Source organism: Empedobacter sp. UBA7252 (genome assembly GCF_002472765.1).
Lineage (GTDB): Bacteria > Bacteroidota > Bacteroidia > Flavobacteriales > Weeksellaceae > Empedobacter > Empedobacter falsenii_B.
In genome coordinates, this window is sequence record NZ_DKSQ01000001.1 from 1 (window position 1) to 51,986 (window position 51,986).

Here is a 51,986-nt window from a genome sequence, read left to right on the forward strand (position 1 = left end):
AAAATTCAGGGGGATATCCAGTATATTATTTAATATATTTGTTCCTAGTTAAATAATTATAATTAAATCATTTGAAAAAAATATTTTACACACTTATATGTTTTCCGTTTATTTTTTCATGTAACAAATCTGAAAAAAAAGATCAAGAAAAAACACAAACAAACTTATACAATAATTCTGTCGACAGTTCTGAAATTATTTTGGATGAAGAATTAGCTGATACAATTAAAAAAGCTGAAACAAAATTAACTACAAATCAAGAAGAGTTAATAGGTAAAGGAAATCCTACTTTAGTAAGGAAAGATAATTATGCTTTATTGCCGGAAGCTGCAAAAGCTTTTGACAAAATGAAAGCTGAGGCTAAAAAAGCAGGTTTTAATATACATGTTATTTCTAGTTATAGGAATTTTGATTATCAGAATGGAATTTGGAACAGAAAATACAATTCAAATAGCAAGGATTTAACTCCTGAAAAAAATATTCAGAAAATTATAGAATATTCTACAATTCCCGGAACTTCTAGACATCACTGGGGAACAGATTTAGATATAATACACTCTACAACTGGTATTCCTACGGATCCACTAAATGAAAAACACTTTAACAAAGGTGGAAGTATGGAAAAATTCAAAGAATGGTTGGATAAAAATTCTGAGAAATATGGTTTTTATTTAGTTTACACGAATAATCCAAGTCGAAAAGGATTTAAGTACGAACCTTGGCATTTTACATACAAACCACTTTCTCAAAAAATGCTTCAAGATTACATTAAATTAGATTTAAATACCATTTTAAAAACAGAAAAACTAGCAGGAAGTCAATCTTTTACTCCAGAATTTATTAATCAATATAAAAAAGAGCAAATTCTTGATATTAATCCCGCTATAAAATAATCATGAAAAAAATATTTACACTACTTCCTATTCTAGGAGTAAGCCTTTTATTTGGACAAGTTCATATTAATGAATTTGATATGAAAACAAAAAATAATAATGCTGAAATTTTTATAGAATTAAAAAGCGCTCAACCCAATTATTCTTTAGACGGTTATCAACTTGTTTTTGTGAAACAAGACGACAAAGATGATACTAAGAACTATTTGTATTACAAGATTAATCTAGTTGATGTAACAACAGACAAAGATGGTTTTTTAGTGATCGGTAGCAAAACTGTTAATCCACAGCCAACGGTCACATTTAATACTAAAATCGCTGAAAACACTCCGATGATTGTAGGGTTATATTATGGTGCTGATACTATAAAAATGTATGAACATAATGATAATTTGAAGCTTATAGAAGGTTTTGCGTATAATTATGATTCCAAACCTTTTCCTGCATTTTATACTAATATTGCTGATAATACTTTTTCTGACATTGATGATAACTTATCTTTTCAACGAGATGAATATTTTGATTTTGTTACAAAAAAACCAACACCTGGATATGATTTTTATAACCCAAAAGTAACTTTTTCTGATGATGAATATATAACGGATAGTGTTCCTGAAAAAGTGAAACCTGAAATTGCTCAAAAATCATCAACTAATTTCAAAACAAGTAAGTTTTATTTTCCTGACGGAAGAGTGTTAGAGGGATATTTTCCGAATGAAATACATACAGGAAAAGGTGTTTATACCTTTACAAATGGAGATTCTTACGAAGGTGATATTGTAGATGACGAAATGACTGGTTTTGGCGTTTTTAAATGGAAAAACGGCGATCGTTATGAAGGAATGTTCTTAAAAGGCGTGTTGAACGGAAGAGGAACTATGTATTTTACTGACGGTGATCGATACGAAGGTTTCTTTAAAAACAATCTTTTTCATGGAAAAGGAAAATTACTAAAAACAAATGGTAAAACTGAAGAAGGAGAATTCTTCGAAGGAAATATAAAAGAATAAGAGGCTAATAAGCCTCTTATTTTTTATTTGATAATTAAATTTAGTGTGTTAGAATCTAATTCTCCGTTAAAATATTTATCTAAAACCAACGTAAATAAATTGTCTTCATTCTTTTCAATAAATGCAAAAAGTGTCATACAAGATTTTAATTTGAGATTATCAGGAAAGTAAAAAATATTTTCAATTTTTGTTTCATTACTTTCTATCAACACTTTTGTAATTTGCTTTAATCTAACTCCAAGAGTCGAATCATTTAAATATTCATTTGCTTCGTCCAAACTTTGTATAGAATAATAATTAGCCGTTTCACTAGAGCCAAGTCCTTTGTATTGTGGAAAAATAAACCACATCCAATGAGAAATTTTTCGTCCATTCTTCACCTCTTGTAAAGCTCTTTCAAAATCTATTTCTTGGGCTTCTAAAAATCTATTCAAATTAAATTGCATTTATTGTAAATAAGCCGTTTCTACCCAACCTTTGGATGTTTTGTTCTCCGAATTTGTAAACTCTACATAAGCAAAATCTTTTACAACTTCTTGTACATAAACAATTTCATTTGTTGTAAATCTTGCTTTTCGTTTATCATTAAAATTTGGCGAATTATAAAAATGTGCAGGATAACGATCACTTGCAATTACTCTATACTGATTATAAGGCTGAATATGAGAAGCTGAACTTTCTTGCTCTTGCATCGCTTGTTGTTGAATCTGCTTTTCTTCGTCTAATTTCTTTTTCTCATTAGCAACATATTGCGCATTAGAGTTAACCTTTCTATTTTTTTCTGCTAATTCGCTTTGTTGTTTTAGCAGCTCAAGTTCTTTTACTTTTAACTCCAACTCCTTTACCTTTTGGTCTTCTTTATTAGAACAAGAAACCGTTGCTCCAAAAAGAACTGTAAGTAGAATTATATTTTTCATAGAATTATATTTTATTTAATTATTGGTTACAGTAACTTTTCCGACTCCATTAATTTGAACTCTTTTAGGTTCTTGCGAGACCAAAAGTCCATAGGCATTTTTATCTTTTTTCCTGTATTCTTCTGTTGCTATTTCACACTCTTGTTGTGTAGAAAATGGTCCAATATAAACACTGTAAAATTTAGCACCACTTAACGAAGCATAATCTGGTATCCATAAATAATTTGCTTGATAACCTTTATTTTCTAGCTTTATTACTTCGTTTTTTGCATCCGATTCAGTTTTTACTGCAGCAACACTTACCATATAAAAAGACGATTCAATATTCGGACTTACAGCTTCTACTAATTTTATCCAACCGTAGTCATATTTGTATTTATCAATAATAACGTGTTCATCATTTATCAATAATTTATTTTTTCGATCAAATCTTTTGCCGAAATAATGAAATTTGTCTGACAGAAAATTATCCCGTTCAAAATCACCTTGATCTGTTTGTAAATAGTATTCGTAAAAAAATATTTCTCGATCAGTTTCTTTGCTGTGATATATTGCGATATCATCTTTTCCATCAAAATTATAATCGCCAACTACAATGTTTCCGTCATATAATTTATCACTCCATTGTTTTGAAATATTATAATTTTTGGACAACGATTTTACTTGGTCACATTGTTTGTAAAAATTAATTTCTGAAGCTATTATCTTAGGTTGTGTTGTAATTTTTTTTAGGATATTGTTCTTCTTGTCCGTAATTTGAACAACAAATTCTATCGCTCCATTTGCAATGTTGTTATCTTGATTAATTTTGAAATTTACATTAAACTGATCGGATAAATTGTTATAATCACAGTTTAATTGGGTGTTTTCTGAAACTACTTCACTTACATTTTTCTCATTATTACAGCTTGTAATCAAAAGAAAAATAGTTACATATATTAGAAATTTCGTATTCATTAAATAATAATTAATTACTGAAATTAAAATTAGGATAACCATTATCCCCTATAATTTTTATCCAACCTGTAGTATAGTTTAGAATATAATAATCAGATTCTGGAAAAATAATTTCAGACACTTCAGCCCATTGCCCTTTTTTATTTCCAGTAAAAACAACGTAATAATTACCTATATCTGGGTGAATTTGTCCGATTAATTCTGATTTTGAACTTGGTGATTTTCTCACATTCATAACTATTCCATTTGGAGAAATATACATTTCATGATTTACAAAGTAATCTATAAAACTCTCTGGTTTGAAATTATATTTTTTTAATTCTAATGCATTAACATAATATGTTCCAGAAACATCTAATTGTAGAAACAAGCCATTTTTAGATTTATAAACCAATGAAGAAATTTTAGTATCACTATTATAAAGTTCTTTAACCTCTAAAACATTATTACTGTTTTTTGAAGCAAAATTTTCCCATTGATTAAATTCTACATTCCCAACTTTTTTAAAATTAGAATCATAAAGTGAAATAATTTTCGAGTTTTCTCCTCTATTAAAATTAGTAATTAAACCTCTTTCTGGAGCATTCGGAAAAGGGTCATTTACTTCTTCTGTCATTGTCCAGGAATTGTTGTTGTATGCATATTTTTTTATAGCAGATTTATCTTGTATAACAATTGTTTTACCATTCACATCATATTTTTTACTAAAATAATCGGTATCATCAGACAAAAAATTATCTATCTTAAACTCGCCACTCGCATCTTGTAAATAATAATTGTAATATGCTTTGTTGTCTTGTTTACGGTTATAAACCGCAAAATCATCTTTTCCATCAAAATTAAAATCTCCTACAACTACATTACCATCAAAAGATTCTATGTCAAAACTCTTCGCTAAATTATATTTTGTTGCTAAGGATTTCACTTGATCACAGATCTTGTATTTATCCAATTCATCCGTTGAAATACTAGGTTGAGAAACAATTGTTTTCAAAACTTTGTTGTTTTTATCTAAAATCTGAACCGCATAATCTACACCAGCTGTTGCTTTTTTGGGATCTTTATTGATCACAAATTTCACGTTAAATTGATTGGATAAATTGTTGTAATCACAATTTAATTGGGTATTTTCTGAGATTATATTTTCAGAAGATCCTCCTCCAATTTTTTCTTTAATTTCATTACAACCCGAAACCAATGTCCCAATTGCTAGGTATAAAAATAGTTGTTTTGTCTTCATAAGTTTATTGTGTTATTTTGTTAATCAATGTATAATTCTGTGATTTTACCATTTTTATCAAATTTATAAATACCGTAATAAATCACATTTTTTTCGCTTCCACCATCAACCTGATAGTTGTGATTAATCTTTACTTTATAGGTATTATCAGCAATTTTATTAATCGAAGAAATTTCTTTTTCTTCATACGTTATACTCGACCACCAATCGTTGTAAATCGATTTTAATTGACTTTTTGAAAGGTTATTTTTCGTTTTATATCTTGAAATTTTTGAAGAAAATAAATCACTCAAACCATTTCCATTTTTATTATTCTCAAAAGAAATAGATTTTTGAAGAATTGCTTTTGCTTGATCTTCGGAAAACGAAACTTCTTTTTTGACAGGAGCTTCATTAACCACAATTGGTTTTTCTATTTCAACTTTCTTTGCAAATTCTGGAGTTTTTACCTCTTTTTTTTTTGCTTCCGTTTTCGTTTCATTCTGATCAGGAAATTCTACCGAATTTTCCATTGGTTGAGTTGATATAGAATCTTGTATTTGTTCTTGAGAAACAGAAATTGGTTGTTCTTTTTTATCAGATTTTAAAAACCAATAACCTGCACCTAATAAAAATAATAAGGCTACAACTCCACCGATCATATACAATTTGTTGTTAGATGATGGGGTATTTGGATTTAACGAATCAATTGTTGAACTATCATTGGTATAAACTTCTTCTTCATTTTGAATACTTGTTTTTCTAAAAGATTCTTCAATAAAGTTGGTGTTTTCATTAATGACAAATTCTTTGATTATTCCGTCATAATTAATGAAAATCTTTTGTCCTAAGTAATCCTCTTTATCAATTTCAAAAGGCGTTTTTCCTATTTTATCAAAATTTTGATTCCTTACAATTGCTCCTTCTGGAACAGAATTTATACTAATTTTCATGTTTAGTTTATAATTTATTGTCTATGTAATTAATTAGCCCATTTTCATTGAATCGAATATAAATAAATGGAAATCGTTCTACACGGACATTGTCTTTATTTGTATAGGTATATTTTAAATCTACTTTATAAAATTCACCTTCTTTACTAATTGAAAGAATTTCATTTTTTGGATCTTGGATCTTGGCAGAACCATTATAAAATGCTGTATTTAACATCGTTTCTGTAATTCCGTCAACTTCCCAATAATGTAAATTAGTTAAATCAAAAAGTGATTTTAAGTATTGATAATTTTTCTGATCTTCAAAATATAAATAATGTTCAATTTTTTGTTCATTTGATATCTTACTAAATTGTTCACTTGTTAATTGTTGATGGATATCCATTGTAGGAATTTCGCTTTTAGAATTCGACAAGAAATAAACACCTCCACCAATCGCTAAGAGAAACAAAACAAGTGCTACCCAAATTAAACTATTTTTTGAAAATTTACTCTTTTCTTCTGTTTGAATTGTAACAGATTCTTCTGTAACTGAATGATTAACAATTTGAGTTTCTACTTCTGGTTGAACTGTAATTATTGGTTCTTCTATTTTCTCAAATTCTACAAAAACAGACTGTGTTTCTTCTGTAATGATCATTTTCTTTGAATCATCACCGTAATTTATACTTATAGATTGATTTAGAAAATCTTCTTTATCAATAAAATTTGGGGTTTTACCAATAATATCAAAATTCTCATTTCGTATAATTGCTCCTTCTGGAAAAGAATTAACTTGAATTTTCATCTTGTTCTATAATTTAGTAACCATCATAATAATAAACCGAAGAATCTACTAGAATAACTGAAGGATCAACTTCAGCTACTGCAGAATCAACAACAGAATCATCATAATAATATTGATTAGGTGTAGAATCATCTACGACTACAGAATCAACAACCGCTGCAGCAGAGTCAACATATGCCGCCAGAGAATCAATAACCATAGATTCTTCTTCAGAATTATCTCGAACATAAAAATCTGAAAACACTGCATTATTGTACAAAATAACTATAATCATTGCTACAAATAACAATCCAACATACCACCAAAAAACAGAACGTTGAGTTGTATCTACATATTCAGATGAGTCTTCGACTTCTTTAGGTTTTGGTACTTCATTAGTCACTGCTGAGTTATTAAAATCAACAAAAACATCATTCATTCCATAATAAATATCAATTTTTTTGATATTACTTTTCTCTGTAACAATAATTTGAAAAGGATGATCTCTTTCTTTAATTTCTAACGTATAAGGTGTTCTGCCAAAAACTTCGTACTCACTATCTCGTACTGTTGATCCTGTTGGCGAAGATGTAATGACAATTTTCTGTACTTTTTCATCTGAGCGGGTATCTTCTGGTAAATTTTGTACTGAGTTTTGTACCGGATAATCTTCAGCATTATGATCATTTGAAACTTGATTTTCTGTTTTTTCTGGCTCTACTAAAGCTTCAAAATCAAGGTAATTATTTGCTGCTTGATTCTCATAACTCTTGATTAATGAATAAGCAATAGAATTTTCAATTTGATTTAAATCTTGCGAATTAAATGTAAAAATTAAATTATTAGACTGAATTGAATTATCAGTTTTAGCAATTTCTAATGCACTTAGAATCATTGCAAAAAACGCCAAGTCTTTGTTATGTAAATTGACAAAAGAATCTTTATTAATATTAGTTGTCTCAAACTCTGGAATGTATAAATCGTCTAAAAACGTCAATACTAATTCATTATTAGCGTTTACTCTAATTGTTTTGAATGTTAAATTTCCATGTGCAAATTGCTTTACTTTTAATTGAGAAGATAAATCTTTTAGATCATTTTGAAGTTTTGATACCAATTCTGGCAAAAAAGAAATATTATCAAAATAAGTATCTAATGAAATAGATTGTTGATCATCTAATAAAACAACAGAAGAGGTTTTACCATTGATATTAATTTCATTTTCTTTAAACTCTAATTTTGGGATAAAACTAAGGTTATAATTTCCGATTATTTTTGCTAAACTTTTGTATCTATTTTCAGCATTTTTATTCAGATCTGTGAAGCAAACTAAGATACATTCTTTTCCATCTATTTTACATTTTACATGTAAGGTTTCTTCTCCTGAAAACAATAAATAATTGTTCTCTGAATGTAAAATTTCAACATTGGTTAATGATGAAAAAAAATCAAGTTTATTACTCTGAAATACTTGATTATACGTCAATATATCTGGTTGCATATTTTTGTCTATTTAGTGTTGTATTTTCTCTAAAATTAAATAATTTATTTTATATTTATCAGTATAAAATTTAACTATGTTTTTAAACCCATTTTCTTTAAAAGGACGTATCAGGAGAACTGAATATTGGTTAACCAATTTAATCTACTCAATACTTTATATTACCTATTCAGTTATGATTACTGAATCCCCATATGATTCTCCAATAATTATATTTTTTGGATTATTATTTCTTCCTTTTTTTTGGATTTTGATTGCACAATCTGTAAAACGTAGTCACGATATTGGTAACAGTGGTTGGTTTAACTTAATCCCTTTTTATGGGTTATTTTTACTTTTTGGAAATAGTGATGATGGCGATAATAAATATGGAAGTAACCCCAAAAGATAATTAAAAGTCTCTCTAAAATAAGAGAGACTTTTTTGTATTATTTATTTCGGTAATTCTTCTTTCTTAGCTTCTTCAACCAAAGGTTTCGTTTTATCTTGACAATATTTCTCCTCAATAAAAGTGGATTGATTAAACGATGTAGGATTTTTCTTGACATCATTAATCTTATCTACTAAAAATGGATTGAACATCTTATCTTCATTCATTAATTCATTAAATTTAATAATTGGTTCTTCCGTTTTCTTTTTAGCGATAATATTATCAAAATCCTTCGATTTGAACGTAGCAATAGAAATACCTGATTTTATAACCCCTTGTTGTACTTTCGTTATAACTTCTGTCGCATTACACGCATTATCTTTATAATTAACCAAAGCTTCAGTTATAGAGTTTTTATCTACTTCTACTTTTGATGTTTTATCAAATGTTGGTAAATTATGTAGTCTTGCAATCGCAGACGAAACTTTTACCGAATCGTATTTCTGTTTTAGAATATCTGTATAAACTTCATCCATTGCCTTTAGATAATCTGTAAAAACAATTGATTTTTCAGCTCTTTTATAAATTTCTGAATTCTTATCTTCTGCTGCTAAAATACTTTCTACCATTAATTGTGCTTGGCTAATCGTATTTTTATCTTCTTCCTTTAAAATTTTAAATCCTTGCGTTTTGAAATAATCATCAGAATAAAAATTGTTAAACGTTGAAATAAAATATTTTGAATTTACTTTTGTCAAAATATCTTTTAACTGTTTATTTTCGACTTTCAGTTTTTCTAATTCTTCTTTATCTTTAGAATTTACAACTACAGTTTTTTGTTCATTTTTTGTTTCGACAATCTCAGTATTTTTCACTTTATTCTTATCTCTTTTATCCCCTTTATTTTGAGCAAAAATGATACAAGGTAATAAGATTAAGATGTATTTTATTTTCATAATTATTCAAATTCTACTTCAACACTATTTAACTTTCTTTCTCTGTCGTATTCTTCAAATCTACTTTTGTACGAATTCAATTTAGAAACTGCATTTGATTTGATACTCGTAAATTTTCCTTTTGACTTATATTGATTATCTAATCCAGGCATATTTTCAGCTTCGTTTTTCAATGAAGTGTATTTTCCTGTAGAAAAACTTGCCAGATTTCCATTGGTAAAAGATGTTACTTTCCCAGGAAACGAATTGGCATAATAATCGTATTTCGGGATTTGAGTTTTATAAAAATCTATTCTAGCATCCTTTCCTATCGCTTTTTCTAAACTTGACAAATAAGACAAAACCGTATTTTTATCTCCATTTCCTTGGTTAAGGAAATAATCAGCCTTGTTAAATACATGTTTTTTGTAAACACTATTTAATTCTTCTGTTAAATAAATTACTGATGAAGATTCTATCAAACCTTGTTCTTTTGATGAATTAATTTCCATTAACAAGGTTGAATATTGCTCTGGTTGAAAATTATCTTTTCTGAAATTTTCAATCTTTTTTTCTAAATCATTTTTATTAGAACCTGCTTTATTATTCACCATTTCTGGTCCCGAAATACTAGAACCTTCAAAAACTGTAATTCCACCTATCAATAACAAACCGATGACAATTACACTTCCTAATATGATTAATTTTCTTTTTTCCATTACTGTAAAATTGTATTAACCTCTAAACCTCTTTTATTTTCTGTCTCTATTTTTTTAGGAATAGAATTTTCGATTTTCACCTTTTCTATTACTTTTGGTTTAGGGACTTCTATTTTAGACTCTATAATTTTGTTTTTTTTCTCAGAAACAGTAGGACTTGAATTCTTAAATTGAATCTTTTTTTCTTCTTGATAAATTGAATCTTTTTTCAAGGCAGACTTTATAGAATCGTTTATTTTAATTTTTTTTAACTCGACTTCTTCTTTTTTTTCGAATTCTTTTACCCGATTTTCTAATAATTCAATTTTCTTTTCAAACTTTTCTGCTGTCCCTTTTTCTCTTTTTGAAATTGAATCATCATCAATCATCATTATCCCACACATAAAAATAAAGCTTGAGAACAATGCACTTCCTAATATGATTAAATTTCGTTTATTCATTATTGTAAACCTATATTTGGTTCAAGGCTTTTTACGGTTTTCACTTCTTTTACTGTTTTAGTCTTTTCTTCAGCCTTTGGTTTAGAAACTTCTGTTTTAGGTTCAGTCGCATTATTATTTTTAGGTTTAGGAGAAGTTACTTTATCTGTATTATTTGTAGAATTAACATTGTTATCAACGGATGTATTTTCTTTTGGGGAAGTTGTAGTTGTTTCGCTATCATTAGGTAATTTTAAACCTTGATATTTTGCTTCTTCTACAATTTTATTCCATTGAATTTCTGTAATATTATTGCTTTTTAAAAAGATTGAAAGATTGTCCTTATTTAACCTTTCTAATTCTCCTTTGTTATATAATTCATCAAATGACTTATAATATTCTACAGATTTTTCATCTTTATTTTTGAAATAATAATTTCTCAAACTTGGGCTAACAGTATCTATTTGATAATAATCATTATTAATTGGCACTTTTTTCCCTCCAAAAGAAATCGTATCTTTTGAGTTATGTTTTACTATAATAAATGTTGGCTCGTATAAAACATTACTATCTTTCACTACTTCTTCATTATTTATTTTTTCAACTTCAGTATCTTCTTTTTCTTTAAAGAATTTATCATATGAGAAATATCCTCCTATTCCCAATGCAAAAACGCCTAAAATTGCTACAATAATAATTGGTGTGTTATCTTTTTTGGGTTGAGTTGATCTTGGTTGGATAGGTTTAGAAATTACAATAGGTTTTCTTAATTCATTAAAATCTGCAACTGGAATATTTTTCTTTTCTGTTGTAGAATATTTTAACGTTCCTGCTAAACTTGATGGATAAATTATTTTAAAATTTTCTTGACTAACTGTTCTAAAATCAATTGGTAGATTATTTTGTGTAATTTCTCTTAAGATATGGTCAGAATTATCAAAGTTTGCCTTCTTTGTTTTGTAATCATTAAAGGAATCTAATCCATACGCTTTCACTTGATCTTCTGCTAATGATTTTGTAACATCAAAAACATAGAGTTTTTCTATTGTAAAAACCTTTTCATCGTTCAACTTTTCTGTTAAAGCTGTAAAATTATTTGGATCAAAATAAGCGACAAATTGTTTTTTCTCTGTCAAATAAAGAAATGATTTAACTTCTGTTCCGTCCAATAAATTTTGAATTATTGTATAATCTTGTCCAGCTAAAGTATTATTGTTTTTATGTTCTAAATATTTAGCTTCAATTTTATCAAAAAGACTAATCAGATTAATTGGTTTGATAAACTTATTGTTGAAATATAATTTGATTGCATAATAACCAGAACGTCCAAACTCATCGGTAACATTAGGGTTAACGTAAGTATATACTTTGTATGATTTTGTAACCTCAACACTATAAAATTTTGATTGATTGACTAATTGCGTCGCCAAAATTCTTTCGTCTTGCGTTGTTTGGATTACTTCACTATTATTACTATCTAAATCAGAAGAAATGTATTGTGTGTTTAACCCTGACGTTGTTTCTTGTATAATTATTCCGAATTGATTCATAGTTTTTTAGATTAATTAAATAAACTCCATTTTCCTCCTTTTACAACAAAAGAATCTTCTATCAAATTGTTTAGCACAATTGAAGAATAGTTACGATTAAAATCTTCTACAATAAATTCATAACTTACTTTACCAATAGAATATGGTAAAACTTTAATTTTAAATTTATTCTTTGACTCATCTCTGATACTCGTACAGTTATTTAATAAGTTTTTGAATTCTTCATTCAAAAATTCATATGCTAAATCAACATCCGGACGATTATCTCCATCATATCGACTTTCTTTTATAGCATCAAATTTATTAGCAACTAAATAAACTGCATCAGTTTGATTTAAGATTCCGCTACTTTTGAACATATTAAGAATATTCACATAAACTAAACTTTGATCTAAAGCACTTTTAGCGTCAGCATAATTTGTATCATGTGCCAAAGAATCAATCACAAAAATTAAAATCTTTTTGTTAGAATTTTTGATGTATTTCAATAAATCGTCCACATTCGCATTGTTGAACATATTAACATACAACTCTCCTGGAACCTCAACGACATTAAATGGATGTTTCTTTTTATTATCATCATTTAAAGACATTGCTACATAGTTATATGAACCCGAAGCGGTAGCATTAGGTAAAACACCCCTTGATAAATCTGAAACGATTTGCGTTTGATAAACTGCTCCATCATTACTGTAAGTATCTGGCAAAAGAATACCTTCTTTATTCGCAACATTCAATAAACCTGAGAGCATAGTCGATTTTCCTGAACCTGGTAATCCTACAAAATAAACATCTGTACGACCTTCTTCCATCGGCGGTAAATCATCAATTTTCTTAAAAATAGTTACGCGATTAGAGTTTGAATAATATTTGATTGAATTAATTATCCTTTGAGAAATTCCTTCATCTTCTAAATCATCAAATGAGATATATCCATTGTTTATTTTATTTCTTATCTCATCAACCGTAACTCTTTTACGAACAACTTTTTTAAGAAATTCATTTTTTTCTTCTTGAATTTTAAATTTAGCTAATCGTTCTTCTTCTTCTTTTCTAGCAATCTCTGCTGCTGCGCGTTCTTTAGCCGCTTCAAGATTTATTTGACCTTCAATTTGGCGAATTTTTTCTACTGTTAACCCAGCTTGTTTAAATTCTTCTATAGAAATTTCTCCTTTTTCTATTAATGAAATAAGATTAGAAACTTCTAAAGTATTTGCATTTTGTAATATGATTCTTTTCTGTACGTCGTTCATGGTGTTTTCTTTTATAATTCTATAGATCCTCCGTTATTACTTGATCCCTCTTGCATTTTATTTGTCGTATTATTATACGATCTTACTTTTTCTGTAAAAAATGGAATTAAAATAAAACCATTGATCAATAACACAACGATAATTGGAAGTATGTAATTTGGGGTAAATTTTTTATTAAATTCATTTGGAGTGCCTAATGGAAGGCTTTCTTTGTTGTAATTAATTACAATAGGAGAATTATCAATCGGAAATTGTGCTATTTTTTCATTAATTAAATTGATGGATTGATCTATATAATCATTCAAAGTAGAATATGTACCTACTAAACTTAATCTTTTCCAGTTAGTAAAAGTACTTTTATATTTCTCCGTATTTTTCTTCGTTATTGAATCAAAGTTAGCGGCGTTTGTTTCTATATTTTTGATGATTGGTGTCAATTTAGCGTTCGCAACTTGATCAACATTAAGATACGTTCTGTCACTTAAAACCTTTGCATCAATACTATAAGGTTTTGAAGTTAATTCATTAAGAGTACTATTAGAACCTGTGTTTTTATAACTTTTAAGTTTAGTTTTAAGATCATTTTCAAAATCTTCTATTACTTTTTTAGAACGGTCTTTGTAAATAGTTGTCGCACTATCTACAATTGTTAATTTTGATAATGCATCGTCTTGAATTTGTTTTTTAGCATTGAATTCAACATTCACAAAATGTGACATCAAAACAAAACTAACGAAGAATAATCCAATGTAAAAAAACCACAAAACAGATGAAGAATGAATAAATTTATTTTTAAACATTAACTCCTTGTTCTTAGCTAATAATTGAACTAAGAAATAGTAACATATTATAATTAATGTACTTACTAATGCACTGAATATAATATTCCCTTGTAAGATATATAATAACCCTAAAAAATTCGCGATAAATAATATTAATAAAAATATCGACGATACGATATCTACAAATAAAAAATTCTGTTGTTTCATTTTTTCTAAATTGATTTTATTCTAAGTTGTTTTATACTGTTGACTTCTTCTGTATTCTTCATCAATAATGACATCACATCATTAAATTTGTAATTAGGATATTTAGATTTTATTAAACCTATAAACCCACTAATAATTGGTGCTGACATACTTGTACCGTCTAAATATTCGTATTGATTATTTGGTTTAGCTCCATAAATTTCTTCGCCAGGAGCATAAATTGTATTATAATTTCCGAAATTACTAAAACTCGCAATGGTATTTTTACGGGAAACCGTACCGACCTTAATTGTTTGATTAGATCGTTGAAAAGCATCAAGACCTGTTAAGACACTACTATTCCCTGCAGCAATTACACAAATAGAATTTCGTTCGTTTGCATAAAGAAATAAATCATTCCAAAACTCTTGTAAATCACCTGCATCAGAATTGATTACTTCCTTTTGTTGTTGTAAAGAAAGATTTCCCAATTCTAACGGAATTTCTGATCCTAATGATAAATTAATAACAGCTGCTTTATTTTTTACCGCATATAGAATAGCATCAATCACATAAGACATCGACATTATTCCATTTTCGTCCTCAACTTTTATCGGCATATAATCACAATTTGGACATATACCTTGATACCTATTGCTGTTACCTACTGCAATTGATGCAACGTGTGTACCATGATTCTGACTAGATGGATTAACCTGATTTGTTTTTGAAATAACATTATAAGACTTTACATCTTTTCCTCGCAACGATTCGTGCTGGGTATCAAAACCATTGTCAATAACCGCAATAATTGTTTTTTTTGTTCCTAAAGTTGTTCTCCAAGCATTCCGAATGTCTATTTGATTCATAAACGGAGCTTCTTCTTCGTTTATAGCAACATTGTTATTTGTGCTTTCAAAAATCATCTCATCCCAAACAAGCAAACTGTCATTCTTCATATTTTTCTTAACCTCATCTTTAAAAATTTCTCGATCTAAATCGGGTAATTTTACTTGAAGACGATTGATGACAGAATCTATATAAACAATTTGATAAGTAGAATCTTTGTAGACTTTTTTCAATTCATCTGCAAATTGATAAATGTCTTTCGACTTATTTTTTAATGCAATATTAACCAGGTTGGAAACGATTCGTCTATTTGCAATAGAATCTATAATTAAATCGTCTTGATTAATAGGTTGTAATACATGTACAGCTTTATCTTGTCTATAATCAATCTCTTGTTGTGAAAAATATTTTCCATTTGAAAAATTATTGAAGACAACCCACCAAAAAAAAACACTTACAATCACAAAAAAAATGATTGAGAAATAATAATAAAAAGGGTATTTAATTTTTTCTTTCATTATTGTGGACAGTTAACAACATATTCCCACATTGTACCAGCTTCTGGTGCAGACATTTTTACTATACATGTATTTGGTTGACCAGGTAACGCTTGATAATTGAAACTTAAATTCCCTTGTCCAGAAACCAAATTTGTTGAAGTCGCTACTATTTTTCCGTTGTAGATAACCTCAATCTTATCTGGAACATCCATCATATCAAAATTTATAACTACTCTACCAGGTGAATTTCCTAGATTATGAGTTGTCTCTGTCATACCTTGTCCTCCAGATTCTACTTTTGCGTTACATTGTACTGTATTTTGCTTTTCACGTAAGTTACATTGCGCTAATTGTTCCTCCAGATTCTTGATATAACGATCTTTTCCTTTCAAACTTTCGCGTGCATCAACTAATTCAGTGTTTTTCTGATTAATTATATCTTGATAAGGTTTAAAATTAACCTTCCATAACAAAGCATATATCAATAAGCCTAATAATGAAAATAATAGGATGTAATATAACCACCAATATTTATAAAAAAACTTGCTCATAATTAAGAATATAACAATGATTTGTAAACAAAAACTAAAACAATAAGTACGAGTAAAACGATCAGAAACCACCAATAAGTTCCAGCAAACCATTTCAGAAACTCTAGAAAACCTGGTTTTCTTTCTAAAGACTCATCTTTTGGAAATTCATCCTCCTTTTCTATTATTTCTTCTGGTAATTCTTCTTCAACTTTTGGTTCATCGATTGGTAAATCTTCTACAATTTCATCCTCAAGAACCGGTTCATTATTTTCACCAATTGGCTCTGTTATGTTTTCTACTATTGGCGTATTTTCTTCAATAATTTCTTCTTCTATCGGAGGATTAGCTAATTGTAAGGCAGGTTTATAAATTTGGCTATTTTCAAATTTCCATCCCCAAACTATAGAAATATCTTTTCCGTTCGTATAAATAAAATTATCTTGCTCATTGAACACTTTTTCTAAAATCTCTGCCCAATTAATCGCATCTTGATCGCGTTGAGATTTAAAATTTTCAATACGTTGTTTTATAACTTCTAAAAACTCATAATATTTACGATAAGCAAACTCTTCGTGTTCAGAACCTTGTGCATTTACAAGATTTGGATAAATTGAAAACCATTCTATATTATATCCACTTTTAATTGGTTTTGCTAATAAATTGCGGTATTGTTGATCTATATTAAATGTCAAAAAATTCGTAATTCTATCATAATGGTTAAACAGATAATTATTATCATGCGACAAAGGCAAATAATGATCTGTTGCTATTTCGTAAAATTTATTCATACTCTAGTTGAAGATTAAAATTAGTAAGGTTTTGGATGTATGATTTCAGTTGTAAATTTGCTTGCTCATCGTAGTTGACAAAACCACAGTTCACTAGCAAAGAAATTCTCAAAAACTCAATCCATTTATTATATTTTTCTAACATAATTGCTTCCGAATTCAAAATTGCAGACTCCTCAAATAAATCAGATAAATCATTATTTGGTTCTAAATTAAATTTTTGATAATTAATAAATTGACGATAATTCGGCATTTTATTAATTTCTGAAATTTCATCTTTTGAAAAGAAATCTAAGTCAAAATTGATGGTAATATCATTGATTATAGTAGAAAATGTTTCGGCTAAAAACTCTTCAATACCTCTATTACTTTCCGTTTCTGAAACAATATCATTTAGCACTTTTGTCAATTTACTTTCGATATTTCTATTCTTAACAATTGAAAATAAATGATCGGCTAAAAAGACAATACTACTTTGAGATAATCCATTATTTGTAAAATATTGATAATTAGAAAAATTCATAATCTTCGATTTCCAATTTTCAAAAATCAACTCAGTATAAATTTCTGGTTTAGATTTTGAAACTTTTTGTTCAAACAACTTCGTTTTATCAATATTTTGATGGTGTAAAAAATCTTCAACTTCTTCACTCGTTCCTAGCCATAGACTAGATTTTAAGATTTCTATTGCTTCTTGATAAGATTTTGCATTTTTTAATTCTGGATATTGAAGGAACAAGATATTGCTTTGATCAAATGAATTATTACTTACTTGAGAAGAATCAACAACAATATTTTCGTTCAATAAATTGAAATTTTCTACCGTATCTGTTCCAATAATTTTAAGAAAAGAATTGAATGCATTTGTGTCTTTCGTCAAAATATTATTGAAGGAAAACTGAAATGTATTGGTATCCTTCATTCGATTTGCTCTTATCACTGAAACATCATCTGAATGTACAAGTGACTCTAAAAACGATTTTATATCAGTAATTAATTCGTTTAATTTATTCAAATAATAATTTGTCTTCGTATGATTATTTGAAACTAGATTAAGATTGTTGATAATACGTAAAGATCCGTCAGAATTGAGAGATGTAGAATCTTCCCAAACATCAGTTGGATTTTTAAAATGTTTATTTACGAATTCAAAATTCTCAAAAGATGATTTTAATGCATTCAAGTAATCAACTCTTTCAGGTTTTAAATTGGTTTCTCTACCTTCAATCTCAAAACCGTCAAATGTATCTGAGGAATATTTATAATCGCGTAATAAGTAAAAGTTTTGGAAATGATGATTCATCAACGTCCATTCTGTATCCCAATCTTTGGTTTGAGTAACAATCTCGTTTTTAAAAAAACGATTAAATCGAGTATCCCATTTGTAGTTTAAAGAATCTGAATCCTCTTTGTAATGTAAATCGTTTGTTATATCAAATTTTAACTGATTATTGAAAAATGTAAAAATTACAAATAACGGTGGAACTTCTGTATTTTGAAGCGCATTAGATCGTTCAATTTTATTTTCACCGATGTTATTTTTTATCCAATTAAAAAGTAATGCAGGAATCTCATTAACATCTAATTGTTTGTCATTTGTACAAAATAGTAAATTATTAATACTATAATTATCGGAATATTTATTGAATAGATAAGAAACCTTACCTCTCAACAACATATCAGGAATTATTTGGTTATCAATATCTTCTAATTCTATTGCCAAACGACTTCTTGCACCAGGAAAATCTAATAAATCTGATTGTTTTAAGAATGGTTTTTCATCCACCAATTCTTTTGGTACAGTAAAAATCAATTCTGACGTTAAAGCTGTAATCAACGATTGTAAAATCTGTACAACTTGTCCATCTTCCGTTTTAACTTGTGTAATGACAGATGATGTATAAATTTCTTTTAGACGTTGTACATCTAAGATTTCTCCTCCGCCACGTAAAACCTCATTAAATTTGATAAAGGCATTCTTAGAAAAATTAAATTTGACCAAAGAATCAATCAACAAACTATACAATTGATTTAGATTATCATTCTTTAACCATAAAATACTAAAGATAGATAACCATTGATTCTGCGAATAGTTTTTAATAATCATACCAACACGTTCAAAGAATTTAGATTCTCGTAAGCTCTCAAATAAAATGGTATGTTTTGATAAATGATTTTCGAAATATTCTTTGATTTCTAAAACATCAAAATCTGTTAAATAATCTTGTTGATTATCAGAGATATTTTGTTCTAACTTCTCTAGATGTTCATTCAAATCGGATAAAGCAACATATTTCTTGATTTTTTTGAGATCAAGAAAAAAGCTATCTAAAACGATTATTAAAATATCTTTTGCGGATAATAATTTTATCTGAATAGGAAAATCTGGAAATTTCAAGTTTTGATCTATTGTAAATCGTGTTACAACTCCCGTACTTTCTGCACCTACACCTGGAGGATTAATATCTTTTAAGAAATCATAATCTATTTCATTATTTTTTATAAGAAATGGTTCTCCTTCAGAACTTAATAAATTTTTTATTAGATATGATTTCCCAACTTGACTTCCTCCGAAAACTGCCATAACAGGCTTAGATTCTATATTCTCGTAAATTCTGTGAAATACATTTTTAGAATTTTTTATTTTTAAAAGAAACTGATCTTTTTCTTCATAACGTAGGTTTTCATTTCCCCAATTAATAAGCTGATCTAAAATAGAAACATTATTTTCTATTCCAAGTTTTATTGTATTTATAAATTGATCTGAATAGTTTTTCATTTTAATTGCTTCTAATTCCTAATGTAAATTCGCATGTATCTAACCAATATCCATCTTCAGTTCCTAATGTTTGAGGAGTTAGTTTAAATAATTTTATTGGTAAATCATCTCCTTCATTATTCTCTATACTTTCTAAAAATATGTTTTCTTTCGATTCGTCATACTCTCTAGAAATCGTAATTTTTAAAGGTAATTTTTCGAATATTTTGGCTTTTATTTTATTTATTTCTTCTTCTTTTCCTTCGGCACGTTGACTTATATAAGCCTCATTAATGCTTATACTATACAAATTTGAGATAGGATAATTTTTACTTTCATACTTAGAATAACCAAATTGAAAAGGCAAATTTTCAATCAAAATAGTATTTTCATTTTTCTTCGGAGTCAAAATGATTTCTGTTGAATCGAAGTCTTTTCTCAAAATATAATCAGCTGTAGAAATCACTTCTTTTCTTAAGGTTTCTATATTCAATTTCAAATCTTCTAAATTTTTCAGACGATTAGATGTTAAAGAGATCATAGCACCAACAGTTACCATTGTTTTAGCATCTTCTACATAACCTTTGTGATCAGAAAACGGGAACCATTTACCTATCCAATAAGTGTTGAGATTGATTAAATTATTCGGTGAAATTGATAAATATTTTAAGAATAAATTCTCTAAACTGTTTAACGACGCGGGTTTTCCTGATAAAACAATATAATCACAATTATAATGATTAAGAACTAAAGCTAATTGTTTTACCAATCCATCAAAAACTGATGCAATTATTTGATCTAATTTTTTAGGTTGGATTGTAAATTTGATATCAAGAAAACTGAAGCCAAAATGTCTTTCGAAATAACTAATTAAATCTTTATTTGTGAAAGATTTTCCTATTATTTCTTCAAAAGTTTTTACTTCAACTTCATTCTTATTCGAGTTATTTAGATAATACATCGCAATCGGAATAGCAACTTGATGAATAAATCCTTTTCTCATCATTTTCCCTAAATACCCTACTTTATTACTATCTACACCAAAAAAACCGTTTAGTTTATCTGATACATTATTAATGCCATTATTAATCGCGTAATTTTCTATAACTCCCGTACAACCTTCATCAATAGGACTATTAATTTTTCCTTCAATAATTACTTGTTGAATAATTTCTTTTAATAAATCATCTCCAGCAATTTTGAAACTGTCCCAATATTTTGGTTTAGGTTCTAATTCTATTGTTTTATTCTCTTGATTAAGCAAATAATCTGCAATCATAATATCTGTTGTTCCTGCACCAATATCAATAGAACCAATCGTTAAATTAGGTTTATTTTTATAAATGAAATTAGAAATTACATATTGATTACTATTTAATTTTTTAGAAATCAAACTATATAGAAATACTAGTTGACAACTCGTTGCCTCATCGTACATCCAATCTTTACGATCTTCTAATTCTGTGTTTTTCTTTTTTATATCTTCTATTGACGGAATAATCTCTGGCATTTCAAACCAAAATTTATTTTCATCTGAATCGAAATAAAATTTTACATAATTATTCAATAATTTACAAGCATCAACAGCCGCTTGTCTCAAAGCAACTTGTTCATATTGTATCATTGCTGTTGGGCAGGAAATTGTGATTCGTCGTAAAGTTCTTGGAATTGTTAAATTACCATGTTCTTGACGAAAATGAAAAGAATTAATTTGAATATAAGCGTGTATTAACATTTCTAAGAACACAAATTTCATCAAACTATTTCTTGAAAAAAGAGATTTAGATCCAAAAATTTCACCTTGTTTAGTTAATGATCCATCTGCATTTAGTTGCTCTGAAATTCCATTTAAGTAAACTTTTTTGATTCGATTCGTATAATCTGGTGAAAATTCCCATTCTATATTAGATGGATTATTATCCCATAAATATCTTTTTGGACTAGAGTTATATGTTTTTAATTCATATCCTAAATCCAAATTAATTCCTTTTTTGTTGATTAAATCATCTGCCTCGAAACCAATTCGAACAAAACTTGGTATAACAAATTTATTATTGTGGTATTTTTCTTTATTGATCTCTCCAAAATTAGATTCCTTGAAAATCAAATTCATCGGAAAAGGTTTATCATACTCAATGTGAGGTTGAGTATAATCTTGTATAATTAATTTTTTAACCTTATCAAACTGAATATTTTCATTATTATTATTCTCAAACAACAATGCACAAGTAGATGAATTTCCTACATCAATAACCAAGTCTACAGGTATTTTTTTTGTATCATCGGTAAAAAGCTGTATTTCTGGCAAATCCATTAATCTTGATAACCATTTCAGTAACAATAAATAATGAGAAATATATTGTTTAACAGGTTGTTCAAATCTTAAGTCTTCATTATTTCCGTAAAAAACATCTGCTATATACCCTTCTAACCATTTTGTTTGGCTATCATCATTATAAAGAAAATTACTAATCAAACTTTCTTCAAATTTTAATTTATATATATTTTCTTCTGGATTAAAACTTAGTTGCGGACTAGTTTTATCATACTCATTTTTTGCTAAACTTGTATCTATCGCAAGTACAAATTCTGCTTTCGAATAATCTTCATTGCATGTAATAAAAAGGCGAACCCAATCTGTCGGATAAGTTAAATCTTTGTTGATTGAATTATCTTTAAAAAATGGTAACGGAATCCATTTATTGTTAAAGTGTTTTAGAACTTTTTTTAGATTTGATAGTTCATAATATTCAGTAAAAGTTTTACAATCCTCTAAATTTGAATCACTTTTTAATTTATTATTGATAATATAATCCTTTTCAATTAGTTCGTTTTTACGATAAAACAAATCTTCATTATCTGTTTTAACTTTAAAAAGAGGATCATAGATAAAATCAAGTAAGTTATTGTCAAATGGTTGGTGAAAAAATAATTTATTATCTTTTCCAAAATCTAAATCAATATTTCCCGAAAATTTATGGTACTGTATACTCGAATTTGCTATTAAGGAAATTCTTAACATGTAAAAGTTGTTTTTATAATTTGGTTGTTTTAATTATTGTAAATATATAAAATGCATTTAAACAACTATATATTAATCATTACAATATTTAAAAATTATTGGAGATCAAAAAAACAAAATATTATTCAATATTAATTATGGTTTTCCGTAATTGTGGTAAAGTTTTTAGACAATTCTATTTTTTTTGATTAAGTTATAAATGATATTTTAAATTCTTGCACCTATTTATAATGTACATTTTATGAAAATAAACTAGCAAAATAGAGATTTAAGATTATTAACAAGCTCCGTAATAAATGTAAATGCACTAAAATTCCAATAAAAAAAATGCAACCAACTTGTTTCTGATTGATTATTCTTGTTTAATTATAAAATATAAAAAAATATAAAAATTTTTTGAAGCTACTTACTATATAGAAATTATGAATGGAAAGAGGGAGGAGATTTAAGAGGATACGGAGGAAGGGGGTGTATGAAATTAAATAAATATGGTTTATATTAGTAGGAGAATTTAAGTATTAGAGTAGAAATCGGACTAATGTCGGACTATTGAAAAACAAAAAAAGTTAACTATCTAAATACAAGACAATTAACTTTTTAATTGAGGTTCCTAGCGGATTCGAACCGCTGTGGACGGTTTTGCAGACCGCTACCTAGCCTCTCGGTCAAGGAACCATTCCCGTTGTTTTGGATTGCAAATATAGCAATAATTTCAGAAAAAAAAAGTTTAATACGATTTTTCTAAAATAACACTCACTTTTTCTACATGCCCACCAATAGGAGGATTCAGCTTAGATAATTTTACTTTTGCATACGTGACATTCGTAAGTTCTTGACCTATACGATCTAAGACTCTTTTACAAACATGTTCCAAAAGTTTTGAACGAATACCTACTTCTTCCTTCACAATTTTATTTAACGAAACATAATCCAAAGCATCTATCAATTCATCCGATTCTGTTGCTTTCGTAAAGTCTGCATGCGCTTCCAAATCAACCAAATAATCAGAACCAATACGTGCTTCTTCATCTAAACATCCGTGATTCGAATATATTTTTATATTTTCTAAAATAATTATTCCCATAGTTCAAAGATAAAAAAAGACTTGCGTATTTCTACACAAGTCTTGTATTGTTTAATTTTTTTAAACCTTATTATTTTGCAGATGCATATCTTTCCGCAACTTTATCCCAGTTAATTACAGAGAAGAAAGCCTCAATATAATCAGGACGACGGTTTTGGTAGTTTAAGTAATAAGCATGTTCCCAAACATCTAATCCTAAAACTGGAAATCCTTGTACATCAGCAACCGGCATCAAAGTAGAATCTTGATTTGGAGTTGATGTAACAACTAATTTTCCATCTTTTACGATTAACCAAGCCCATCCAGAACCAAAGCGTGTTGCAGCAGCTTTAGAAAACTCATCTTTGAAAGCTTCAAAAGATCCAAAAGCAGCGTTAATTGCATCAGCAACTTCTGCAGTTGGTTGATTAGCACCACCTGGAGTTAAAATTTCCCAGAATAAATTGTGATTATAGAAACCTCCACCATTGTTACGAACAGCAGGTTTGTCAGTTCCTTTTGCTAAAATTTCTTCGATTGTAGCGTTTGCTAAATCAGTTCCTTCAATAGCAGCATTCAAATTATTTGTGTACGCAGCATGGTGTTTATCATGGTGAATTTCCATTGTTTTTGCGTCAATATGAGGTTCTAATGCATCAAATGCATAAGGTAATTTTGCTAATTCAAAAGCCATAATATTTATTTTTTAGATTTAATTTTCTTGTATAAAGATACACAATAACTCAACAAATATGATTCCGAAATGATAGAATTTTAACATTATTTAATAGTAAAAGCTTATTTTAGTAAAAGATTCTAAATTTTTGAAATGAAAATACTTTGGAAAATAATAAAATGGTTCATCGTAATCATTTGTGTATTAATCCTAATTCTTTATGCAACAGGGAATGACTACATTTTTCGTGGCGTAAAATTAACCTATATGAAAGGTGAAAGCACTGCAAATATCAACGATTACAAAGATTTTGATAACAATGTAATTTTGGCAGATGCACCGCGAGTTTGGCATCAACATTTAGATTATAATCAATTTCCGTTGTCAGCTAATTTCGAAAAGGAGATGAACGATTTCGGAACTGCTGGGTTAGTTATTATAAAAGATAATCAAATTTTGAGCGAATATTATTTCAATGGATATGCGCAAAATGATATTACCAATTCTTTTTCGATGGCGAAAACATTCACGACAATGATGTTAGGAAAAGCGATTGAACAAGGTTATATCAAAGGTTTAGATCAAAAAATAACAGATTTTATTCCCGAATTTAAAAACGATAAATTTGGAGCTGAATGCACCGTTGGTGATTTATCTGCGATGACTTCTGGTTATGATTGGGACGAAGATTATTATTTTCCTCTAAATCCTACTGCAAAAGCATATTATGGCGATGATATAGTTAAACAAATGTTAGCTCGAAAATTTGTTTCTCAACCTGGTGGACATTTCAAATATCAATCGAGTGACACGCAATTATTAGGAATTGTGATTGAACGCGCGTTAAAAAATAAATCGTTATCACAATATTTTCAAGAAGAATTTTGGCAACCAATGGGTATGGAATTAGATGCACAATGGTCGAAAGATAATCCGAAAGGAATGGAGAAAACCTATTGTTGCTTCAATGCAACAGCGCGAGATTTTGCCAAACTTGGACAATTATTATTGAATGATGGAAATTGGTACGGAAAACAAATTTTAGATTCAGTATTTGTTCAGAAAATGGTTTTACCAAACAAAAAAGCATTCGGACCAAATGAGTCACAAATTTATGGTTATTCAGTTTGGATGGATTACAATTACAAAACGCCTTTTTATGCAATGTTAGGACATTTGGGACAACGTATCATTGTAATTCCTTCAGAAAAATTAGTTATTGTTCGAACTGGAAAAACGCATAATGATCAACCAAACAATCATCCAATTGCAGATGGCGATGTTTACCGATTGGTAGACGAAGCAATGAGAATTAATCAAAAAGTGAAAGAAAATGATCCAACGAATTCCTTACAGTAAAATATTATTTTTAGATATCGAAACGGTTCCACAAACCGATGATTGGAATCTTTTGTCTGAAAGAACACAAGCTCTTTGGGAAAAGAAAACAGCTTATCAACGCAATAATAATGAAATTTCTCCTGAAGAATTTTACCACGAACGTGCTGGAATTATGGCTGAATTTGGAAAAATTGTATGCATTTCAGTCGGAATTGTAGTTAAAGATTCTTTTATTCATATCAAAAGTTTTTATGGTCACGACGAAAAGAAATTGTTAGAAGATTTTAATTCAATGTTGATTGAAAATTTTTTCAAGCCTGATCATATTTTATGTGCACACAACGGAAAAGAGTTTGATTTTCCGTATATAGCTCGCCGAATGATGATTAATCAAATTGAAATTCCAGCTATTTTGCAATTATTTGGTAAAAAGCCATGGGAAGTTCAGCATTTGGATACAATGGAATTATGGAAATTTGGCGATTACAAGAACTTTACATCGTTAGATTTATTGGCAAATGTTTTCGAAATTCCAACACCAAAAGATGATATCGATGGTTCACAAGTTGCACGAGTTTATTACGATGAAAACAATGTAGAACGCATCAAAGATTATTGTGAAAAAGATGTTGTAACCTTGATTAATGTTTTCCGAAAAATGCGCTACGATCAACCTTTACAACGAAAAGAAGATTTATAAAAACGAAAAAATCCGCTAATGAGCGGATTTTTTATTCTATATTTTTTAATGATTAATTTTCATCATCTTCTGCTGAATCTGGTTCATCGCGAAAGTTTTCAATCAATTCATCTTTCACTTTCAATTGAACTTGCTCAACAGAATTTCGGTACATTTTGATAATTGTTCCTGTATATTCTTCCAAATCAATCAAATCTCCTTCTGTTAATTCTTTATCAGGATAACATTCAGAAATCAATCCAGCCAACGTATCATAATGTTCACTTTCTTCGAATCTAAACGGTACTAAACGATTAATATCGCTTATCGCGTTGTGTGCATTTATATTATAAACACCTTCAGAAACACGAGAAACTATCGGATCTTCGTTATCATATTCGTCTTGAATTTCTCCAACCAACTCCTCCAAAATATCTTCCATCGAAACAATTCCTGCAACTTCACCAACTTCATTTGTTACAATTGCAATTTGCATATGTTTTTTCTGAAATTGTTTCATTACATTCTTAATCAATGCATTTTCTGAGATAAAAATTGGCTCTCGCAACAATCCTTCAATTTCAGTTTGATTTGGATTTTCCAATAATTGCTTGATTAAATCCTTAGCGTAAATGATACCTTTTATATTATCAAATTCTTCTTCGTAAACAGGATAACGCGAATAACCTTCATTAATCGCATAATCTAACGCATCTTTTACAGAAGTATTAATATTAATTGCAGAAACATTTTTACGTAATGTTTGAATATTCATCACTCGACGATCATCAAACTCAAACACATTTTGAATTAAATTACGCTCAGATTCTTCAATTGCTCCACCTTCAGAACTTTCTGTAATAATCATTTTCAACTCTTCTTCTGTGTGAATTTCACCTCCATGAATAGGATGAATTCCAATCGCACGAAGAATTACATTTGCCAAACCATTCATTAAAACAATAAGAGGTTTGAAAACAAAATAAAATGCACGAAGAGGCCAAGCTACTGTAAAAGTAGTTTTTGTTGGATACTGAATCGCAATAGATTTCGGCGCTAACTCACCAAAAACAATGTGCAAAATAGTAATGATAACGAAAGCTGCTGGGAATGCAACATTATGCGCAATCGCTGTCCAAGAAGGAGAAGTTAAACCAACTACTTCAAAAAGTTTTACGATTACAGGTGTTAAAGAGCTTTCTCCAACCCAACCAAGACCAAGCGAAGCTAATGTAATACCTAATTGTGTTGCGGCAAGATAAGAATCTAAATGATTAACGATTCGTTTTGCAGCATTTGAAGTTCTTTCGTTAATATCTTGATTAACTTCAATTTGTGACGAACGTACTTTTACAATTGCAAACTCGGCTGCAACGAAAAAACCATTTAATAAAACAAGGAAAATTGTAAGCAAAAGTTTTGCTACAGAAATTTCATCGGCGACATTGTGATTAGCGACTAAAAACAATGTCGAAATCTGGGAGTATGTATCCATTCTTCGAATTTAAAAAACTGACTTGTTATAAGTTTTTATAAGCCAGTAAATCAATACATCTAAATTAATAAAAAAAAATAAAAATCACAACGTTTTGATTCGTAGCAAAATTACAAAATTTATAAATACAAAATCTTAGAAATTATTGATTCGAGAAAATGATTAAAAAATCACTAAATTTCCACTTCATTTATCAAGCAACAATTTGCCATGCAAAAGCAAGATTTACATTATATTATCGAGATCAAAAAATTATCGATTTCTTTTGGAGATAAACAAGTTTTGAATAACATCAATTTCAAAGTAGAACAAGGTGATACATTAGGAATTGTTGGAGAATCCGGCTCTGGAAAGTCATTAACTTCATTGGCAATTATGGGTTTATTGTCTCCTAATGTGACAATTCATCCCGAAAGTGAAATTCTTTTTCGTCAAGATGATAAAATGATCGATTTGCTTAAACTTTCGCCTAAAGAACTGGAGGAAATAAGAGGAAATGAAATCGGAATGATTTTTCAAGAACCAATGACTTCTCTAAATCCAAGTTTACGTTGCGGGGAACAAGTGGAAGAAGAGATTCGTTTGCATCAAAATTTATCGAAAGAAGAAGCTAAAAAGAAAGTTCTTCATCTTTTTGAACAAGTAAAATTACCAAATCCCGAACGTATTTATAAAGCCTATCCGCACGAATTATCTGGTGGACAAAAGCAACGTGTAATGATTGCAATGGCGATTTCTTGCGAGCCGAAATTATTGATTGCTGACGAACCAACAACAGCTTTGGACGTTACGGTACAAAAAGCAACGTTAGATTTATTGAAAGAATTACAAGAAAAAAATAACATGAGCATGTTGTTTATTTCTCACGATTTGGGCGTAATTGCAAATGTTTGCGAAGAAGTTTTGGTGATGTTTCGTGGTGATGTTGTAGAACAAGGAAATGTGGAAACTATTTTTAATCATCCGAAAGAAAATTATACAAAAGGTTTAATTGCTTGTCGACCTCGATTGGATGAACGCGCAAAACGTTTACCTACGGTGAAAGATTTCTTAGAAAATCCAAATTTCAAAACTGAAATCTATACAGAAGAAGAACGAGAAGCTTTTCACGAAAAAATTTATGTAAATCCTCCAATTTTAGAGGTTAAGAACTTGAAGAAATATTTCTATCCTTCGACTCTATTTGGAAACGCTACAATCCCGAATGTAAAAGCTGTCGATGATATTTCATTCAAAGTATATCCAGGTGAAACAATGGGCTTGGTTGGCGAATCGGGTTCTGGAAAAACAACCTTGAGTAGAACGGTTTTGTTATTAGAAAAACCAACTGCCGGCGAAATTTATTATAATGGTATAGATATTACGAAACTAAAAAAAGAGCAAATTCGTAAATTAAGAAGAGAAATTCAGATTATTTTCCAAGATCCATATTCAAGTTTAAATCCTCGCCAAACCATTGCGCAAATTATTACAGAACCAATGCAAGTGCATAAAATTGGTCTGAATAAAGCTGAGCGATTAAAAACGGCTTCATCTCTTTTACAAAAAGTGGGTTTATCAGATCAAGATTTGAACAAATATCCGCACGAATTCTCTGGTGGGCAACGTCAACGTATCGGGATTGCTCGTGCTTTGGCTTTAAATCCTAAATTTATCATTTGTGATGAATCTGTTTCTGCGTTGGATGTTTCTGTTCAGGCACAAGTTTTGAATTTATTAAATGATTTGAAAACAGAATTTGGATTTACCTATATATTTATCTCGCACGATTTGGCGGTTGTAAAATATATGAGCGATCAATTATTGGTGATGCAACACGGAGAAATGAAAGAATTGAACGATGCAGACAAGGTTTATGCGCATCCGACAACAAACTATACCAAAGAATTGATAGAAGCTATTCCAAAGCTATAAAAGGATCTTTTATAAAAGCAAAAAGCGTTTGAAGTTTATTTCCTCAAACGCTTTTTTATTGATCGCAATAAATCAATATAAACTAAACTATTTCAAAATAAAAAAAGCATCCAAATCTGAATGCTTTTTAGTAGTCCCTAGGGGAATCGAACCCCTCTTTCTAGAATGAAAATCTAGTGTCCTAACCGATAGACGAAGGGACCTCCTTTCGTATTATTGTGGTGCAAAAATAAACGTTTATTTTTTATTACCAAACAATTTTCGAAAAATTTATACTATTTTTTTTAATCAAGTCAAATTGTAGTCCCTAGGGGAATCGAACCCCTCTTTCTAGAATGAAAATCTAGTGTCCTAACCGATAGACGAAGGGACCACTTAATATGAATTAATTAATTCGAATATTATTTATTTTGAATGAACGTCATTTTGTGTTGGGAGTTGTAGAAAAGTCGATGTATAATTCTAATAATTTGAACCAAGTTGAATTATACAGCGACATTTTCATTCCCGATTAATCATCTAAACATTATGATTAACCTTTACAAACAAAACACAAAAAACAATTTCCTTTACACAGTATTCTACTGGTTGTTTAAAAAATCAACAACTATGAACAAGGAAAAAAAAGATTGCAATAATGCAATCCATCTATTAATTTGTAGTCCCTAGGGGAATCGAACCCCTCTTTCTAGAATGAAAATCTAGTGTCCTAACCGATAGACGAAGGGACCACTTTTATTTTATTAAGCTAATCCCGCAATATGTTTCGCTAACTTTGATTTTAAGTTTGAAGCTTTATTCTTGTGAATAATGTTTCTTTTTGCTAACTTATCAATCATTGAAGAAACTTTCGGAAAAACTGTTTCTGCTTCATTTTTATCAGACTCAGATCTTAAAGCTTTAATAGCTGTACGAGCTGATTTGTGATAATATTTATTACGATCGCGTCTTACCGCTGACTGTCTAATTCTTTTTAATGCTGACTTATGATTTGCCATAACTTAAATCTCTTTCTATTTTAGTTCGGCAAAGATATAAACAAATATTTTATCTCGCCAAATTAATTTAATAATTTTCTAAAACACTTTTATGTAGCCCATAGGAGAATCGAACTCCTGTTTCCAGGATGAAAACCTGATGTCCTAACCACTAGACGAATGGGCCGCATGACGGCTTAACCACTTGTTGTGAAAAGCGAGTGCAAATGTAGAACAATTTTTTGGACTTCCAAATATATTTAAAAGTTTTTTTGAATATGTTTTTGTTAAAAAATGTTAAGGAAGTTAATATTTTGTCAAAACAACTCTTATATATAATGAGTTATAATTTTAACAATTACTTTAGCGGTGCTATTAAAATTTATACAAACGAATACTCAATATATGAAAGCATCGATATTAGGTGTAGCTGCAGTGGTTTGCACGATGTTTATTACATCATGTTCATCTTTAACCCCAGTTAGTGAAGCTACAGAATATTCTTCGAGAAGTTTCGTACCGAAACCAAGAGCTATTGAAGCTCAAGCTAAAATAATCAATAAACATGCCAATTTAGATGTTACACCAATAGAAATTAACGATGAAGCGAAATCTATGGTTGTGTTAAACAGCGTTTTAGAAGAAACGAATGAATTGTTTGCAGGGTTTTTATTAAAAGAAGCAGAAACGTATATTGGTACACCTTACCGATACGGAGGCACAACAAGAAGTGGTATTGATTGTTCTGCCTTTGTTAGAAACGTTTTCGAAACTTTCAATAAAAATTTACCTCGTGTATCTGCAGATCAGGCAAGAGAAGGTTTTACAGTTAGTACAGACGAAGCAAAGGAAGGAGATTTAGTTTTCTTTGCAACAAGAGGTCGTGGTAGAGTTTCGCATGTAGGAATTGTTCATGGAAGAAATAAAGATGGAGTTTTAGAATTTATTCATTCATCTACTTCTCAAGGTGTTATGGTATCTTCTTTAAATGATAGATATTGGGGACCAAAATTCTTATACGTAAAAAGAATATTATAACATTATCATAAAAAAAGCATCAAGTAATTTTGATGCTTTTTTTTTGTCTTATTTTTTTATTTTCGATGTTCTCTCAAAATCATCACAAGCAATACAATTAATGGAACAATCATTCCTAAAATATAATATGTATTGATTTGTAAAATTGTTGGATAAAATAATATTGCAGATAATAATCCCACAATTGCTCCACCTAAATGCGCTGAATGCCCGATGTTCCCTAAATTAGTTTTCATTCCATAAACTGAATATCCTAAATATAAAATTCCGAAAATCCAGGCTGGAATTGGTAAAGCAAAAAATAATCTTAATTCCATTTCAGGAAAAGCTGCAATTGCAGCGAATAAAATCCCTGTGACTCCTCCAGAAGCTCCTACTGCCGAATAAAAAGTTTCTTTCTTGTGAATCAACAAAGACAAAAGATTTCCGCCAATAACCGCTGCAAAAAAAACTAAAAGAAACATTCCGTAACCTACATTTAGTTTAGCATTCGAAAAGTCTCCTAATAAAAATCCTTCTGGACTTGCAAAAAAACCGATAACAGGATTCGCAAAAAAGTAAAGAGTTAACATATTGAATAACAAATGAGTAAAATCAACATGTAAAAATCCTGAACTTAAAATTCTATAGTATTCCTTATTATATAATATCGACCCTACTTGGAATTTATATTTTTCAAAAAAAGCTAAATCGTTAAAACCTTTCCAACTTACCAAAACATTCAATCCAATAACGACTAATGCCACAATAGAGATGTCTCCCATTATTCTTCTATATTTTCTTCTTCATTATTATCCTCCTCAATCGCATCAAATAGCGTCGGCTGCGGCTCTTCTTCTGACTCCTCCTCTTCTTCTGGTTCTTCGAATGGAAGCGGTTCTAACACATTAATCTGTTTTAATTTATATGTCGTCAATTGATTTCCTTGCGCTTTAATTCCTTTAACTGTAATAAATTCTTCTAAATTTATCACTTCTGGTTCTTTTTCTAAACCTTTTACTTTCGGGAAAATCAACTCAATAACTGGTAAATAATCTGTCGAAACAACTTTTATTGATGATTTACCATCTTCTAACGTATAAAAAGTTTGTGGAGAAAATGTATCTTCTAAAAGGAAACGTTTCACAAAATAACGATCTTTTTCTGCATCATAATACACGCAAGAAATCGGTTTTGAAGGTTTCCATTTCTCGATAATTTCTAAATCTTCGTCAAAACGATTACTCAAATCAAACGAAACCAATTTTGCTTCACCTTTTTTATTAATCGTTAAAATTTTATCATCACCCTTAAAAGAACCTAATAAAATCCCCAATCCATCTGCATTTAGGCGTTTTGTATCCGTATCAAACCAAATTTGACGAGGTGCTAAAGTCGAAACTCCTTCCTCTTTCAATTCTACTTTTTTGATTGGATATTTTGTTACTAAATTTCCTTTTGATGCACGACCTTTAATCGCTAAATCAGCAAAATTAATATCAAATTTTAATTTTTTGATTCGTTGATGAGTTTTTAAAATAATTGATACAACTTCGGCTTCTCCATTTGGATTTGCTGAAAAATACAACACTTCCGAACCTTTATTACCAGCCGTTAAATCATATTCTTTATCGCGAGTAATTCCCGTTACAGCAAAACGTTTTTGATAAGCCGGACCATTTTTACCATCGCGATAAATCAAGTTATAAATGGTACGTTTATCATTTTTATGCCAAATTCCAACATGAATAATTCCTTTTCCAACAAAAGTTTTTGCATCAACTTTTGTCACAATCATCGAACCATCATGTTTGAAAACCACAATATCATCAATATCAGAACACTCGAATAAATACTCGTCTTTTTTCAATGAAGTTCCGATAAAACCTTCGTTTCTATCCACATAAAAACGTGTATTTGCAACGGCAACTTTTGTCGCATCAATCGTATCAAATGTTCTAATTTCTGTTTTACGTTCTTTTCCTTTTCCGTATTTTGTCTTTAGGTTTTTGAAATAATCGATCGCATAATCAATCAAATTTGCTAAATGATGTTTTACATTCTCGATTTTATCTTCTAATGATTCAATAAATTGTTGTGCTTTATCTAAATCAAATTTTGAAATACGTTTGATTCGAATTTCTGTTAAACGCGTAATATCTTCTTCCGTAACTGGACGAATTAAATGCGCAATATGTGGCTTCAGCCCTTTATCAATCGCAGAAATTACACCTTCCCATGTTTCTTCTTCTTCGATATCGTGATAAATTCTATTCTCGATAAAAATTCGTTCCAACGAAGAAAAATGCCATTGTTCTTGCAGTTCATCTAACTCAATTTCTAACTCTTTTTTCAACAATTCAACTGTATTGTTTGTATTGTGAATTAAAATTTCAGAAACTGTTAAAAATTCTGGTGTTTGTTCATTAATCACACACGCATTTGGCGAAATAGAAATCTCGCAATCCGTGAATGCATACAATGCATCAATTGTTTTGTCTGGACTACTTCCTGGAACAAGATGAATTAAAATCTCAACTTCAGCCGCTGTATTATCTTCAATCTTTTTGATCTTGATTTTACCTTTATCATTGGCTTTTAAAACTGAATCAATCAAAGATCCTGTCGTTGTGCCGTAAGGAATTTCCGTAATTTTTAACGTTGTTTTATCTTCTTGCAAAATCTTTGCACGAATACGCACTTTACCACCACGCAATCCATCATTATAATCGGAAACATCAACCAATCCAGAAGTTAAAAAATCTGGGAAAATTTGAAATTTCTTTCCTTTCAGATGTAAAATTGACGCATCAATTAACTCATTGAAATTGTGTGGCAAAATCTTTGTTGACAAACCAACTGCAATTCCTTCTACTCCTTGTGCCAAAAGCAAAGGAAATTTGATTGGAAGATCAATTGGTTCTTTATTTCGACCATCATAAGATGGTTGCCATTTTGTAGTTTTTGGATTATAGACAACTTCTAACGCAAATTTAGTTAATCGAGCTTCGATATAACGCGACGCAGCTGCTCGGTCACCAGTGTAAATATTTCCCCAGTTTCCTTGCATATCGATCAACAATTCTTTTTGACCAATTTGAACCATTGCATCAGAAATCGCCATATCACCATGCGGGTGATATTTCATCGTATTTCCTACAATGTTCGCAACTTTGTTATATCGTCCGTCTTCCAACTCGCGCATTGAATGTAAAATTCTACGCTGAACTGGTTTCAACCCATCATAAATAGATGGAATTGCTCGTTCTAAAATTACATAAGAGGCATAGTCAAGAAACCATTCTTGGTACATACCAGAAACCTTCTTGATGCTCTCTTGATTGTCTTGCATCATGTTAAATAGCTACTTCTACATTGTTTTTGACCATACAATTAGACTCCACAATTTTGTCTAATTCAGTCAAAATAATATTAATATTTCGGTTAGAAATGAATGCTAAACGAAATTTGACTTTTGTTAAATTGGTAAGATTCTTTTTACTGTTAATATAAAAGACAACGTTTTTTGAAAGAATTCCTTTCTGAAAATCGTATTTGATCAATTTATACTTCGGTAAATCGATTTTGTTCGTTTTTGAATCTAAGAAGGATAAAAATCCAACATTCTTCGTTTCAAAAGTTATGGTTTCACCTTTTGTGTCTATCGCAAAAAATTGATTTCCACTTTTATAGCTTACATAAATAAACAACGCTATAAAAATTGCAACAACATAAGGTGGTATTATGTGATACTTGTAAGGTAAAATACCAGCATACATAATAAGGTTTAGAATGATTAAAATAACGATGGTGAAATTTAGCATTTTAAAGAGCTGTATCACATTTTTATTATTCTTCTTCATATTTATAAAATAGGTGTTTAGGTTAGATAGAAAGTAAGTTTTTTATAAAATATTCTAATTTTTAATAGCTTCTACAGCCAAATTGTTAATAATAAATTCTTGTCTTGTTGGTGTATTTTTTCCCATGTAAAATTCTAAAAGACTTTCGATGGTTTGATCTTTTCCAATCATTACTGGTTCTAAACGAATATCTTTTCCGATAAAATGTTTGAACTCATCTGGCGAAATTTCACCTAATCCTTTGAATCGTGTAATCTCTGGATTTTTAACTTCTTCCAACGCTTTTATACGTTCTGGTTCAGAATAACAATAACGTGTTTCCTTCTTGTTTCTCACACGAAAAAGTGGTGTTTGCAAAATATACAAATGTCCCTCTTTGATCAATTCTGGGAAAAATTGTAAGAAAAATGTAATAATCAACAAACGAATGTGCATTCCATCGACGTCAGCATCAGTTGCAATTACAACATTATTGTAACGTAAATCTTCTAATCCTTCTTCGATGTTTAATGCCGCTTGTAAAAGATTAAATTCTTCGTTTTCATAAACAATTTTCTTTGTCAAACCGTATGAATTCAACGGTTTTCCTCTCAAACTAAAAACCGCTTGCGTTTCTACACTTCTACTTTTGGTAATCGATCCACTTGCCGAATCTCCCTCGGTAATAAAAATAGTTGTATCTAAACGTAATTCAGCTTTCGGATCATTATAATGTTGACGACAATCGCGCAATTTCTTGTTATGTAAACTAACTTTTTTGGCGCGATCACGCGCTAATTTTCGAATTCCAGAAAGCTCTTTTCGTTCCGTTTCTGATTGTTTAATCTTGCGTTCTAATGCTTGCGCAACTTCTGTATTTTTATGTAAAAAGTTGTCAAGATTCGTTTTGATAAAATCATTTACAAACGTGCGAACCGTTGTCATTCCTGGTCCAATTTCATTCGAACCAAGTTTAGTTTTTGTTTGCGATTCAAAAACTGGCTCAATTACTTTGATCGAAATTGCTCCAATAATTGATTTTCTAATATCCGCAGGATCATAATTTTTATTATAAAATTCGCGAACAGTTTTCACAACAGCCTCTTTAAAAGCTGTTAAATGTGTTCCTCCTTGCGTTGTATTTTGACCATTCACAAAAGAATAATACGTTTCCGAATATGATTTCGAGCTGTGCGTCATCGCAATTTCGATATCTTCTCCTTTCAAATGGATGATATCATAAATTGTTTCTTCCTCGATATTATCATTCAATAAATCTTTCAATCCGTCTTTCGAAAAGAATTCTTCTCCATTGAAAATAATTTTCAATCCTGGATTTAAGTAAACATAGTTTTTCAACATTTTGTCTACATATTCTTTTCTGAATTTAAAATTCAAGAAAATCGATTTATCTGGGATAAATGTAATTTTAGTTCCTTTTCGTAAAGATGTTTCTTTTTCATCTTCTTGATTTGCTAAAATCCCTTGCTCAAACTCTGCAATACGTGTTTTTCCATCTCGAATAGATTGCACTCGAAACGATGTTGACAACGCATTTACAGCTTTTGTACCAACACCATTTAAACCAACCGATTTTTTGAAAGCTTGTGAATCATATTTACCACCTGTATTCATCTTAGAAACGGCGTCAACCATTTTTCCAAGCGGAATTCCACGTCCATAATCACGAACCGTTACCTCATCTTCGCGCAGATTAATTTCGATTGTTTTTCCTGCACCCATCACAAATTCATCGATACAGTTATCTACAATCTCCTTCAACAAAATATAAATTCCATCATCTTGAGACGAACCATCTCCCAGCTTCCCAATATACATCCCAGGTCGCATGCGAATATGTTCGCGCCAATCAAGGGTTTTGATATTGTCTTCCGTATAATTTACTTGTTGATCTAATTCTGACATTTGAGTTGTTGAGTGTTAAACGAGTTTTACAAAAATAAGAAAAAATTTCCTAAAAATATTAAGGTTCATTGTTTTGATTTTGAGCAAAAACGACCTAATTTACCAATATGATAAAATCTAAACTACCCAATGTTTCGACAACCATTTTTTCGGTAATGAGTCAATTGGCAAATGAACATCAAGCGATTAATTTAGCGCAAGGTTTTCCTGACTTTAATGCAGATTCTGAATTAATTAGTCGTTTAAATTATTATTCAACACAAAATTACAATCAGTACGCGCCAATGACTGGCGTCGAAAAATTGCGTGTATTACTTTCAGAAAAATATTCTAATCTTTATCAATCTGATTACGATTTTCAGAATGAAATTAACATTACGAGTGGTGCAAGTCAAGCGATTTTTAATGTTGTTTCTACATTAATTCATCCAAATGATGAAGTAATTATTTTTGAACCTGCTTACGATTTATATCAACCAACGGTTGAATTATTTGGAGGAAAAATTGTTCCAATTCAGCTAAAATATCCTGAATATTCTATCGATTTTGAAGAATTGAAGAAAAAAATTAATGATAAAACGAAATTGATTATCGTTAATAATCCGAATAATCCAACTGGAAAAATTTTATCCGAAAATGATTTAAAACAATTTGAACAAATCCTAAAAGATTCAAATTGTTATTTGCTTGCAGATGAAGTTTATGAGCACATTACATTTGATGGAAAATCGCATCAAAGTTTTGCAAAATTAAAATCAGTAAAAGACAAGATTTTCATCGTAGGTTCTTTCGGAAAATTATTTCACATAACTGGTTGGAAAATCGGTTATATTTTAGCCGAAAAAGAATTGATGAAAGAGTTTAGAAAATGTCACCAATTCAATACTTTTTCTACGCATACACCATCACAATATGCAATTGCAGATTATTTAGAAAAACCTGATCATTACTTGCATTTGAATGATTTTTTTCAACAAAAAAGAGATTTATTTGTTAAAGGTTTAGCTTCAACAAATTTTGAAGTTTTGCCTTGCGAAGGAACTTATTTTGTAAGTGCAAATTATGCTAAAATAAGTGATTTATCTGATGATGAGTTTGCAAAACAGTTAACCATCAAAAATAAAGTTGCGACGATACCAATTTCAGCATTTTACCATGATAAAACAGATAACAAAGTAATTCGATTTTGTTTTGCTAAAAAGGATGAAACACTTTTAATGGCTTTAGAAAATTTGAAAAGTTTGTAGAAAAATAAAAGCTCAATCTTTCGATTGAGCTTTTTATATAGATATAATTTAAATCTTAAACATTAAACAAGAAATGCATGATATCACCATCTTGTACGATGTACGCTTTTCCTTCTACGTTTAATTTTCCTGCTTCACGACATTTAGATTCTGATCCGTATGTAATAAAATCCTCAAATTTGATTACCTCTGCACGAATAAATCCTTTTTCGAAATCTGTATGAATAACTCCAGCCGCTTGTGGTCCTGTAGAACCTTTTTTGATTGTCCAGGCACGAACTTCTTTTACACCTGCTGTGAAATAAGTTTCTAAATCTAACAGTGTGTAAGCAGAACGAATCAAACGATTAACGCCTGGCTCTTCTAATCCTAATTCTTCTAAGAAAATTTGACGTTCATCAAACGTTTCTAATTCATTGATATCAGCTTCAATTTGTGCCGCTAAAATCAACACTTCAGCATGCTCATCTTTTACAGCTTCTTTTACTTTTTCTACCCACTCGTTTCCGTCTTTTGCAGCAGATTCGTCTACATTACATAAGTACAAAACTGGTTTAGAAGTAATTAATTGTAACGAATCTACAATTTCTTGCTCTTTTTCGTCCAAATCCATCTCACGAACATTTTTCAACTCTTCTAAATGAGCGATTACAGCTGTTAAAACTTCTACAACTTTTTGTTCGTCTTTATTTCCCGCTTTTGCTGCTTTTTTAGATTTATCGATACGTTTTGTAACTGTATCCAAATCTTTCAATTGCAACTCAATATCAATTGTTTCTTTATCACGCAATGGATTAATAGAACCATCAACATGTGTAATATTTTCGTTTTCGAAACAACGTAAAACGTGAATAATTGCATTACACTCGCGGATATTTCCTAAAAATTGATTTCCTAAACCTTCTCCCTTACTTGCTCCTTTTACTAAACCAGCAATATCTACAATTTCTACAACCGCAGGCACAACGCGCTCTGGATTTACAATTGCTTCTAACTGATTTAGACGAGTATCTGGTACAGAAACTGTTCCTACATTTGGTTCAATTGTACAGAAAGGATAATTCGCCGATTGCGCCTTTGCATTCGACAAACAGTTAAATAAAGTAGATTTACCAACATTAGGCAATCCAACAATTCCACATTTCATATATGTTGTCTCTTTTTTTAATGATTGAATATTAGAACGATGTTCTAATAATTTTGTGCAAAGATAATGATTTCCATTAAATTTATTTAACCGAAGAAACTCTGTTCAATTTTATATTTAATACATTTCCAGAATATGATTTCATTTCACCATAAAAACAATCGCAAGTCGCATTATAAGTTAAATCATAATAATTAGAAGTTTTATCAAGATTTATTTTTCTGAATTTGAGTTGAGGAAAATTAAACACAACAGAATCTGTCACATCTTTTTCATAACCATCTTGAAAATCAAATTCTATTTTTAATTTTGATTTATTTCTTGAAACATCCATAACCGCATCACTCTTTGTCAAAGGAACTTCTACCACTTTCGATTTATAATCCAAAAAATCTTGTTTCCATTTTCCTTCAATTGTTTTTATATTATTGGATGCGCAACTCACAAGAAATAGCAAAAAGATAAATCCTAAAAAATGTTTCATAAGTGTTAATTTTTTATTGAAAATACAATTATTTATTTACATTTACTTAAATACTTATTACAATGAAATTAAAAGCCTTAATCGTAAGTTTTATGATTGCTTTCGCAGGAATCGTAAACGCGCAAACAGCAACAGAAATATTAACAAAAGCTCAAAATCAAGCGAAGGTTGAAAATAAAAATGTCTTTTTAATTTTTCATGCTTCTTGGTGCGGATGGTGTAAAAAGATGGAAAAAAATATGGACGATCCAGCTGTGAAACCATATTTTGATGCGAATTATGTCAAAACATTTATTACTGTACAAGAACGTGCAGAGAAGAAAAATTTAGAAACTCCTGGTGGAGATGCTATCAATGAGAAATTAGGAGGAAAAAATCAAGGTTTGCCTTTTTGGGTAATTTTAGATTCGACTGGAAAAGTTTTAGAAGATTCTCGCGTAAATGGAGAAAATCTTGGTGGTCCAGCTTCTGAAGAAGAAGTAAATCACTTGATTGCAAAACTTGAAAAAACAACGAAAAACGATAAAGTTGATCCAGAAAAAATCAAAGAAGTTTTTATCTTGAAAAAGAAATAATTCACAAAAAAATCCGCTCAATGGACGGATTTTTTTTTATTGTGTTAAAACATGAAAAGCTTCTTCCAAGTTTTTATATTGTCCTTTAAATTCTTCTATCGCTTGATCGGCTACAATTTTTCCTTTATTCAAGAGGATTACACGCGAACAAAGCGCTTCTACTTCTTGCATAATATGTGTCGAAAGTATCACCGTTTTTTCTTTTCCAATTTCTTTAATTACCTCTCTAATTTCAATAATTTGATTTGGATCCAAACCATTTGTAGGCTCATCTAAAATTAAAATTTCTGGGCTAGAAATAATCGCTTGCGCCAATCCAACACGCTGTTTATATCCTTTAGATAATTGATGAATTTTCTTATGTTTTTCTGGTGATAAACCTACTTTTTCAATGACTTCATCAATTTTTGATTTAGGCACATTTCGAATATTTGTTACAAATTCCAAATACTCTCTTACATACATATCCATGTACAATGGATTATTTTCTTGCAAAAATCCAATCAACTTTTTCGATTCAATTGGTTGCGTCGAAACATTAAAATCATTCACAGAAATTTCACCAGAATCTGCATTTATTGCATTGGTAATACTTTTCATCAATGTCGATTTTCCTGCTCCATTTGGTCCAAGTAAACCAACAACTTCGCCATTATTTATAGAAAACGAAACTTTGTCTAAAGCCATCTGTTCACCGTATTTTTTTACTAAATCTGTAATGATTATTCCCATTTGATGAAAAATTTTCGATAAAATTAGCAAAAAAGATTTGGATAACTGAAAAATTATTTTTTAGATTTGTAAAACAATTAGAAAAACGAAATGGCAACATTCAATTATTTTAACGCATTCTTTTTTTACTTTTTTGGATATTATCCAGGAGAGCAGGGACTGCGTTGTCAAAATTGATTGTTAACATTCATAATAAGATAATATAAAGTCCCGCAATTTGTGGGACTTTTTTTGTGGAAAAAAATGAAAGAAAGAGTTGCAATACAAGGTTACATTGGTTCATATCATCACGAAGCTGCCAATAATTATTTAGGAAATGACATCGAAATTGTAGAATGCGACACATTCAAAACTTTAGCAAAGTCGCTTGCAAAGGGAAAAGTTGAAAAAGCAATCATGGCAATTGAAAACACAATTGCTGGGGCAATTTTACCAAACTATGCATTGCTAACGAAATATAATTTGAAAGTTGTTGGAGAAATTTATTTATCAATTCAACATCAATTGATGGTAAAAAAAGGACAAACTTTAGATGATATAAAAGAAGTTCGTTCGCACCAAATGGCATTGTTACAATGTGATAAGTTCCTTGAAAAACATCCAACATGGCGCGTTGTAAATGATATCGACACTGCATTAACAGCCAAAGATATTATTGAGCAAGATTTGAATGATGTTGCTGCAATTGCCTCAAGAAAAGCGGCAGAAGTATATGGATTAGACATTTTAGCTTCAAGTATTCAGACGTTTCAAGATAATTTTACTCGCTTTTTTGTATTGCAACGCGAGCACAACGATTACGAAGATTTCAATAAAGTTTCGATGCGTTTTTCTGTTCCACATAAAGCTGGTGCTTTAGTAGATGTATTAAATCAAATTGCAGAATGTGGAATAAATATGGACAAAATACAATCTGTTCCGATTATTGAAAAACCTTGGGAATACTCTTTCCATATTGACATTACGTTCGAGCAAAAAGAACAATATTATGAATTGCTTGGAAAAATTGCAAGAAAGTTAACGGATTTAGAAATATTAGGCGAATATAAACTGGGGAAAAAATGATAGCAGAAGCCCAACGATTACAAAGTGTTCAAGAATATTATTTCTCGAAAAAATTACAAGAAATAGCGAACATGAAAACCGACATTCCAATCATTTCATTAGGAATTGGAAGTCCAGATTTACAACCTCATCCAGATGTGATCGAGGAATTAATCAAAAGTTCACGAAACGGAATCAATGGCTATCAAAGTTATCGCGGAATTCCAGAAATGCGCGAAGCAATGGCAAGTTTTTACAAAAACAAATTTGATGTAGACGCCAATCCTTCAACAGAAATTTTGCCACTTATGGGCTCTAAAGAAGGAATTATGCACATTTCGATGGCATTTTTGAATGAAGGTGATAAAGTTTTAATTCCAAATCCTGGATATCCAACTTATTCATCTGTTACAGAATTAGTGCAAGCAGAACCTTTATTCTACGATTTGAAAAATGAAAATGATTGGCTTCCAGATTTTGATCAGTTAGAAAAATTAGCCGAGCAAAAACCAAAAATTATGTGGCTCAATTATCCACATATGCCAACCGGAGCCAAAGCCCCAAAAGACGTTCTTAGAAAATTAGTAGAGTTTGCAACTCGTCACAATATCTTAATCGTAAATGATAATCCGTATAGTTTTATTTTGAACGATGAACCGACAAGCATCTTAGGAATTGAAGGTGCAAAAGATGTTTGTATCGAACTGAATTCATTAAGCAAAACCTTTAACATTGCAGGTTGGCGAGTAGGAATGGTGATTGGAAAAGAAAGTTTTATTAATTCTATTCTAAAAGTAAAGTCAAATATGGATTCGGGAATGAATTTTGCGATACAAAAAGCCGCGACAAAAGCTCTTTTAGTTGATGATTCTTGGTACGATGAATTAACAAAAATTTACGCAGAAAGACGAAGAATCATTTGGGAAATCGCTGATATTTTAAATGTAAAATATAATCCCAATGCAGCAGGAATGTTTATTTGGGCGAAGCTTCCAGAAGGAAAAGATGATAAAAAATTTATTGATGAAATTTTATACAATAAAAAAGTATTTATTACACCAGGAAGTATTTTCGGAAGCAATGGTGAAGGATTTATAAGATTTTCACTTTGCGCACCTGTCGAGAAGTTGATTGAAGTAAAGAGAAGATTAGAAGCATGAAAATAATTTCAGTAATCGGTTTAGGATTAATCGGAGGTTCTTTTGCTTTAGCATTAAAAAAAGTTGGTGTTGCCGAAAAAATAATCGGTGTTGATCAAAATATTGAACATCAAATTCAAGCTTTAGAATTAGGAATTGTGGATGAAATCGCTCCTTTGAATGAAGCACTTTCTCAATCAGATTTAGTAGTGATTGCGGTTCCAATTAATTCAATTCAAAAAGTTTTACCAGAGATTTTAGATCAAATTAATGATAAAACGATTGTAATGGACATGGGATCAACAAAAGCTGGAATTTGTAAAAAAGTTTTAAGTCATCCCAAAAGAAAACAATTTGTTGCCACACACCCAATCGCAGGAACGGAAAATTCTGGACCAAAAGCTGCTTTTCCTGAGTTGTTTTTAAACAAAGTTGCGATTTTGTGTGATATTGAAGAAAGCGAAAAAGAAGCAGTAAAAAAAGTAAGAAAAATTTATCAATCGCTCTGGATGAATGTTAAAACAATGACTTCGGAAGCGCATGATGCGCACATTGCGTACGTTTCTCATCTTTCGCACATTACATCTTTCGCTTTAGGACAAACAGTTTTGGAAGAAGAAAAGAATGAAGATGCAATTTTTGACATGGCTGGATCTGGTTTCGAATCTACGGTTCGTTTAGCAAAAAGTTCACCAGATATGTGGACACCAATTTTGATTCAGAATCGAGAAAATTTACTCAATGCTATTGATGCTTATCAAACTCAAATTTCTAAAATCAGAAAAATGATCGAAGAAAAAGACGCCGAAGATATTCATCAATATTTAAAAAACACAAACGACATACGTCGAATATTAAATAAATAATTACTCTCAAATAAAATAAATATTAAATCTTAAATTTGTAAATGTTATGGAAAACAATAACTGGATAAAAGAATACGATAAACCAATGATCATCGCTGGACCTTGTAGTGCAGAAAGTGAAAAACAAATGATGACAATCGCTGAAGATTTGGACAAAGATTATGTGCAAGTTTTCCGTGCGGGAATTTGGAAGCCTCGTACTAAACCAAATTGTTTCGAAGGAGTTGGTGCAATCGGATTAAACTGGTTGAAAAAAGTAAAAGACGAATTCGGAATGAAAATCGCAACTGAAATCGCCAATGCAAATCACGCAAAATTAGCGTTAGAATATGATGTTGACGTTTTATGGATTGGTGCTCGTTCTACGGTAAACCCTTTTACAGTACAAGAAATTGCTGAAGCTTTACGTGATACAGACAAAACAGTTTTGGTTAAAAATCCTGTAAATCCAGATTTAGATTTATGGATTGGTGCTTTGGAGCGTTTAGAAGGTCAAGGAATCAAAAACTTAGGTGCTATTCACCGTGGTTTTTCAACGTACAAAAAGACAAAATACCGTAACAATCCACAATGGCAAATTGCATTAGATTTCAAAAACAAATTACCAAACGTGCCAATTATTTGTGACCCATCACACATTTGCGGAAACAGAACAGGATTATTTGATGTTGCACAGCAAGCTTTCAACTTTGAATACAATGGATTGATGATCGAAACACACAATAATCCTGATGAAGCTTGGTCTGATGCAGCTCAACAAGTAACACCAGCTCGTTTATTAGAAATCTTAAAAGATTTAGAAATTCGTGTTTCTGATGATCCAGATGCAATTTACAAAACTGGAATTCAGAATTTACGTCATCAAATTGATGAATTAGATAACTCTATTTTAGATGCAATTGCTCAACGTATGAAAGTTGCAAACTCTATCGGAGAATTGAAAAAAGAACATAATGTGGCAGTTTTTCAGCCAGATCGTTGGAAACAAATCAAAGATAATTCTGTAAAAGCAGGAGTTTCTTTAGGTTTATCTGAAGATTTTGTTGACAAATTATTGCAAGCAATTCACCAAGAATCTGTTGCGCAACAAAACCAAATTATGGTAAAAAAAGAAGAAAAAATTTAAACAATATTGAAAGGAATTGTCATAAAATCTACTGGTAGTTGGTATCATCTTTTAACCGAAGATGGTGCAACCTATCAGGCAAGAATTAGGGGAAAATTTAGAATAGCCAATATCAAACATACCAATCCAATTGCTGTTGGAGATGAGGTTGAGTTTGAGATTGACAAAGATGATATTGCAGTCATTACAAAAATTCATGATCGCAAAAATTACATCATACGAAAATCTGTTAATCTATCCAAAAAAACGCATATTATTGCCTCTAACATTGATGTTGCTTTTTTGGTTGTAACGCTTTCTAATCCCAAAACTTCGTTTGGTTTTATTGACCGTTTTTTGATTACTGCCGAAGCTTATCATATTCCTGTTGTAATTTTATTCAACAAAATGGATTCATACACGGAAGATGAAATGGCTGAGTTAGAAATTTATAAATCAATTTACAATTCTATCGGTTACGAAAGTCTTGATATTTCTGCTGAAACTGGTCTAAATTTAGATCTTGTAAAAAATCGAATGAAAGATAAAGTGAGTTTGGTTTCGGGACATTCTGGCGTTGGAAAATCAACGTTGTTGAATACTTTAAACCCTGATTTGAACCTAAAAACGCACGAAGTTTCTGATTTTAATAGCAAAGGACAACATACCACAACTTTTGCACAGATGTACGAATGGCCTTTTGGAGGTTTCATTATCGATACGCCTGGAATTAAGGAATTTGGTTTGGTTCATATCGACAAAACCGAATTACAAGGTTATTTTCCTGAAATTTTAGAACTGAAACACAATTGTAAATTTGATAATTGTATTCACGTTAACGAGCCAAAATGTGCTGTACGTTATGCAGTAGAAATTGGTGAAATCGCAGTTTCTCGCTACGAAAATTATCTCACTTTTTTAGAAGAAGATATTTATACCGAAAAATAATAAAAAAGCCGTTTCTTATGAAATGGCTTTTTTATTTTCTCAAATTACGGTTTCACGTAAAAATAATTCAATTTCTCATTTTATTTTTGTTAAAATTAATTGAATGAGCAATTTATCCGTAAAAATCGCTTTAGATTTTGAGGAATGTACAAAGGAACAAAAAGAAAGATTTTTATTGCATTTAGAAGATTTAAATTGGAAACCATTAAATCCAAATAAATTGTGGATTGCTGAATTTGATAATTCTGAAAATAAAGAAAACAGAATAAAAAATATAGAACAAGAAATCATCAATGCAAAAAAAATGTCAAAGCTCTATGAGTTATATTATGCGATAATTGCAGATGAGGAAATCTATTTTAACCAACTAACTTAAACCTATAGCGATTGCTTTCTAAACTTAAATTACAACAAACGTTATAACACATTTAAAAGATGAGTTGTAACGTTTTTTTATTTGTTAATAATTTCTTAAATTCAAATCGATTTTAAATCAATAAAACTAGAATTATGCGAGTGATTTTACAGCGTGTGCAACATGCTTCTGTAATGGTAGATGGAGAAATAACAGGAAAAATTGAAAGCGGAATTTTGGCATTGGTTGGTTTTGAACCTGATGATACGAAGGAAGATTTTGAATGGATTTCGAAAAAAATAATTAAACTCCGAATTTTCAATGATGAAAATGATGTGATGAATTTGGATGTACAGCAAACAAATGGAGATATTTTGGTTGTGTCTCAATTTACGTTGCATGCGTCTACGAAAAAAGGAAATCGTCCGTCATATATCAAAGCGTCAAAACCGGACATAGCAAACGTACAATATGAAACATTTTTGAACGTTTTAGAATCAAATTTCAAACCTGTACAAAGAGGAATTTTTGGTGCAGATATGAAAGTCGAATTGTTGAATGATGGTCCTGTAACCATTTTTATCGATTCAAAAAATAAAGAATAACTTGATTAATAGATATTGAATGAAACAAACTCTACTTTTTTTAACTTTTTTGATTAGTTCATTTTCTTTTGCGCAAAACTATGCAGTTGATCAGATTCCAGACGATTTGATAAAAGATGCTTATGCTGTTGTGCGCAAAAACGAAGAAAAAATAGAACTTCTCAAAGTTGATGAACTAAAATATACGGAAGACGTTGTCGTAACAGTTTTGACTAAAGCAGGCGATAATTATGTTGGTGCGCAAGCGAATTATGATGCAAATACGAAAATTGACTTATTCGAGGCAACTTTGTATGATGCAAATGGAAAAGAAATTAAAAAATTCAAGACCAAAGATTTTGGTGACCAAAGTTATGTAACAGGTGGACAAATGTACACGGATGATCGCATCAAATATTTAAATTATACTCCAACAAATTATCCTTACACGATAAATTATAAAATTGTTACAACGAACAAAAATACACTTTGGATTCCGCGTTGGTCACCTATACGAGCAGCAAATTTATCAATCGAAAAATCGTCTTATCAATTTGTCAATAAAACATCTTCAACCATTCGATTGAAAGAAGATAATTTTAAAGGTTTTGACATTGCAAAAACAGGAAATAACAATAATTTGAGCTATTCATTAAACAATGTTTTGGCATTTAATGAAGAAGATCAAATGGTTGGAAGTCAAAAAATATTTCCTCGCGCTATTTTAGCTTCAAATCAAATCAATATCGATGGTGTTAAAGGAAATTTTGACAATTGGAATGATTACGGAAAATGGACTTTTGATAATTTAATTCGTACAAAATTAGATTTTACTCCAGCTCAAAAATCTGTTTTTCAAAATATGGTAAAAGAAGCAAAGTCGGATGAAGAAAAAGTTCAGATTTTGTACAAACATTTGCAAAATAAAGTTCGATATATTGGTGTACAACTGGGAATTGGAGGACTTTCGCCTTTTCCGAATTCTTATGTTGAGAGCAAAAGTTATGGCGATTGCAAAGCCTTATCTAATTATATGATTGGAATGTTAGATGCAGTGAATATCAAATCGTATCACACCATATTATTTGCTGGAAATCCAATTGATATTGATGAGCAAATGATGTATCAACAAGGAAATCACATGATTGTTTATATACCTCTAAATGGAAAAGATATTTGGTTAGAAGCAACAAGTCAAACAGCTCCTTATAATTATTTAGGTGATTTTGCAGGAAATAGAAAAGTATTAATTGTTGATGAAAAAGGCGGAAAAATTATTCCTTCACAACAATTCAAAACAGAAGATAATCAATTATTCGTGAATGGAAATGCAACACTTTTAGCAGATGGGACATTAAATTTTGATTTTTCTGAAACTTCCAAAGGTTTGATTTATGAGAATTTTGCAAGATTTAATCAATTAAGCGAGAAAGAACTTGATGTTCGTTTAAAAAATCGATTTTCTTACTTACAAGGAATATCATTCAAAAAGAAAGAATTTAATAATGATTGGAAAAATGCTGTTTTCACTTCAAATTTCGAGTTTTCAGCACCAAATTATGCTAAAATTCAAGGAAATAACATCATTCTGAATATTATTCCAGTGAATAAAGAAGAGACTTCTGTCAAAAAAATGAAAGATAGAAAGTTTGATTTCAACATCGAGACAGGATATGTTGACGAAGTTTCGTATACATTGACACTTCCTTCTGGTTATAAATTACCACAAAAATTTGATGCTATAATTGTGAAATCAGCTTTTGGTGAATATCAATTAGAAATCAATCCAAAAGAAAATAATGCATTCGAAATAAAACGTATTTACAAACAATTTTCAGGAACTTTCTCAAAAGAAAAATACAACGAATATGTAGAATTTAGAAGACAAATTTCGGGTTACGATAACACAAAACTACTTTTAGAAAAATTATAACACTAATATGAAAACAATATTTACGATTGTTGCGACAGTTGCAACCGTTTCGAGTTTTGCTCAAGATGTAAAATTTGGAAAACTATCTAAACAAGATTTCGAGAAAACAAAAAGTACAATTCAAGCTGACGCTCCTGCAGAAGTTTTATATGCTGACGGAAATTATAAAGTTAGTTTTAATACCAATCAAGGCGGTGTTGAGCAAACAAAGAAAGTTTTTTATAGAGTAATTGTTTTTGATAAGGATAAAACACCTGATGATGTTTTAAAAATAGAAATTCCTCTTTACAAAAGCTCAGGATCAGATCAAGATAAATTGATTACTTTAAAAGCGGTTACCTATAACCTTGAAAATGGAAAAATTATTGAACAAAAAGTTGAGAAAAAAGATATTTTCTTAGATAAAGTCCATCGTTTTATGGATAAACAAACGTTTACATTTCCAAATGTAAAAAATGGATCAATCTTAGAATATACATACGAAATTATTTCCCCTTTCTATGGAAATACTGATACGTGGTATTTTCAACAATCGATTCCTGTAGTTACGAGTAATTTCACGATGCAAAATCAAGAATATTTTAATTATCAACAAGATTTAAGAGGTGAATTTGCTCCTAAATTAACAAAAAATTCCAAAGAAGATACTTTTTCAACTACTTCTTTTGGAAACAGAGGTGTTACATCTTTTGGTGGAGATATGGGAAATCAAGGCGCGACATCAAGTAATCATAAATTAAAGATTGATACACAAACTTATTCATTAGTTAATTTACCTTCTTATTCTCGCGAAGCTTATGTGCTTAATCCGAGAAATATGTTAGCAAGTATTCAGTTTGAGTTAGCTTCTTTTGTGGTTCCCGGAAGAACCTCAGAAAATTTTTCTACAACTTGGGAACGTATTGGAAAAGATTTGATGGATCACGAAGAATTTGGTCGACAATTAAATGGAAATAACTTTTTAGATGAAACAGTAAACGCTACAATTGTTGGAAAATCTACAAATATTGAAAAAGCTCAAGCAATTTACAATTATGTAAAAAACAACATGGCTTGGAATGATTATTTAGGTCAATATACAGATAAAGGAATTCGAAAAGCATTTAACGAAAAATCTGGAAATTCAGCGGATATCAATCTTATGTTAACAGCTATGTTGCGTAAAGCTGGATTAGACGCAAATCCAATTGTTTTGAGTACGTTGCAAAATGGTTTAATCAATTATTCGTTTCCTTCACGTAGCAAATTGAATTATGTAATTGTTGGAGCAACAATAGATAATGAATTTTATTTAATGGATGCAACTGATAAAAATGCTCAAATTAATTTATTACCAATTCGAGCAATCAACGATCGTGGATTTATGGTAAATGAAAAAGGAATAAAAGAAGTTCCTCTTCGTAATTCGGTTATGACCAATGATAAAATATCAATTACGGCAGATTTAAAAGCTGATGGAAATTTGAAAGGTTTATTTTCTAATGTTCGTGATAATTATTTTTATATGTTTGATAAAAGTGAAATCGCAGATGATCCAAAAGCGTTTGAAAAAGAATTTGTAGAAGATTACAATTTTGAAATTTCAGAATTTAAAACACAAGATAACAAACAAAATGTAATTCGTCATCAATTCAAATTTGATGATGTAAAAGTAGATGTGGCTGGAAATAAAATATTATTCAATCCATTTTTATTTGTTGCGAATACAAAACATAATTTAAATCTAGATCAACGTAATTACAATATTGAGTTTGGTGCACCAACTACGAATACAAATACAATTAAAATTAAAATTCCAGAAGGTTACAAAGTCGAATCTTTACCAACTGAAAAGCAATTTACAATGCCTGATCAAGCTGGTGGATATGCATATAAAGTAATTGAAAAAGATGGTTTTATTATCGCTCAAGCCCAAAAAGTTATTCCATACAGTATTTTACCTGCACAATACTATAAACCATTGAAAGAATTTTTAACAAATATCATTAATGCAGAAAGTCAGCAAGTGATTTTGGTT

The 51,986-nt window shown here is 29.9% G+C and carries 47 protein-coding genes and 5 tRNA genes; 18 read left to right on the forward strand and 34 right to left on the reverse strand.

Annotation, left to right across the window (positions count from 1 at the left end):
* Positions 1–71: 71 nt before the first annotated feature.
* The gene (locus tag B2X73_RS00005) at positions 72–893 is read left to right on the forward strand and encodes a M15 family metallopeptidase (RefSeq protein ID WP_291095383.1); all 822 of its coding nucleotides are present in this window, start codon (positions 72–74) and stop codon (positions 891–893) included.
* A gap of 2 nt (positions 894–895) precedes the next feature.
* Positions 896–1,903: an MORN repeat-containing protein gene (locus B2X73_RS00010; protein ID WP_092908569.1), complete on the forward strand. Its 1,008-nt coding sequence runs from the start codon at positions 896–898 to the stop codon at positions 1,901–1,903.
* Between the two features lie 23 nt (positions 1,904–1,926).
* On the opposite strand, the gene B2X73_RS00015 is transcribed toward B2X73_RS00010, so the two are convergent.
* From B2X73_RS00015 to B2X73_RS00045, 7 genes are read right to left on the reverse strand one after another with little or no spacing between them, the layout of a single operon-like run.
* Positions 1,927–2,337 (reverse strand): DUF1810 domain-containing protein, encoded by a 411-nt coding sequence (locus B2X73_RS00015; protein ID WP_291095387.1) that lies wholly within the window; start codon positions 2,335–2,337, stop codon positions 1,927–1,929.
* A 12-nt stretch (positions 2,338–2,349) separates the two neighbouring features.
* Positions 2,350–2,820, reverse strand: a complete 471-nt coding sequence (locus B2X73_RS00020; protein ID WP_092908567.1) for a hypothetical protein — start codon at positions 2,818–2,820, stop codon at positions 2,350–2,352.
* 15 nt (positions 2,821–2,835) lie between these two features.
* Positions 2,836–3,777, reverse strand: coding sequence for an SPOR domain-containing protein (locus tag B2X73_RS00025; protein WP_177190303.1), 942 nt, complete (start codon positions 3,775–3,777; stop codon positions 2,836–2,838).
* 10 nt (positions 3,778–3,787) lie between these two features.
* Positions 3,788–5,017, reverse strand: coding sequence for an XAC2610-related protein (locus B2X73_RS00030; RefSeq protein WP_291095391.1), 1,230 nt, complete (start codon positions 5,015–5,017; stop codon positions 3,788–3,790).
* 20 nt (positions 5,018–5,037) lie between these two features.
* Complete coding sequence (locus B2X73_RS00035) at positions 5,038–5,949, reverse strand: hypothetical protein (RefSeq protein WP_291095393.1); 912 nt, start codon at positions 5,947–5,949, stop codon at positions 5,038–5,040.
* A gap of 7 nt (positions 5,950–5,956) precedes the next feature.
* Entirely contained in the window at positions 5,957–6,736 is a 780-nt protein-coding gene (locus tag B2X73_RS00040; protein WP_291095395.1) for a hypothetical protein, read from the reverse strand.
* A 13-nt stretch (positions 6,737–6,749) separates the two neighbouring features.
* A complete protein-coding gene (locus tag B2X73_RS00045) occupies positions 6,750–8,216 on the reverse strand; it encodes a hypothetical protein (RefSeq protein ID WP_291095397.1) in 1,467 nt (488 codons plus the stop codon).
* Positions 8,217–8,292: 76 nt separating this feature from the next.
* Between B2X73_RS00045 and B2X73_RS00050 the strand changes: the two genes are divergently transcribed.
* Positions 8,293–8,607, forward strand: coding sequence for a DUF805 domain-containing protein (locus B2X73_RS00050; protein WP_291095399.1), 315 nt, complete (start codon positions 8,293–8,295; stop codon positions 8,605–8,607).
* 41 nt (positions 8,608–8,648) lie between these two features.
* On the opposite strand, the gene B2X73_RS00055 is transcribed toward B2X73_RS00050, so the two are convergent.
* The 14 genes from B2X73_RS00055 to B2X73_RS00120 form a co-directional block, all read right to left on the reverse strand.
* Complete coding sequence (locus B2X73_RS00055; RefSeq protein ID WP_291095401.1) at positions 8,649–9,542, reverse strand: hypothetical protein; 894 nt, start codon at positions 9,540–9,542, stop codon at positions 8,649–8,651.
* A gap of 2 nt (positions 9,543–9,544) precedes the next feature.
* Positions 9,545–10,240: a hypothetical protein gene (locus tag B2X73_RS00060; protein ID WP_291095403.1), complete on the reverse strand. Its 696-nt coding sequence runs from the start codon at positions 10,238–10,240 to the stop codon at positions 9,545–9,547.
* On the reverse strand, positions 10,240–10,680 hold the full coding sequence (locus B2X73_RS00065) for a hypothetical protein (RefSeq protein ID WP_291095404.1): 441 nt from the start codon (positions 10,678–10,680) through the stop codon (positions 10,240–10,242). The genes B2X73_RS00060 and B2X73_RS00065 overlap by 1 nt, the downstream gene beginning before the upstream one ends.
* Positions 10,680–12,209 (reverse strand): hypothetical protein, encoded by a 1,530-nt coding sequence (locus B2X73_RS00070; RefSeq protein WP_291095406.1) that lies wholly within the window; start codon positions 12,207–12,209, stop codon positions 10,680–10,682. The genes B2X73_RS00065 and B2X73_RS00070 overlap by 1 nt, the downstream gene beginning before the upstream one ends.
* Before the next feature lie 11 nt (positions 12,210–12,220).
* Entirely contained in the window at positions 12,221–13,462 is a 1,242-nt protein-coding gene (locus tag B2X73_RS00075) for a hypothetical protein (protein ID WP_291095408.1), read from the reverse strand.
* 11 nt (positions 13,463–13,473) lie between these two features.
* A complete protein-coding gene (locus B2X73_RS00080) occupies positions 13,474–14,262 on the reverse strand; it encodes a hypothetical protein (protein ID WP_291095410.1) in 789 nt (262 codons plus the stop codon).
* 194 nt (positions 14,263–14,456) lie between these two features.
* On the reverse strand, positions 14,457–15,797 hold the full coding sequence (locus B2X73_RS00085; RefSeq protein WP_291095412.1) for a S8 family peptidase: 1,341 nt from the start codon (positions 15,795–15,797) through the stop codon (positions 14,457–14,459).
* A complete protein-coding gene (locus B2X73_RS00090) occupies positions 15,797–16,330 on the reverse strand; it encodes a hypothetical protein (protein ID WP_291095414.1) in 534 nt (177 codons plus the stop codon). Before B2X73_RS00090 ends, B2X73_RS00085 begins: the two co-directional genes overlap by 1 nt.
* Before the next feature lie 2 nt (positions 16,331–16,332).
* On the reverse strand, positions 16,333–17,100 hold the full coding sequence (locus B2X73_RS00095; protein WP_291095416.1) for a hypothetical protein: 768 nt from the start codon (positions 17,098–17,100) through the stop codon (positions 16,333–16,335).
* A complete protein-coding gene (locus tag B2X73_RS00100) occupies positions 17,093–19,879 on the reverse strand; it encodes a virulence factor SrfC family protein (RefSeq protein WP_291095418.1) in 2,787 nt (928 codons plus the stop codon). The genes B2X73_RS00095 and B2X73_RS00100 overlap by 8 nt, the downstream gene beginning before the upstream one ends.
* 1 nt (position 19,880) lies before the next feature.
* A complete protein-coding gene (locus B2X73_RS00105) occupies positions 19,881–22,880 on the reverse strand; it encodes a virulence factor SrfB (protein WP_291095420.1) in 3,000 nt (999 codons plus the stop codon).
* Between the two features lie 604 nt (positions 22,881–23,484).
* A tRNA-Cys gene (locus B2X73_RS00110) sits at positions 23,485–23,555 on the reverse strand.
* Between the two features lie 52 nt (positions 23,556–23,607).
* Entirely contained in the window at positions 23,608–23,964 is a 357-nt protein-coding gene (gene folB, locus B2X73_RS00115) for a dihydroneopterin aldolase (RefSeq protein WP_219034030.1), read from the reverse strand.
* A 70-nt stretch (positions 23,965–24,034) separates the two neighbouring features.
* Positions 24,035–24,637, reverse strand: coding sequence for a superoxide dismutase (locus B2X73_RS00120; protein WP_219034029.1), 603 nt, complete (start codon positions 24,635–24,637; stop codon positions 24,035–24,037).
* Between the two features lie 135 nt (positions 24,638–24,772).
* Between B2X73_RS00120 and B2X73_RS00125 the strand changes: the two genes are divergently transcribed.
* Complete coding sequence (locus B2X73_RS00125; protein WP_219034028.1) at positions 24,773–25,978, forward strand: serine hydrolase domain-containing protein; 1,206 nt, start codon at positions 24,773–24,775, stop codon at positions 25,976–25,978.
* Entirely contained in the window at positions 25,953–26,660 is a 708-nt protein-coding gene (locus B2X73_RS00130) for a 3'-5' exonuclease (RefSeq protein ID WP_038334981.1), read from the forward strand. The genes B2X73_RS00125 and B2X73_RS00130 overlap by 26 nt, the downstream gene beginning before the upstream one ends.
* Positions 26,661–26,712: 52 nt before the next feature.
* Here the strand turns inward: B2X73_RS00130 and B2X73_RS00135 are convergent, their stop codons facing one another.
* Positions 26,713–28,134 carry a hemolysin family protein gene (locus B2X73_RS00135; protein WP_114998216.1) on the reverse strand — a complete coding sequence of 474 codons (1,422 nt, stop codon included), beginning with the start codon at positions 28,132–28,134 and terminating at the stop codon, positions 26,713–26,715.
* Positions 28,135–28,326: 192 nt separating this feature from the next.
* On the opposite strand from B2X73_RS00135, the gene B2X73_RS00140 reads away from it, so the two are divergent.
* Positions 28,327–30,048, forward strand: coding sequence for an ABC transporter ATP-binding protein (locus tag B2X73_RS00140; protein ID WP_291059791.1), 1,722 nt, complete (start codon positions 28,327–28,329; stop codon positions 30,046–30,048).
* A gap of 131 nt (positions 30,049–30,179) precedes the next feature.
* On the opposite strand, the gene B2X73_RS00145 is transcribed toward B2X73_RS00140, so the two are convergent.
* The 5 genes from B2X73_RS00145 to B2X73_RS00165 all read right to left on the reverse strand — a co-directional run bounded on the left by B2X73_RS00145 (position 30,180) and on the right by B2X73_RS00165 (position 31,212).
* A tRNA-Glu gene (locus tag B2X73_RS00145) sits at positions 30,180–30,251 on the reverse strand.
* 98 nt (positions 30,252–30,349) lie between these two features.
* Positions 30,350–30,421: transfer RNA gene (locus B2X73_RS00150), tRNA-Glu, on the reverse strand.
* Positions 30,422–30,707: 286 nt separating this feature from the next.
* Positions 30,708–30,779 (reverse strand) — tRNA-Glu (locus tag B2X73_RS00155).
* Between the two features lie 12 nt (positions 30,780–30,791).
* Positions 30,792–31,046, reverse strand: coding sequence for a 30S ribosomal protein S20 (gene rpsT, locus B2X73_RS00160; protein ID WP_038334974.1), 255 nt, complete (start codon positions 31,044–31,046; stop codon positions 30,792–30,794).
* Between the two features lie 94 nt (positions 31,047–31,140).
* Positions 31,141–31,212 (reverse strand) — tRNA-Glu (locus B2X73_RS00165).
* 218 nt (positions 31,213–31,430) lie between these two features.
* Between B2X73_RS00165 and B2X73_RS00170 the strand changes: the two genes are divergently transcribed.
* Positions 31,431–32,063 (forward strand): C40 family peptidase, encoded by a 633-nt coding sequence (locus B2X73_RS00170; RefSeq protein ID WP_038334971.1) that lies wholly within the window; start codon positions 31,431–31,433, stop codon positions 32,061–32,063.
* A 56-nt stretch (positions 32,064–32,119) separates the two neighbouring features.
* Here B2X73_RS00170 and B2X73_RS00175 read toward each other — a convergent pair whose 3' ends face one another.
* From B2X73_RS00175 to B2X73_RS00190, 4 genes are read right to left on the reverse strand one after another with little or no spacing between them, the layout of a single operon-like run.
* The gene (locus B2X73_RS00175) at positions 32,120–32,827 is read right to left on the reverse strand and encodes a rhomboid family intramembrane serine protease (RefSeq protein WP_286494940.1); all 708 of its coding nucleotides are present in this window, start codon (positions 32,825–32,827) and stop codon (positions 32,120–32,122) included.
* Positions 32,827–35,394 (reverse strand): DNA gyrase/topoisomerase IV subunit A, encoded by a 2,568-nt coding sequence (locus B2X73_RS00180; protein ID WP_219034066.1) that lies wholly within the window; start codon positions 35,392–35,394, stop codon positions 32,827–32,829. The genes B2X73_RS00175 and B2X73_RS00180 overlap by 1 nt, the downstream gene beginning before the upstream one ends.
* A gap of 4 nt (positions 35,395–35,398) precedes the next feature.
* Positions 35,399–35,905: a hypothetical protein gene (locus B2X73_RS00185; RefSeq protein ID WP_291095422.1), complete on the reverse strand. Its 507-nt coding sequence runs from the start codon at positions 35,903–35,905 to the stop codon at positions 35,399–35,401.
* Positions 35,906–35,959: 54 nt separating this feature from the next.
* Positions 35,960–37,810, reverse strand: coding sequence for a DNA topoisomerase IV subunit B (locus tag B2X73_RS00190; protein ID WP_125348938.1), 1,851 nt, complete (start codon positions 37,808–37,810; stop codon positions 35,960–35,962).
* A 107-nt stretch (positions 37,811–37,917) separates the two neighbouring features.
* On the opposite strand from B2X73_RS00190, the gene B2X73_RS00195 reads away from it, so the two are divergent.
* On the forward strand, positions 37,918–39,057 hold the full coding sequence (locus B2X73_RS00195; RefSeq protein WP_114998290.1) for a methionine aminotransferase: 1,140 nt from the start codon (positions 37,918–37,920) through the stop codon (positions 39,055–39,057).
* Positions 39,058–39,112: 55 nt separating this feature from the next.
* Here B2X73_RS00195 and ychF read toward each other — a convergent pair whose 3' ends face one another.
* A complete protein-coding gene (gene ychF / locus B2X73_RS00200; protein WP_125348936.1) occupies positions 39,113–40,204 on the reverse strand; it encodes a redox-regulated ATPase YchF in 1,092 nt (363 codons plus the stop codon).
* 82 nt (positions 40,205–40,286) lie between these two features.
* A complete protein-coding gene (locus tag B2X73_RS00205; RefSeq protein WP_219034023.1) occupies positions 40,287–40,688 on the reverse strand; it encodes a hypothetical protein in 402 nt (133 codons plus the stop codon).
* Positions 40,689–40,750: 62 nt separating this feature from the next.
* Between B2X73_RS00205 and B2X73_RS00210 the strand changes: the two genes are divergently transcribed.
* The gene (locus tag B2X73_RS00210) at positions 40,751–41,263 is read left to right on the forward strand and encodes a thioredoxin family protein (RefSeq protein ID WP_286494948.1); all 513 of its coding nucleotides are present in this window, start codon (positions 40,751–40,753) and stop codon (positions 41,261–41,263) included.
* A gap of 36 nt (positions 41,264–41,299) precedes the next feature.
* Here B2X73_RS00210 and B2X73_RS00215 read toward each other — a convergent pair whose 3' ends face one another.
* Positions 41,300–41,995, reverse strand: a complete 696-nt coding sequence (locus B2X73_RS00215) for an ATP-binding cassette domain-containing protein (RefSeq protein WP_219034021.1) — start codon at positions 41,993–41,995, stop codon at positions 41,300–41,302.
* A gap of 243 nt (positions 41,996–42,238) precedes the next feature.
* On the opposite strand from B2X73_RS00215, the gene B2X73_RS00220 reads away from it, so the two are divergent.
* The 9 genes from B2X73_RS00220 to B2X73_RS00260 form a co-directional block, all read left to right on the forward strand.
* A complete protein-coding gene (locus B2X73_RS00220) occupies positions 42,239–43,060 on the forward strand; it encodes a prephenate dehydratase (protein WP_219034020.1) in 822 nt (273 codons plus the stop codon).
* Positions 43,057–44,199: a pyridoxal phosphate-dependent aminotransferase gene (locus B2X73_RS00225; protein WP_286494949.1), complete on the forward strand. Its 1,143-nt coding sequence runs from the start codon at positions 43,057–43,059 to the stop codon at positions 44,197–44,199. The genes B2X73_RS00220 and B2X73_RS00225 overlap by 4 nt, the downstream gene beginning before the upstream one ends.
* Positions 44,196–45,044, forward strand: a complete 849-nt coding sequence (locus B2X73_RS00230) for a prephenate dehydrogenase (RefSeq protein WP_286494950.1) — start codon at positions 44,196–44,198, stop codon at positions 45,042–45,044. Before B2X73_RS00225 ends, B2X73_RS00230 begins: the two co-directional genes overlap by 4 nt.
* A gap of 46 nt (positions 45,045–45,090) precedes the next feature.
* A complete protein-coding gene (locus tag B2X73_RS00235; RefSeq protein ID WP_115002148.1) occupies positions 45,091–46,170 on the forward strand; it encodes a bifunctional 3-deoxy-7-phosphoheptulonate synthase/chorismate mutase type II in 1,080 nt (359 codons plus the stop codon).
* A gap of 6 nt (positions 46,171–46,176) precedes the next feature.
* Entirely contained in the window at positions 46,177–47,097 is a 921-nt protein-coding gene (rsgA, locus tag B2X73_RS00240) for a ribosome small subunit-dependent GTPase A (RefSeq protein WP_291048011.1), read from the forward strand.
* 103 nt (positions 47,098–47,200) lie between these two features.
* The gene (locus B2X73_RS00245) at positions 47,201–47,473 is read left to right on the forward strand and encodes a hypothetical protein (protein ID WP_221854400.1); all 273 of its coding nucleotides are present in this window, start codon (positions 47,201–47,203) and stop codon (positions 47,471–47,473) included.
* Between the two features lie 134 nt (positions 47,474–47,607).
* On the forward strand, positions 47,608–48,057 hold the full coding sequence (dtd, locus tag B2X73_RS00250) for a D-aminoacyl-tRNA deacylase (RefSeq protein ID WP_115002146.1): 450 nt from the start codon (positions 47,608–47,610) through the stop codon (positions 48,055–48,057).
* 19 nt (positions 48,058–48,076) lie between these two features.
* Complete coding sequence (locus B2X73_RS00255; RefSeq protein ID WP_291059784.1) at positions 48,077–49,969, forward strand: DUF3857 domain-containing protein; 1,893 nt, start codon at positions 48,077–48,079, stop codon at positions 49,967–49,969.
* A 7-nt stretch (positions 49,970–49,976) separates the two neighbouring features.
* A partial coding sequence (locus B2X73_RS00260) for a DUF3857 domain-containing protein (RefSeq protein ID WP_291095424.1) occupies positions 49,977–51,986 on the forward strand: 2,010 nt, incomplete at its 3' end.

Bases quoted from the DNA above. Each gene is read 5' to 3' on its own strand.
- B2X73_RS00010 (WP_092908569.1), top strand. From the start codon at position 896: ATGAAAAAAATATTTACACTACTTCCTATTCTAGGAGTAAGCCTTTTA.
- B2X73_RS00020 (WP_092908567.1), bottom strand. From the start codon at position 2,820: ATGAAAAATATAATTCTACTTACAGTTCTTTTTGGAGCAACGGTTTCT.
- B2X73_RS00025 (WP_177190303.1), bottom strand. From the start codon at position 3,777: ATGAATACGAAATTTCTAATATATGTAACTATTTTTCTTTTGATTACA.
- B2X73_RS00030 (WP_291095391.1), bottom strand. From the start codon at position 5,017: ATGAAGACAAAACAACTATTTTTATACCTAGCAATTGGGACATTGGTT.
- B2X73_RS00035 (WP_291095393.1), bottom strand. From the start codon at position 5,949: ATGAAAATTAGTATAAATTCTGTTCCAGAAGGAGCAATTGTAAGGAAT.
- B2X73_RS00040 (WP_291095395.1), bottom strand. From the start codon at position 6,736: ATGAAAATTCAAGTTAATTCTTTTCCAGAAGGAGCAATTATACGAAAT.
- B2X73_RS00045 (WP_291095397.1), bottom strand. From the start codon at position 8,216: ATGCAACCAGATATATTGACGTATAATCAAGTATTTCAGAGTAATAAA.
- B2X73_RS00050 (WP_291095399.1), top strand. From the start codon at position 8,293: ATGTTTTTAAACCCATTTTCTTTAAAAGGACGTATCAGGAGAACTGAA.
- B2X73_RS00055 (WP_291095401.1), bottom strand. From the start codon at position 9,542: ATGAAAATAAAATACATCTTAATCTTATTACCTTGTATCATTTTTGCT.
- B2X73_RS00060 (WP_291095403.1), bottom strand. From the start codon at position 10,240: ATGGAAAAAAGAAAATTAATCATATTAGGAAGTGTAATTGTCATCGGT.
- B2X73_RS00065 (WP_291095404.1), bottom strand. From the start codon at position 10,680: ATGAATAAACGAAATTTAATCATATTAGGAAGTGCATTGTTCTCAAGC.
- B2X73_RS00070 (WP_291095406.1), bottom strand. From the start codon at position 12,209: ATGAATCAATTCGGAATAATTATACAAGAAACAACGTCAGGGTTAAAC.
- B2X73_RS00075 (WP_291095408.1), bottom strand. From the start codon at position 13,462: ATGAACGACGTACAGAAAAGAATCATATTACAAAATGCAAATACTTTA.
- B2X73_RS00080 (WP_291095410.1), bottom strand. From the start codon at position 14,262: ATGTTTAAAAATAAATTTATTCATTCTTCATCTGTTTTGTGGTTTTTT.
- B2X73_RS00085 (WP_291095412.1), bottom strand. From the start codon at position 15,797: ATGAAAGAAAAAATTAAATACCCTTTTTATTATTATTTCTCAATCATT.
- B2X73_RS00090 (WP_291095414.1), bottom strand. From the start codon at position 16,330: ATGAGCAAGTTTTTTTATAAATATTGGTGGTTATATTACATCCTATTA.
- B2X73_RS00095 (WP_291095416.1), bottom strand. From the start codon at position 17,100: ATGAATAAATTTTACGAAATAGCAACAGATCATTATTTGCCTTTGTCG.
- B2X73_RS00100 (WP_291095418.1), bottom strand. From the start codon at position 19,879: ATGAAAAACTATTCAGATCAATTTATAAATACAATAAAACTTGGAATA.
- B2X73_RS00105 (WP_291095420.1), bottom strand. From the start codon at position 22,880: ATGTTAAGAATTTCCTTAATAGCAAATTCGAGTATACAGTACCATAAA.
- folB (WP_219034030.1), bottom strand. From the start codon at position 23,964: ATGGGAATAATTATTTTAGAAAATATAAAAATATATTCGAATCACGGA.
- B2X73_RS00120 (WP_219034029.1), bottom strand. From the start codon at position 24,637: ATGGCTTTTGAATTAGCAAAATTACCTTATGCATTTGATGCATTAGAA.
- B2X73_RS00125 (WP_219034028.1), top strand. From the start codon at position 24,773: ATGAAAATACTTTGGAAAATAATAAAATGGTTCATCGTAATCATTTGT.
- B2X73_RS00130 (WP_038334981.1), top strand. From the start codon at position 25,953: ATGATCCAACGAATTCCTTACAGTAAAATATTATTTTTAGATATCGAA.
- B2X73_RS00135 (WP_114998216.1), bottom strand. From the start codon at position 28,134: ATGGATACATACTCCCAGATTTCGACATTGTTTTTAGTCGCTAATCAC.
- rpsT (WP_038334974.1), bottom strand. From the start codon at position 31,046: ATGGCAAATCATAAGTCAGCATTAAAAAGAATTAGACAGTCAGCGGTA.
- B2X73_RS00170 (WP_038334971.1), top strand. From the start codon at position 31,431: ATGAAAGCATCGATATTAGGTGTAGCTGCAGTGGTTTGCACGATGTTT.
- B2X73_RS00175 (WP_286494940.1), bottom strand. From the start codon at position 32,827: ATGGGAGACATCTCTATTGTGGCATTAGTCGTTATTGGATTGAATGTT.
- B2X73_RS00180 (WP_219034066.1), bottom strand. From the start codon at position 35,394: ATGCAAGACAATCAAGAGAGCATCAAGAAGGTTTCTGGTATGTACCAA.
- B2X73_RS00185 (WP_291095422.1), bottom strand. From the start codon at position 35,905: ATGAAGAAGAATAATAAAAATGTGATACAGCTCTTTAAAATGCTAAAT.
- B2X73_RS00190 (WP_125348938.1), bottom strand. From the start codon at position 37,810: ATGTCAGAATTAGATCAACAAGTAAATTATACGGAAGACAATATCAAA.
- B2X73_RS00195 (WP_114998290.1), top strand. From the start codon at position 37,918: ATGATAAAATCTAAACTACCCAATGTTTCGACAACCATTTTTTCGGTA.
- ychF (WP_125348936.1), bottom strand. From the start codon at position 40,204: ATGAAATGTGGAATTGTTGGATTGCCTAATGTTGGTAAATCTACTTTA.
- B2X73_RS00205 (WP_219034023.1), bottom strand. From the start codon at position 40,688: ATGAAACATTTTTTAGGATTTATCTTTTTGCTATTTCTTGTGAGTTGC.
- B2X73_RS00210 (WP_286494948.1), top strand. From the start codon at position 40,751: ATGAAATTAAAAGCCTTAATCGTAAGTTTTATGATTGCTTTCGCAGGA.
- B2X73_RS00215 (WP_219034021.1), bottom strand. From the start codon at position 41,995: ATGGGAATAATCATTACAGATTTAGTAAAAAAATACGGTGAACAGATG.
- B2X73_RS00220 (WP_219034020.1), top strand. From the start codon at position 42,239: ATGAAAGAAAGAGTTGCAATACAAGGTTACATTGGTTCATATCATCAC.
- B2X73_RS00225 (WP_286494949.1), top strand. From the start codon at position 43,057: ATGATAGCAGAAGCCCAACGATTACAAAGTGTTCAAGAATATTATTTC.
- B2X73_RS00230 (WP_286494950.1), top strand. From the start codon at position 44,196: ATGAAAATAATTTCAGTAATCGGTTTAGGATTAATCGGAGGTTCTTTT.
- B2X73_RS00235 (WP_115002148.1), top strand. From the start codon at position 45,091: ATGGAAAACAATAACTGGATAAAAGAATACGATAAACCAATGATCATC.
- B2X73_RS00245 (WP_221854400.1), top strand. From the start codon at position 47,201: ATGAGCAATTTATCCGTAAAAATCGCTTTAGATTTTGAGGAATGTACA.
- dtd (WP_115002146.1), top strand. From the start codon at position 47,608: ATGCGAGTGATTTTACAGCGTGTGCAACATGCTTCTGTAATGGTAGAT.
- B2X73_RS00255 (WP_291059784.1), top strand. From the start codon at position 48,077: ATGAAACAAACTCTACTTTTTTTAACTTTTTTGATTAGTTCATTTTCT.